General features: G+C 63.6%; 57 protein-coding genes and 3 tRNA genes (2 of these 60 cut by a window edge). 28 read left to right on the top strand and 32 right to left on the bottom strand.

The annotated features are described in order from the left end of the window. The 4 genes in view from glfT1 to CH273_RS14680 are tightly spaced (at most 36 nt apart) and all read right to left on the bottom strand, a layout consistent with a single transcriptional unit that may run on beyond the window. Nucleotides 1–237, bottom strand: partial view of a galactofuranosyltransferase GlfT1 gene (gene glfT1 / locus CH273_RS14695; protein ID WP_032395519.1) — the beginning only. 666 nt of this gene lie to the left of the window's left edge; the window shows 237 of its 903 coding nt (coding positions 1–237); its start codon is at nt 235–237; the stop codon falls past the left edge of the window. After that, nucleotides 230–1069: a galactan export ABC transporter ATP-binding subunit Wzt/RfbE gene (gene wzt / locus CH273_RS14690; protein WP_045198036.1), complete on the bottom strand. Its 840-nt coding sequence runs from the start codon at nt 1067–1069 to the stop codon at nt 230–232. The genes glfT1 and wzt overlap by 8 nt, the downstream gene beginning before the upstream one ends. Nucleotides 1070–1080: 11 nt before the next feature. Continuing rightward, the gene (wzm, locus tag CH273_RS14685; protein ID WP_032395645.1) at nt 1081–1962 is read right to left on the bottom strand and encodes a galactan export ABC transporter permease subunit Wzm/RfbD; all 882 of its coding nucleotides are present in this window, start codon (nt 1960–1962) and stop codon (nt 1081–1083) included. A 36-nt stretch (nt 1963–1998) separates the two neighbouring features. After that, the gene (locus tag CH273_RS14680) at nt 1999–2583 is read right to left on the bottom strand and encodes a bacterial proteasome activator family protein (RefSeq protein ID WP_032395518.1); all 585 of its coding nucleotides are present in this window, start codon (nt 2581–2583) and stop codon (nt 1999–2001) included. A gap of 176 nt (nt 2584–2759) precedes the next feature. Between CH273_RS14680 and CH273_RS14675 the strand changes: the two genes are divergently transcribed. Next, nucleotides 2760–3965: a cysteine desulfurase-like protein gene (locus CH273_RS14675; protein WP_032395644.1), complete on the top strand. Its 1206-nt coding sequence runs from the start codon at nt 2760–2762 to the stop codon at nt 3963–3965. A gap of 75 nt (nt 3966–4040) precedes the next feature. Here the strand turns inward: CH273_RS14675 and CH273_RS14670 are convergent, their stop codons facing one another. After that, complete coding sequence (locus CH273_RS14670) at nt 4041–5030, bottom strand: NAD(P)H-quinone oxidoreductase (protein WP_032395517.1); 990 nt, start codon at nt 5028–5030, stop codon at nt 4041–4043. Nucleotides 5031–5109: 79 nt separating this feature from the next. Next, a complete protein-coding gene (gene mgrA, locus CH273_RS14665) occupies nt 5110–6144 on the bottom strand; it encodes an L-glyceraldehyde 3-phosphate reductase (RefSeq protein ID WP_032395516.1) in 1035 nt (344 codons plus the stop codon). Between the two features lie 77 nt (nt 6145–6221). On the opposite strand from mgrA, the gene CH273_RS14660 reads away from it, so the two are divergent. Next, nucleotides 6222–6734, top strand: a complete 513-nt coding sequence (locus CH273_RS14660; protein WP_052049539.1) for a MarR family winged helix-turn-helix transcriptional regulator — start codon at nt 6222–6224, stop codon at nt 6732–6734. Nucleotides 6735–6793: 59 nt separating this feature from the next. After that, nucleotides 6794–6883, top strand: a tRNA-Ser gene (locus CH273_RS14655). Nucleotides 6884–7116: 233 nt separating this feature from the next. Here CH273_RS14655 and CH273_RS14650 read toward each other — a convergent pair. Then, nucleotides 7117–7590, bottom strand: coding sequence for a MarR family winged helix-turn-helix transcriptional regulator (locus CH273_RS14650; RefSeq protein ID WP_052049536.1), 474 nt, complete (start codon nt 7588–7590; stop codon nt 7117–7119). A 395-nt stretch (nt 7591–7985) separates the two neighbouring features. Here CH273_RS14650 and CH273_RS14640 point away from each other — a divergent pair, with 395 nt between their 5' ends. The 4 genes from CH273_RS14640 to CH273_RS14625 all read left to right on the top strand — a co-directional run bounded on the left by CH273_RS14640 (nt 7986) and on the right by CH273_RS14625 (nt 12677). Beyond that, nucleotides 7986–8792 carry a tRNA-dependent cyclodipeptide synthase gene (locus CH273_RS14640; protein ID WP_052049533.1) on the top strand — a complete coding sequence of 269 codons (807 nt, stop codon included), beginning with the start codon at nt 7986–7988 and terminating at the stop codon, nt 8790–8792. Continuing rightward, nucleotides 8789–10015 (top strand): cytochrome P450, cyclodipeptide synthase-associated, encoded by a 1227-nt coding sequence (locus tag CH273_RS14635; RefSeq protein WP_230596779.1) that lies wholly within the window; start codon nt 8789–8791, stop codon nt 10013–10015. The genes CH273_RS14640 and CH273_RS14635 overlap by 4 nt, the downstream gene beginning before the upstream one ends. Further along, a complete protein-coding gene (locus CH273_RS14630; protein ID WP_032395514.1) occupies nt 10012–11394 on the top strand; it encodes a DHA2 family efflux MFS transporter permease subunit in 1383 nt (460 codons plus the stop codon). Before CH273_RS14635 ends, CH273_RS14630 begins: the two co-directional genes overlap by 4 nt. A gap of 470 nt (nt 11395–11864) precedes the next feature. Then, entirely contained in the window at nt 11865–12677 is an 813-nt protein-coding gene (locus tag CH273_RS14625) for a formate/nitrite transporter family protein (RefSeq protein WP_032395513.1), read from the top strand. A gap of 8 nt (nt 12678–12685) precedes the next feature. Here CH273_RS14625 and CH273_RS14620 read toward each other — a convergent pair whose 3' ends face one another. Next, nucleotides 12686–13609, bottom strand: coding sequence for a pseudouridine synthase (locus CH273_RS14620; RefSeq protein WP_179275485.1), 924 nt, complete (start codon nt 13607–13609; stop codon nt 12686–12688). Nucleotides 13610–13687: 78 nt separating this feature from the next. Then, the gene (locus CH273_RS14615; RefSeq protein WP_032395511.1) at nt 13688–14038 is read right to left on the bottom strand and encodes an excalibur calcium-binding domain-containing protein; all 351 of its coding nucleotides are present in this window, start codon (nt 14036–14038) and stop codon (nt 13688–13690) included. A gap of 142 nt (nt 14039–14180) precedes the next feature. On the opposite strand from CH273_RS14615, the gene CH273_RS14610 reads away from it, so the two are divergent. Together CH273_RS14610 and CH273_RS14605 are read left to right on the top strand one after the other, a co-directional pair. Continuing rightward, nucleotides 14181–14384: a DUF3072 domain-containing protein gene (locus tag CH273_RS14610; RefSeq protein WP_032395510.1), complete on the top strand. Its 204-nt coding sequence runs from the start codon at nt 14181–14183 to the stop codon at nt 14382–14384. 291 nt (nt 14385–14675) lie between these two features. Next, nucleotides 14676–15722 (top strand): alpha/beta hydrolase, encoded by a 1047-nt coding sequence (locus tag CH273_RS14605; RefSeq protein ID WP_032395639.1) that lies wholly within the window; start codon nt 14676–14678, stop codon nt 15720–15722. Here the strand turns inward: CH273_RS14605 and hisC are convergent. Next, nucleotides 15711–16763, bottom strand: a complete 1053-nt coding sequence (hisC, locus tag CH273_RS14600; protein ID WP_032395638.1) for a histidinol-phosphate transaminase — start codon at nt 16761–16763, stop codon at nt 15711–15713. The two genes, CH273_RS14605 and hisC, sit on opposite strands and share 12 nt — an antisense overlap. Before the next feature lie 93 nt (nt 16764–16856). Between hisC and CH273_RS14595 the strand changes: the two genes are divergently transcribed. The 3 genes from CH273_RS14595 (at nt 16857) to CH273_RS14585 (ending at nt 17957) form a co-directional block, all read left to right on the top strand. Then, on the top strand, nt 16857–17621 hold the full coding sequence (locus CH273_RS14595) for a dienelactone hydrolase family protein (protein ID WP_032395509.1): 765 nt from the start codon (nt 16857–16859) through the stop codon (nt 17619–17621). A gap of 123 nt (nt 17622–17744) precedes the next feature. Then, nucleotides 17745–17834, top strand: a tRNA-Ser gene (locus CH273_RS14590). A gap of 50 nt (nt 17835–17884) precedes the next feature. Then, nucleotides 17885–17957: transfer RNA gene (locus CH273_RS14585), tRNA-Arg, on the top strand. Nucleotides 17958–18237: 280 nt separating this feature from the next. Here CH273_RS14585 and CH273_RS14580 read toward each other — a convergent pair. The 4 genes from CH273_RS14580 to CH273_RS27725 form a co-directional block, all read right to left on the bottom strand. Beyond that, the gene (locus CH273_RS14580; RefSeq protein ID WP_032395508.1) at nt 18238–19116 is read right to left on the bottom strand and encodes a helix-turn-helix transcriptional regulator; all 879 of its coding nucleotides are present in this window, start codon (nt 19114–19116) and stop codon (nt 18238–18240) included. An 84-nt stretch (nt 19117–19200) separates the two neighbouring features. Beyond that, a complete protein-coding gene (locus CH273_RS14575; RefSeq protein ID WP_032395507.1) occupies nt 19201–19995 on the bottom strand; it encodes an SDR family oxidoreductase in 795 nt (264 codons plus the stop codon). A 364-nt stretch (nt 19996–20359) separates the two neighbouring features. After that, nucleotides 20360–20596 carry a hypothetical protein gene (locus CH273_RS27405; RefSeq protein ID WP_143546240.1) on the bottom strand — a complete coding sequence of 79 codons (237 nt, stop codon included), beginning with the start codon at nt 20594–20596 and terminating at the stop codon, nt 20360–20362. Nucleotides 20597–20641: 45 nt separating this feature from the next. After that, the gene (locus CH273_RS27725; RefSeq protein WP_032395506.1) at nt 20642–21292 is read right to left on the bottom strand and encodes a LysE family translocator; all 651 of its coding nucleotides are present in this window, start codon (nt 21290–21292) and stop codon (nt 20642–20644) included. 288 nt (nt 21293–21580) lie between these two features. Between CH273_RS27725 and CH273_RS14565 the strand changes: the two genes are divergently transcribed. Then, nucleotides 21581–22480 (top strand): alpha/beta fold hydrolase, encoded by a 900-nt coding sequence (locus CH273_RS14565; protein ID WP_230596777.1) that lies wholly within the window; start codon nt 21581–21583, stop codon nt 22478–22480. A 46-nt stretch (nt 22481–22526) separates the two neighbouring features. On the opposite strand, the gene CH273_RS14560 is transcribed toward CH273_RS14565, so the two are convergent. After that, a complete protein-coding gene (locus tag CH273_RS14560; protein ID WP_032395504.1) occupies nt 22527–23090 on the bottom strand; it encodes a hypothetical protein in 564 nt (187 codons plus the stop codon). A gap of 204 nt (nt 23091–23294) precedes the next feature. Continuing rightward, complete coding sequence (locus CH273_RS14555) at nt 23295–23483, bottom strand: hypothetical protein (protein WP_032395503.1); 189 nt, start codon at nt 23481–23483, stop codon at nt 23295–23297. Between the two features lie 345 nt (nt 23484–23828). On the opposite strand from CH273_RS14555, the gene CH273_RS14550 reads away from it, so the two are divergent. Next, nucleotides 23829–24596: a GAF and ANTAR domain-containing protein gene (locus CH273_RS14550; protein WP_032395502.1), complete on the top strand. Its 768-nt coding sequence runs from the start codon at nt 23829–23831 to the stop codon at nt 24594–24596. A 20-nt stretch (nt 24597–24616) separates the two neighbouring features. On the opposite strand, the gene CH273_RS14545 is transcribed toward CH273_RS14550, so the two are convergent. From CH273_RS14545 to CH273_RS14540, 3 genes are all read right to left on the bottom strand, one after another. After that, on the bottom strand, nt 24617–26440 hold the full coding sequence (locus CH273_RS14545; RefSeq protein WP_230596794.1) for an EAL domain-containing protein: 1824 nt from the start codon (nt 26438–26440) through the stop codon (nt 24617–24619). Beyond that, complete coding sequence (locus CH273_RS28190; RefSeq protein ID WP_230596798.1) at nt 26437–26640, bottom strand: hypothetical protein; 204 nt, start codon at nt 26638–26640, stop codon at nt 26437–26439. The genes CH273_RS14545 and CH273_RS28190 overlap by 4 nt, the downstream gene beginning before the upstream one ends. A gap of 93 nt (nt 26641–26733) precedes the next feature. Next, complete coding sequence (locus CH273_RS14540; RefSeq protein WP_143546239.1) at nt 26734–27387, bottom strand: ANTAR domain-containing protein; 654 nt, start codon at nt 27385–27387, stop codon at nt 26734–26736. A 392-nt stretch (nt 27388–27779) separates the two neighbouring features. Here CH273_RS14540 and CH273_RS14535 point away from each other — a divergent pair, with 392 nt between their 5' ends. Beyond that, nucleotides 27780–28346 (top strand): hypothetical protein, encoded by a 567-nt coding sequence (locus tag CH273_RS14535; protein ID WP_032395500.1) that lies wholly within the window; start codon nt 27780–27782, stop codon nt 28344–28346. A 12-nt stretch (nt 28347–28358) separates the two neighbouring features. On the opposite strand, the gene CH273_RS14530 is transcribed toward CH273_RS14535, so the two are convergent. Then, the gene (locus tag CH273_RS14530; protein WP_032395499.1) at nt 28359–29117 is read right to left on the bottom strand and encodes a GAF and ANTAR domain-containing protein; all 759 of its coding nucleotides are present in this window, start codon (nt 29115–29117) and stop codon (nt 28359–28361) included. After that, nucleotides 29117–29875, bottom strand: coding sequence for a GAF and ANTAR domain-containing protein (locus CH273_RS14525; RefSeq protein WP_230596775.1), 759 nt, complete (start codon nt 29873–29875; stop codon nt 29117–29119). The genes CH273_RS14530 and CH273_RS14525 overlap by 1 nt, the downstream gene beginning before the upstream one ends. A 144-nt stretch (nt 29876–30019) precedes the next feature. Here CH273_RS14525 and CH273_RS14520 point away from each other — a divergent pair, with 144 nt between their 5' ends. After that, on the top strand, nt 30020–30817 hold the full coding sequence (locus tag CH273_RS14520; RefSeq protein ID WP_032395498.1) for an endonuclease/exonuclease/phosphatase family protein: 798 nt from the start codon (nt 30020–30022) through the stop codon (nt 30815–30817). Here the strand turns inward: CH273_RS14520 and CH273_RS14515 are convergent. Then, a complete protein-coding gene (locus tag CH273_RS14515) occupies nt 30787–31779 on the bottom strand; it encodes a LysR family transcriptional regulator (RefSeq protein ID WP_032395634.1) in 993 nt (330 codons plus the stop codon). The two genes, CH273_RS14520 and CH273_RS14515, sit on opposite strands and share 31 nt — an antisense overlap. Before the next feature lie 138 nt (nt 31780–31917). Between CH273_RS14515 and CH273_RS14510 the strand changes: the two genes are divergently transcribed. After that, nucleotides 31918–33318 carry an SLC13 family permease gene (locus tag CH273_RS14510; RefSeq protein ID WP_032395497.1) on the top strand — a complete coding sequence of 467 codons (1401 nt, stop codon included), beginning with the start codon at nt 31918–31920 and terminating at the stop codon, nt 33316–33318. A 114-nt stretch (nt 33319–33432) separates the two neighbouring features. Then, nucleotides 33433–34563 (top strand): PrpF domain-containing protein, encoded by a 1131-nt coding sequence (locus CH273_RS14505; RefSeq protein WP_032395633.1) that lies wholly within the window; start codon nt 33433–33435, stop codon nt 34561–34563. Between the two features lie 19 nt (nt 34564–34582). Here the strand turns inward: CH273_RS14505 and CH273_RS14500 are convergent, their stop codons facing one another. Continuing rightward, nucleotides 34583–35479: a LysR family transcriptional regulator gene (locus CH273_RS14500; protein ID WP_032395496.1), complete on the bottom strand. Its 897-nt coding sequence runs from the start codon at nt 35477–35479 to the stop codon at nt 34583–34585. Between the two features lie 182 nt (nt 35480–35661). Between CH273_RS14500 and CH273_RS14495 the strand changes: the two genes are divergently transcribed. The 4 genes from CH273_RS14495 to CH273_RS14480 are packed head-to-tail and all read left to right on the top strand — an operon-like array spanning nt 35662 to nt 40816. After that, nucleotides 35662–36792 (top strand): PrpF domain-containing protein, encoded by a 1131-nt coding sequence (locus tag CH273_RS14495; protein WP_032395495.1) that lies wholly within the window; start codon nt 35662–35664, stop codon nt 36790–36792. 45 nt (nt 36793–36837) lie between these two features. Then, complete coding sequence (locus CH273_RS14490) at nt 36838–37953, top strand: ABC transporter ATP-binding protein (RefSeq protein ID WP_032395494.1); 1116 nt, start codon at nt 36838–36840, stop codon at nt 37951–37953. Next, the gene (locus CH273_RS14485) at nt 37950–39710 is read left to right on the top strand and encodes an ABC transporter permease (RefSeq protein WP_082322483.1); all 1761 of its coding nucleotides are present in this window, start codon (nt 37950–37952) and stop codon (nt 39708–39710) included. The genes CH273_RS14490 and CH273_RS14485 overlap by 4 nt, the downstream gene beginning before the upstream one ends. Continuing rightward, a complete protein-coding gene (locus tag CH273_RS14480; protein WP_032395493.1) occupies nt 39710–40816 on the top strand; it encodes an ABC transporter substrate-binding protein in 1107 nt (368 codons plus the stop codon). The genes CH273_RS14485 and CH273_RS14480 overlap by 1 nt, the downstream gene beginning before the upstream one ends. A 53-nt stretch (nt 40817–40869) precedes the next feature. Here the strand turns inward: CH273_RS14480 and CH273_RS14475 are convergent, their stop codons facing one another. Next, nucleotides 40870–41475, bottom strand: coding sequence for a TetR/AcrR family transcriptional regulator (locus CH273_RS14475; protein ID WP_032395631.1), 606 nt, complete (start codon nt 41473–41475; stop codon nt 40870–40872). A gap of 61 nt (nt 41476–41536) precedes the next feature. Between CH273_RS14475 and CH273_RS14470 the strand changes: the two genes are divergently transcribed. Continuing rightward, entirely contained in the window at nt 41537–43072 is a 1536-nt protein-coding gene (locus CH273_RS14470; RefSeq protein WP_230596773.1) for an acetyl-CoA acetyltransferase, read from the top strand. Continuing rightward, the gene (locus tag CH273_RS14465; RefSeq protein ID WP_230596771.1) at nt 43056–43865 is read left to right on the top strand and encodes an enoyl-CoA hydratase/isomerase family protein; all 810 of its coding nucleotides are present in this window, start codon (nt 43056–43058) and stop codon (nt 43863–43865) included. Before CH273_RS14470 ends, CH273_RS14465 begins: the two co-directional genes overlap by 17 nt. A 67-nt stretch (nt 43866–43932) precedes the next feature. On the opposite strand, the gene CH273_RS14460 is transcribed toward CH273_RS14465, so the two are convergent. After that, entirely contained in the window at nt 43933–44151 is a 219-nt protein-coding gene (locus CH273_RS14460; protein WP_032395491.1) for a hypothetical protein, read from the bottom strand. Between the two features lie 257 nt (nt 44152–44408). Between CH273_RS14460 and bla the strand changes: the two genes are divergently transcribed. Next, nucleotides 44409–45338: a class A beta-lactamase gene (gene bla, locus CH273_RS14455; RefSeq protein ID WP_032395490.1), complete on the top strand. Its 930-nt coding sequence runs from the start codon at nt 44409–44411 to the stop codon at nt 45336–45338. 1 nt (nt 45339) lies between these two features. On the opposite strand, the gene CH273_RS14450 is transcribed toward bla, so the two are convergent. The 6 genes from CH273_RS14450 to CH273_RS14425 all read right to left on the bottom strand — a co-directional run bounded on the left by CH273_RS14450 (nt 45340) and on the right by CH273_RS14425 (nt 51903). Then, nucleotides 45340–45792 carry a MarR family winged helix-turn-helix transcriptional regulator gene (locus CH273_RS14450; protein WP_032395489.1) on the bottom strand — a complete coding sequence of 151 codons (453 nt, stop codon included), beginning with the start codon at nt 45790–45792 and terminating at the stop codon, nt 45340–45342. 79 nt (nt 45793–45871) lie between these two features. After that, the gene (locus CH273_RS14445) at nt 45872–46684 is read right to left on the bottom strand and encodes an HpcH/HpaI aldolase/citrate lyase family protein (RefSeq protein ID WP_032395488.1); all 813 of its coding nucleotides are present in this window, start codon (nt 46682–46684) and stop codon (nt 45872–45874) included. Beyond that, complete coding sequence (locus tag CH273_RS14440) at nt 46681–47166, bottom strand: MaoC family dehydratase (RefSeq protein ID WP_032395487.1); 486 nt, start codon at nt 47164–47166, stop codon at nt 46681–46683. The genes CH273_RS14445 and CH273_RS14440 overlap by 4 nt, the downstream gene beginning before the upstream one ends. Further along, complete coding sequence (locus CH273_RS14435; protein ID WP_032395486.1) at nt 47163–48329, bottom strand: acyl-CoA dehydrogenase family protein; 1167 nt, start codon at nt 48327–48329, stop codon at nt 47163–47165. The genes CH273_RS14440 and CH273_RS14435 overlap by 4 nt, the downstream gene beginning before the upstream one ends. Further along, nucleotides 48326–50314 carry an acetyl/propionyl/methylcrotonyl-CoA carboxylase subunit alpha gene (locus CH273_RS14430; protein ID WP_179275503.1) on the bottom strand — a complete coding sequence of 663 codons (1989 nt, stop codon included), beginning with the start codon at nt 50312–50314 and terminating at the stop codon, nt 48326–48328. Before CH273_RS14430 ends, CH273_RS14435 begins: the two co-directional genes overlap by 4 nt. An 11-nt stretch (nt 50315–50325) precedes the next feature. Then, nucleotides 50326–51903, bottom strand: a complete 1578-nt coding sequence (locus CH273_RS14425) for a carboxyl transferase domain-containing protein (protein ID WP_032395485.1) — start codon at nt 51901–51903, stop codon at nt 50326–50328. Between the two features lie 114 nt (nt 51904–52017). Between CH273_RS14425 and CH273_RS14420 the strand changes: the two genes are divergently transcribed. Further along, nucleotides 52018–52620 carry an SACE_7040 family transcriptional regulator gene (locus CH273_RS14420; protein ID WP_032395484.1) on the top strand — a complete coding sequence of 201 codons (603 nt, stop codon included), beginning with the start codon at nt 52018–52020 and terminating at the stop codon, nt 52618–52620. An 80-nt stretch (nt 52621–52700) separates the two neighbouring features. Here CH273_RS14420 and CH273_RS14415 read toward each other — a convergent pair whose 3' ends face one another. Continuing rightward, nucleotides 52701–53753: a PorA family protein gene (locus CH273_RS14415; protein ID WP_179275483.1), complete on the bottom strand. Its 1053-nt coding sequence runs from the start codon at nt 53751–53753 to the stop codon at nt 52701–52703. A gap of 186 nt (nt 53754–53939) precedes the next feature. On the opposite strand from CH273_RS14415, the gene CH273_RS14410 reads away from it, so the two are divergent. Together CH273_RS14410 and nicT are read left to right on the top strand one after the other, a co-directional pair. Then, on the top strand, nt 53940–55301 hold the full coding sequence (locus tag CH273_RS14410) for an MFS transporter (RefSeq protein WP_032395483.1): 1362 nt from the start codon (nt 53940–53942) through the stop codon (nt 55299–55301). A gap of 27 nt (nt 55302–55328) precedes the next feature. Next, a protein-coding gene (nicT, locus tag CH273_RS14405; RefSeq protein ID WP_082073880.1) for a Nickel transporter NicT crosses the window boundary here: on the top strand, nt 55329–55751 show its 5' portion. Its footprint extends 702 nt past the window's final position; 423 of the gene's 1125 nt are visible here — the first part of the coding sequence; its start codon is at nt 55329–55331; its stop codon lies beyond the right edge, outside the window.

The following is a 55751-nucleotide window of genomic DNA, read 5'->3' as shown; positions in this document are numbered from 1 at the left end:
CGCATACAGAATCCCGAGCGCGAACCCGCCTGCACCGCCGAGATTGTGCTGCGAGCCGAGATACGTCGTCGGCAGGTCGATCGACTCCACCAGTTCGCGTACAGCGGGCTCATCGGCATTGTCGACGACGACCAGATGGTCGAGCGGACGCGTCTGCGCGCCGATCACGTCCAGCGACAGTGCCAGCAACTCACGCCGCTTGTGCGTGACGATGACGCCGACGATCTTGTCAGCCACCGGCCGTATCCTCTGGTCGTTCCGCAGGCTTCACTCCTGCGTCCTCCCGCTCGATCTCTTTCAAGATCTGGGCGACGTGGTCTCCCGCGTCATCACCGTCGTACGCCCGCACCACGTCCTCGATCCCGCCCTGTTGGCGAATCTGGCCGTGATCGATCCACATCGCGGTGTCGCACAGCTGAGCCAGGAATTCGTTGGAGTGGCTGGCGAACACCAGGATTCCCGAGCGCTTCACCAACTCCTGCAGCCGATGACGCGCCTTCTTCATGAACTCGGCGTCGACGGCCCCGATGCCCTCGTCGAGCAGCAGGATCTCCGGGTCGATGCTGGTGACCACGCCCATCGCGACGCGCACGCGCATGCCCGTCGAATACGTGCGCAGCGGCATGTCGAGATAGTCACCGAGTTCGGTGAAGTCGGCGATCTCGTCCATCTTCGCGAGCATCTGCTTGCGGGTCTGACCCAGGAACAGGCCGCGGATGATGATGTTCTCGTAGCCGGAGATCTCCGGGTCCATACCGACGCCCAGATCGAACACCGGCGCGACGCGGCCACGGATGGTGGCGCTGCCCCGCGTCGGCTCGTAGATGCCCGAGAGCAGACGCAGCAGCGTCGACTTGCCCGCACCGTTGTGACCGACCAGTCCGACGCGATCGCCGTCCTTCAGGTTCATCGTGATGTTCTTGAGTGCTTCCACGACGACGACGTCGGAGGAATTGCGGTCGATCGCGCCACCGGCCTTGCCGAGGAACGCCTTCTTCAGAGACCGCGTCTTGGCGTCGAAGATCGGGAAGTCGACGCACGCGTCATGGGTGCTGATGCTGATGGACAACTCGAATACCCCTAAACCCAGTAGGGCACGCGGGCCCGGTACTTCTTGAGTGCGACGATGGCCAGCGCCCATCCGACGACGGTGAAGCCGAGCACGATGTACCAGTGGTACGCCTGCTGATCCTCGCCGATCAGGGGGGCCCGGATGATGTCGAGGTAGTGGAATAGCGGGTTGATCTCGACGAGCTTGGCGCGATTCGCGGCCTCACCGCCCATCGACTCGAGTCCCGAGGTGGTCCAGACGATCGGTGTCATGAAGAACATCAGCGTGACGAAGCTGCCGAGGATCGGGGCGATGTCGCGGTAGCGGGTGGCGACGATGCCGAACAGGATCGACACCCATATCGCGTTCAGCAGAATCAGCACCAGCGCCGGGATCGCGAAGACCACGGTCCAGTGCAGCCCGCCCTCGGGCCAGAAGATCGCGATGATGATCACGTAGATCAGCATGTTGTGGCCGAGCAGCAGCAGCTGACGCCACACCAGGCGATAGACGTGCACACTCAGCGCGCTGGGCAGCTGTTTGATCAGACCCTCGTTGGCGACGAAGACGTCTCCGCCTTCGAGAATTGCGGCACTGATGAGGTTCCAGATGATCAGACCGACGGTGACGTGCGGCAGGAACGACCGCAGGTCGATGTCCAGGAGTACCGAATACAGCAGACCCATGGCGATCGCCTGCACACCGGTGGCGATGGTGATCCAGAACGGACCGATCACCGATCGGCGATACCGCTGCTTGATGTCCTGCCAGCCGAGATGCAGCCACAGCTCGCGCTGAGCGAAACCGGTTCTCAGGTCGCCGAACGCGCGCCGATAAGTCTGTGAGTCCGAAACCGGAGCAGGCATCTGTTCTCCTGCCTCGCTCTCGGGATCCTTCGCTGGTGCCGACACGACGGTCGACACTACCTCTTCACAGGTGTCGACTCTTTACAAGTACTGGCCGGTGCCACTACCACCGTGACCCGCGCCACCAGGAGCGCCCATCACGCCGGGAGGCAACGCGCCCTGCCGCATCTGCTCGAGTTGAGCGCGTGCGGCCATCTGCTGAGCGAACAGGGCCGTCTGGATGCCGTGGAACAGGCCTTCGAGCCAGCCGACGAGTTGAGCCTGCGCGATGCGCAGTTCCGCGTCGGTGGGGACCACGTCGTCGCCGAAGGGCAGTACCAGGCGCTCGAGCTCGTCGCGGAGCTCCGGTGCCAGGCCCTGTTCGAGTTCGTGGATGGAGGACTTGTGGATTTCCTTCAGCCGCGTCCGGCTCGCGTCGTCGAGCGGTGCGGCGCGCACTTCCTCGAGAAGCTGCTTGATCATCGTGCCGATACGCATCACCTTCGCCGGCTGCTCCACCATCTCCGACAGGCCGGATCCATCGTCCGATCCATCGTTCGTGGAGGATCCGGCGGCGCGGGCCGCAGCGGCCGTCGCTTCCTCGCGGCTCAGGGCGAGCGGTTCTCCGTTGGGGCCGATCACAACAACGTGGTCGTCGGGCGCACTGTTCGGCTCGGATTGAGTCATATATCCATCTTTACGCCTCGCTCGCCGTTGCGCGATCGTCTGGGGCGATTATCCTGGTTCGGTCGTCGGGAACAAGTGGAGGCCGGGAGGATCGAGCGTGCGAGGTGGGCAACCGTTCCCTGGCGAAACAGGACGTGGAACACATGCTGCACCGGTCGGCGCTTAGAGTGTCCGGCATGGGTTACGACGTCGCGCGAGTGAGAGGGTCCATCCCCTCGCTCGGTGACGGGTGGATTCATCTCGACCCTCAGCTGGGCATGCTGATCCCGGACCGCGTGTCGACCGCCGTGTCCACCGCTTTCCGGCACAGTGCCTCCAACCATTCGGCCGGCAACACCGCGGCCAAGCGCAGCGCAGCTCTACTGGAATCCGCTCGCGTCGCGATCGCCGATCTCGTCGGTGCCTATCCGTCCGGTGTGGTCATCGGTCCCGACCGCGCGACGCTGCTGTCCTGGCTCGCGGATTCGATGAGCTCGCGGCTGGGGCTCGGAACCGGCTTGGTGCTCTCGCGACTGGACGAGGAAGCGAACGTCGCGCCGTGGCTGCGGGTCGCCAGCAGATCCGGCGCGCACGTGAGATGGGCCGAGGTCGAAATCGATACGTGCGAGTTGCCCACGTGGCAGTTCGATGACCTCATCACCTCGACCACTCGGCTCGTCGCGGTCACTGCGGCGTCGCCGATCGTCGGCAGCGCCCCCGATGTTCGGGTCGCAGCGGATCTGGTGCACGAGGTCGGCGGGCTGATCGTGGTCGACGCGGCCGGAGCGGCCCCCTACGCCCACGTCGACATCAAGGAACTCGGAGCCGACGTCGTCGCGATCGACACCGCCGCATGGGGCGGGCCGTCGGTCGGTGCGCTGATCTTCCGCGATCCGACGCTCCTGGAACAGTTGCCTTCGATGTCGCTGAACCCGTCGGCGAAGGGGCCTCAGCGGCTCGAGGTCAGCGCGCATCAGTACGCGTTGTTGGCGGGTGTGGTCTCGTCCATCGACTATCTGGCCAATCTCGACGACGCAGCGACCGGGACGCGTCGCGAGCGCCTCGAGCTGTCGATCGGATCCCTGCAGCATTACCACGACGGCCTGTTCGATTACCTGATGAAGGCGCTCGAATCCCTGGACCACGTCATGGTGCTCGGCAATGCGCCGACGCGTATTCCTACCTTGAGCTTCACCGTCGATGGTGTTCCCGCGGTGAAGGTGTCCGAGCAACTCGCGCAGGCCAGAATCGGCAGTGTCAGCGGAGTCCACGGTGGCAGTCGGTTGCTCGACGCATTGGGCGTCAACGACGAGGGTGGTGCCGTCACCATCGGCCTGGCTCCGTACACCACCCGCTACGAGATCGATCAGCTCCAGGCTGCACTGTCCGCTCTCGCGCTCTAGCGGGAGCGGCTCCGCCGCACGTGCATAGAAGTTCGTAGTGGGCTACGAACTTCTATGCACGACCTGAGGCGCACATCACTGCACGCGCAGGATCACCTTCCCGATGGTCTCGGCCTCGTCGAGCATTCGATGTCCTTGCGCTGCTTCGGTTATCGGGATCTCGGCGTGCACGACGGCGGTGACGCGTCCCTCGGAGATCATCGGCCACAGGTGTGCGGTCATGTCTGCGACGATGTTCGCTTTGCTCGACGGCCCGGTTTCGGGGCGGCCACGCAACCCGGCTGCGTGCACCGAGCCACGCTTAGCGAGGAGTTTTCCGAAGTTCAGCTCGCCCTTCACGCCGCCCTGCATGCCGATGGTGACGACGGTGCCGTCCATGGCCAAGGCGTCGATGTTGCGGTCGAGGTACTTCGCCCCCATGTTGTCCAGGATCAGGTCGGCACCGTGATCCTTTGTCTGTGAACGTATCTCGGTCACGAAGTCCTGATTCTTGTAGTCGATCAGGATGTCGGCTCCGAGGTCAGCACACATGTCCAGCTTGTACTTCGAGCCGGCGGTGACGGCGACGGTGACGCCCATCTGCTTGGCCAATTGGATTGCGTGCGTTCCGATTCCGCTACCACCACCGTGGACGAGCAGTACCTGGCCCGAGCGCATGTGTGCATCCATCACCAGGTTGGACCACACTGTGGATGCGACTTCCGGAAGTGCTGCTGCCACATGCAGATCGAGGCCCTGCGGGATGGGAAAGAGCTGGGTGGCGGGTACGGCGACCTGCTCGGCGTACCCACCGCCGGCCAACAGGGCGCACACCCTGTCGCCGACGTTCCAATCGCTGACGCCCTCGCCGAGCTCGGAGATGATGCCCGAGCATTCGAGTCCGAGAATGTCGCTGGCACCCGGGGGCGGCGGATAATTGCCTTGACGCTGCATGAGATCGGCACGGTTGACGGCGGTGGCCGAGACGTCGACGATCACCTGCCCGCGGCTCGGACGTGGGTCGGGAACCTCGGTCCATTCCATGATGTCGGGGTCGCCGAATTCTTTGAGTGTGATGGCACGCATGTCTCCATAGTGCGCCTCCGGCGCAGTGGTGCGGTTAGGTGCCCCAGAGGGCACTCGCCCGCACCACTGCCGCAGGCACCTACAGGTCCCAGAGATTGATTCCGAAGTCCTCGGCATGCGTGTCGATCTCGGCGAGTTCTGCGTCGCTGAAGTCCAGGTTCTGCAGTGCCGCCACGTTGTTCTCGAGCTGTTCGACGCTCGATGCGCCGATCAGTACCGAGGTCACGCGCGGGTCGCGCAGGGCCCAGCTCAGGGCGAGTTGTGCGAGGGACTGGCCGCGAGTCGAGGCGATGTCGTTCAACGCCCGGAGGTGCCCGATGTGGTCGTCGGTGAGCCAGTCCGGATTCAGCGATTTGCCCTGCGCTGCTCTCGAATTCGACGGGACGCCGTCGAGGTACTTGTCGGTGAGCATGCCCTGGGCCAGAGGTGAGAAGGCGATGACGCCTGCGCCGACGGCATCGAGGGTGTCGAGCAGTTCGGGTTCGATCCACCGATTGACCATCGAGTAGCTCGGCTGATGGATCAGCAGGGGAACGCCCGCGTCGGCGAGGAGGTCCGCTATTTTTTGCGTGCCCTCGGGCTTGTACGAGCTGATGCCCGCGTACAGCGCTTTGCCCTGCTGGACAGCGCTGATCAGTGCGCCTGCAGTCTCTTCGATCGGGGTGTCGTGGTCGGGCCGGTGGCTGTAGAAGATGTCGACGTGCTCGAGTCGCATCCGCGTCAACGACTGCTCGAGCGAGGACAGCAGGTATTTGCGAGAGCCACCGAAGCCGTAGGGGCCGGGCCACATGTCCCAGCCGGCTTTGCTGGAAATGATCAGCTCGTCGCGATATCCGGCGAAGTCCTCGGAGAAGATGCGGCCGAAGTTCTTCTCCGCGCTGCCGTACGGCGGGCCGTAATTGTTGGCCAGATCGAAGTGCGTGATACCGAGATCGAATGCGCGACGCAGGATCGCGCGCTGGTTCATCAGCGGTACGTCGTCACCGAAGTTGTGCCACAGTCCTAGCGACACCGCCGGAAGTCGGGGGCCACGTGAGCCCACTCGGCGGAAGAGCATGGACTCGTAGCGGTCGGCGGCGGCAACGTACGGCGGGTCGATGTTGGGATCGGTCATTCTTCGACCTTAGGGCGCTGTACCGAACAGGGCCTCGAACCGCGTCAACCTACTCGTGGGTAGATTTCCTGCCTAAGATGACACGCGTGACGGCCGAATTAGCCATTGGTCCCGGGGGGGACCCGCAGTGGCTCGACACTGCGGAAATGAAAGCATGGCGCGCCTATATGGACGGCGGGCAACGATTGATGGGGGTATTGAACAAGGATCTGCAGGATCGCCACGACCTGTCGATGGCGGAGTACCGAATCCTGGTGATGTTGTCGGAATCGATCGACGGCTCCATCAGAATGAGTGAGCTGGCTGATGGCGTCCTGTCCTCGAGAAGTCGCCTGACGCATCAGATCAGGCGAATGGAACTCCAGGACATGGTGACTCGCAGTACCTGCGTCAACGACGGCAGAGGCGTGCTCGCGGTGATCACCGAGGAAGGCCGTCGGCGATTGGCGGAGTCGGCACCGACCCACGTCCGCAGCGTCCGTCGGCACCTCATCGACATTCTGTCGCCCCACGAACTCGAGGTGCTCGGAGACATCTTCGAGAAGGTCGACGCCGCGATGGACGCGTCCGGTTCCACACCGCGACGATGAGCGGCGGACGACGAGGGGCGATTGGGCCTCGGCCCGCCGGGCCGTTTAAGATCGCACACGGAAGCGTGGCAGAGCGGCCCAATGCACTCGCCTTGAAAGCGAGAGACGTGTAAAAGCGTCCGGGGGTTCAAATCCCTCCGCTTCCGCCAAGTGAAAATGATTGGCAATAACAGAGGTGCGCCGAGTCTGAGCGCTTTGAGTTCAACTCGGCGTACCTTTGTTTTTCCAGAGGTCGAGAGGGTTCAAATCTCGCCTCGTCATTTCGGGCAAGGCGCGTGGTTGTCGAGCTTGCAGCTGGGAATGTGACCGACCGGGCTCCCGGCGAGTCGTAGCACTGCGGTTGGGTCAGCACGACTGAGACGCAACCATCGGTGGGTTCTTGTCACCCGCGCTTCGGCTTGGCTGCTGATGTGCGCGTAGGTGCAGCTGCGACGAAACGTTCAAGGCCTTCGACGAATGATTCGGCGAGCCCGGGGGGCCAATCGTCGAAGGTCGATTTGATCACGTTCGCAAGTTCAAGACGGATGCCGGCAACCACGGTGCGACCCTCGTCTGTCAAAGTCAGTAGTGACGCCCGCGCGTCCCGCGCATCTGGCGCACGCTGCACGAGCCCCGCGTTTTCCAACTGTGCGGCGTACCTACTGGCGACCGTGCGATCCACCCCGACGCGCTCGCTCAGTGCGGCGGCACTGAGGGGGCCGTACCAAAAAATGCCACTCAGTGTGGGATAGCGAACAGCGTCGACAATGTCTGAAAAGGGAGCCAGGGCGCGCTCGTAGAGGTGTGCGCGCGTGTCACGTTGGATCAACTTGACGAGCGCGAGCTCGGTGCGGGTTCCCAAATCGGACTCGTCCATCCTTCAACCGTAGACCATTGCGTGCGCTACACACGCTTCTGTGTCACACTGGGCGAGAAGCGTGCACGGCGCACGCATCGGAGTCGGTGGAGGTTGAATTCAATGACACAAAGGCCTGTCTATCCCGAGGACGTGCTGCCCGATGGTTCGGAGTTCGCGGTGTTCGGCGGACGCAAGATACGAATGGGGACAGTAGCTGCGTTTATAGCGAACGTTCAAGCGCTACGCGAGACGACTCCGGGAACGGAGCGACACACTGACCTTTGGTCGACAATCGTCGATCTGGCACCGCAACTGTCTGCAGTCGGGCTTTTCGAGGTCTTCTGGCCGCGCGACCCGCTGATCGCTGAACTGGTCGAAACGCTCTCGCGGGCAACCGATTCGGAGTCAGTGTCATGAGCGGTCTACAGAACACCGTTGCAGGTGGACCTACGGTGTTCGCCGAAGGGTTCACTGACGTCGACTTCGGGGTGCGTCCCCAGACTGCTACGTGCGCGGCCGTTCTCGATCGCCGCCAACACGCCTTCTTGGGGATCAGTCCATTCAATAGCCGATTCTCCGATGACTACGTGCTTCGTCTGGCGCGATGGGTGGCGCGCCAGTTCGACGAATTCGATTTCCTCCTCCCTGACGAAGAATCGACGTCACTTCTGCTGCGCGCAACCGGAACAGCGCAGGGCCGCGCCTTGCGGAAGTCACGACAACAGTTGGCGCGCAATGCAAGAGCCATCTCTGCAGCACTCGACCATCTCAACGTCAAGAATACGGCTAGCCCGAGTGGCATCGTCAGGTTCACGGACGTCGCCGACAACTGGACCTATCGATGTGCGCGCGCCCTGTGCCAACTCACATACGAAACAGATCAACAGTTTCACCAGGCCTGCCTCGACATGGCTGACCAAGCAATTCGTGGCCGAGTACGCGCCTCAACAGCAGAAGAGAATGCTGCGCCGGTCGACGTCGAGCTCGCTGTGCCGTATCTGTTCGCCGAGCTGCCGTTCTTCCTCAACACACCGTCATTGATTGGCGTCGAGTCCTCAATGCTCGTCTATCACCGCGAGTGGCCGATCGGCGATGCGATCTTTGCGGGCGACTACCCCTTCTCAGTGGCGCCTGACCAGGGATATCTGATCGTGAACCCAACCGAATCAACGAACGACACCACGGAGTTCAACCCCACTGCTGATGGGATCGACAAATGACGACTATGCCACTCTCCGCCCCGCTCGACATCTTGTCGTCGGACTTTCAGTCCGACCCCTACCCCTATTACGACTACCTCCGCACAGAGTCGCCGGTGCACTATGTACCGGACCTGGACGTCTACTTGCTCTCGCGCTATCAGGACGTCCGTGCTGCACTTCGTGACCGACGATTCACCACCGCGCCTCTGGCAACCCGCGCCGAACCGGTGATGCGCGGAGTCGTACTCGCCCAGATGGAAGGAAGCGAGCATGCGGCCAAGCACCGGCTGGTCGTTCGCGGGCTGACCAATCCCGATGCCTTGGCGCGGCATGCCGAAATCGTTGATCGCACAGCTCGCGACCTTCTGACGCCGCACCTGGCGTCCGGTCGGATCGATCTGGTCAATGACTTCGGTAAGGACTTCGCTGTGCTGGTTACGCTGCAGGTGTTGGGATTGCCGACCGACGACTACAAGCAGATCGCCCAGTGGCACGCTGGGGTCGCCGACTTCATCACGAGCATCACTTTCGATGACGAACGGTACAACTACGACCTCGACTGCAGCGCCCGACTTGCGGACGTCATTACCCCGGTGATCGAGAGTCGGAAGAACTCACCGCGAAGTGACCTCATTTCAGCGCTGTGCGTTCCCGACGTCGATGGCGTTGTCATGACGACGACCGAAATTCTCGCACTGTGCTTGAACGTGCTGGCCGCAGCAACGGAACCCGCCGATAAGACTCTCGGCATGCTGTTCCGGCACCTCCTGTCCAACCCCGACCAGTTCGCTCTCGTCCGAGATGACCACAGCTATATCCAGGCCGCGATTGCAGAGACTCTGCGGCTGACGCCTCCGGTGCAGATCATTCCGCGACAACTCGACACGGCAGTGACAGTCGAGGACACCACTATCCCGGCAGAATCAGTGGTGTTCATGATGATCGGCGCAGCCAATCGGGATCCGGCCGCGTTCGAGAACCCCGACCGTTTCGATCTGCGAAGGACCGATCTGTCTGCCGATCGCTCATTCACTGCAGCAGCGCAGCACATGGCCTTCGGAACCGGGATACACGCATGTGTCGGAGCAGCTTTCGCGCGGGATGAGATTGCCACCGCTGCAAGCATTGTGCTCGATCTGTTGCCGGATCTCGCACTGGCCGAGCCTGACGACTATCAAGAGACGGGGCTATACACTCGCGGACCGAAATCACTGCTTCTCGACTTCACCCCGGCACGATGACGAAGACTGATACCGCGCCGCCACCTGTTCTTGATGCCTCCAGCCGTCGGCTGGCAAACATTCTGACTATAGGGGCTGTGCTACCACTGCTCGATGCCACCATCATCACCGTTGCGCTCGACCGAATTGCCGACGATTTGCACATGTACCTTTCGTTGGCGCAATGGGCCGTGACCGGCTACGCGCTCGCTGCCGCGCTGGCAATCCCGCTGTCCGGCTGGATGAGTGCGCGATTCGGTGCAAAAAATCTCTGGATTACCGCACTTGTCATCTTCATGATCGGCTCACTATTCGCCGGCGCTGCGTGGAACCCTGCGGCTCTCATTGTGTTCCGAGTTGTGCAGGGTATGGGCGGCGGCCTGTTGATGCCCGCGTTGCAGACAGTCCTTGTCAGCGCTGTCGGCCCCTCACTCGTCAAGCCTGCGATGGCCCAAGTTGGAATTCCAGCAGTGCTGGCACCAATCTTCGGGCCCGTTGTCGGAGGTCTCTTGGTCGAGTGGCTCAACTGGCGATGGACCTTGCTGATCAACCTGCCGATCTGCTTGATCGCAATCTGGCTAGCCTTCCGCTACATCACCGATCCCGTCGTACGACAACCGGTCCGGCTCGATTGGCTTGGGTTGTTGCTTGCATTGCCTGGCGTAGCACTCGTGGTGTTCGGACTCGATCGGTTCGGGGTTGATTCTGCGAGCGGCTATTATCTGGCCGCCGGACTTGTGCTGCTCGCTGCGTACACGGCACATGCACTCACGACCAGAAAGATGCCGTTGCTGGACGTCCGACTGTTCGCCGTCAAAAACTTCACCGGAGCAATCGGCGTCCTGCTGACTGCAAGCATGATCTTCTACGCAGGAATCTTGTTGGTCCCATTGTATTTTCAACAAGCAAGGGGGCTGACTCCGCTGCAAGCCGGCCTCATCGTCGGCATTCAAGGTGTGGGCGCACTGGTCGCTCGACGAATCGGCACACCGCTGACACACCGCATCAGCACACGAACACTCGTGGCAATTTCAATCACACTCGCTGGCATCGGAACTGTTCCCTTCGCATGGCAGGTGTTCTCCGAACATGGAGCGCTGCTCTACCTCGCGCTTTTCCTGCGTGGAGCGGGAATCGGACTTGTCACCATCTTGGCAATGGGCGCTGCCTACGATGGAATGGCAAAGGCCCAGATTCCGCACGCGAGCAGCGCATCTCGGCTCACGACTCAGGTCGGCGCATCTTTAGGAGCCGTGGCGGTTGTGTCGATTTTGCACAGTGCCTCGACTGGCCACAGTCTCGTGAGTGCCTATCACGAGACATTTCTATGGCTCCTCATCGGTACTGCGCTGTGTCTAATTCCAACAGTGTTGCTCGGGCGCACGGTACCTAGCAGATGACTACCCTTCGAGGGCGGCTTTGCGTTTGTCCTGATCACCGATCATGGCTATGTCGCCTACCGCATCCCGGTGGAAGACGACTACATCCTCATGACACCAGGTAAAACTGACTACCTCTACGACAGCGCAGGTGTGCGGATCCCTGCGTGGCGCATCACCCTCTCGTTGGCGGAGAGACCGTTGCTCGCGGCCTTTGACGCTGGTGTAAGGCTGTCTCGGCCGAACTGGACGTAATGGAGCTAAGCGAGCGGTAGGGCTCAGCCGGTTAACCTTGCAGCTCAGACCACTTGCTCAACATCCGACGCGTTTCCTTGGACAGGTTTGAATGCCATGCACTTACCTCCGCCACATGTTCGTTTCGGAATCCGGTCCACCCGCATGGGTGGACCGGATTCGTTTGTCCCGGTCGAAGCTGAGCTCCGTCGCGACCTGCTTGGTATCGATCCCGGCTCAGTGGGTACTGCCTGTTGATGAGTGAACAAGCGCGGCGCAACGACGGCGACAACGAGGGGCCTCTGGAAGAGGAGCTCGAGGACAGTTTCGACGCTGTCGTCGAGGAAGGTGCAGAGCGCTTGCATCGCACCGTGCGTACGGTCCTGATCACGGGATTGTTCGGCGGGCTCGAAGTTTCCCTGGGTGTGATGGCGTATCTGGCTGTGCTGGACGAGACCGGCAGCCATCTGCTGGCAGGTCTGGCGTTCGGCATCGGCCTGGTGGCCATCTACCTGGCACACGGTGAGCTGTTCACCGAGGACTTCTTGATGCCGATCGCCGCGGTGGTGGCCCGCAACGGAACTCCGCTGCAGCTCGCGAGGCTGTGGATCGGCACGCTGCTGGCGAATCTGCTGGGTGGTTGGCTCGTGATGTGGTTGATAGCGCACGCATTTCCGCAGTGGCAGAAGGTGTTGTCCGAATCCGCGCAGCATTTCGTTCACGCTCCGCTCGATCTTCGGTCGGTCTGTTTGGCGGTTCTCGGTGGCAGCACGATAACGCTGCTGACGCGCATGCAGCAGGGTACGACGTCGGATGTCGCGCGGATCATCGCCGCCATGGGGGCAGGCTTCCTGCTTGCCGGGTTGCAGATGTTCCATTCGATTCTCGATTCCCTGCTGATCTTCGGAGCCGTCCACGCAGGCGCAGACGTGAGTTATCGAGAGTGGATCGACTGGTTCGGATACACGGTGCTGTTCAACATCATCGGTGGCGTCGTGTTGGTCACCGCGCTGCGCTTGGTGCGCACCAAGGAGCTTGTGAAATCAGAACGTGACCGCAATCCCGAGTAGTCGACCGATTACGCCCTGCCATCCGATACCCAACGCTGCAAGCTCAATCGCGTCTCGAAGCGTCGGATTGCCTTCGAGATCGGGTCCGTGAATTCGATTGCACTGGCGAGCAATTGGAGTGGATCGGTGAAATCGTCGACGGCTCGGCCGGTGGCCGTCGGGTAGAGATCGTCACCGATGATGGGCACACCGAGTGAATTCATGTGCAATCGCAGTTGATGGGTGCGACCGGTCGACGGTGTCAATCGATAGCGACCGAGTCCGTCTCGATGCTCCAGTAGTTCGATGGTGGTGTGCGCGTTGGGTTCTCCGGGCACCTCGTGGGCCGTGAATTGTCCTCTCTCGGAGACGATTCGGCTGCGAACGGCGGTGGGCAGGGTCAGTGTGGGGTCGTACGAAGCGATCGCCTCGTACTCCTTGTGGACCTTTCGATCCTGGAAGAGCGTTTGATATGCGCCGCGCAGGGTCGGATCGACGACGAACAGGACCAGACCCGCGGTGACGCGATCGAGTCGGTGAGCGGGCACCAGTTGCGGCAGGTCGAGTTCGAGACGCAATCGCACGAGCGCGGTCTGCAGAATGTGGCCGCCGCGGGGGATGGTCGGAAGAAAGTGTGGCTTGTCGATCACCAGCAGCGCGTCGTCGCGGTACACGATCGAGATTTCGAAGGGCACAACGGTTTCCGACGGCAGATCGCGGTGGAACCAGACCGCCTCACCGGGAACGTACGGTGCATCCGGTGCGATGGGGCCTGTCATGTCGACGATGTCACCGGCCGCGAACATGGCGTCGATCCGTTGTGGAGGAATCCGTGACTCGGTGGCGGTGAGAAAGTCGCGGACGGTGCGCCAGGTTCCGTCCTCCGGCATCCGGAGTCGGGCGGGATCGAGACCGTGCCGCTTCGCCAGGGGTGGTTGCTGGCGTCGTCTCACCGAGTGAGCGTATCCGCCCGCCGAGATCGCACTCGAGCAGACGAAACGGTGTCTTCTGCCTGCACGAGTGCGAATTCGCTATTCGCAGCCGATGCCGTCGTCGTCGCGATCGAGATGAGGCCCGTAGCCGTACTCGTCCCGATAGACCGGAGCGGCACCGGCGTCGCGGGCCGCATCGCAGTTCTCGTACTGGAAGGCGCCGCCCTGTTGGGGTGCCGGGGCAGGAGCACCTTGAGGCTGTGGTGCAGGAGCGGGTGCCGCCAGCGGGGCCGGAGGCGGTGGGAGCACCGGGCAGAACTGAGCCGAACCGCTGTTACAGAGGAAATCGGTGATCGGATCGGCCGAGGCGACGGCCGGTGCGGTCACCAGGGCGGCTGCAGCGATAGCGCTGCTGAAACCGAGCTTGACCAGCAGATTCTTCGTCTTCATGGAACTCCAATCGAGGGGGTGTGATCTGGAGCATCCTCGACCATTTATTGAACTGTCAATCAAGTCATTCGGGTGATCTACGTCGCGCATCGGAAAGGGCGGCGGTGTTTGGAACCCGTGAAATCGGCGTATCTACGAACGTATGAGCGAAAACGAGCAGGTCAACCAGAACCCCGAGAAGGATCCCGACGATTGGGTCACCGGTGACGAGCCGATGACCGGCCCGCAGAAGAGCTACCTGAGCACCCTCGCGCAGGAAGCAGGCGAAGAAGTTCCCGAGGGTCTCAACAAGGCGCAGGCTTCGGAGATGATCGACAAGTTGCAGGGCGAAACCGGCCGCGGCTGAATCGACCCCCAGAGGTCCACTCGATGTGACATCGACCCCCCGAAAGTCCACCGAATGTCACATCGAGTGCCCTCGTGGGAAGTGTGTCCACGAGTGCATCCGACCAGGTAGACCGTTCTGTCTCGAGTACATGTAACAAAGGATCACGCGGACTTTTGGACCTGCATGTGCGCGGCTATTGTGAGCGAACCCACAGCTTTAGCGTGCGCGCATATCGGTGGGTACGTTGAGTGACGGATGTTGTTCGTGTTGCGCCCCGTGAGGGTGCGCCGGGGGAGGATGGGCAATCTGATGCACCGCCGAGTGTTGGCAGTAGCGGGAACTGCTCTGGCAGTGTCGCTGCTGGGGTCGGGTCTCGCCGGGGCGCAGCCGCTCCCCGGTACCGGCAGTTCCGATGGCGGCGGTGTGGCTCCCGGAATCACAGCTCAGTCCCTGCCTCTGGCATCGGCACGGATCGATCGTGTGGACATGTTGACCGACCGCCGCGCAGCGGTGTGGGTGGAGTCGCCTGCCATGGGCCGCGCCATCCAGGTTCAGGTTCTTCTTCCGGCCGCGCAAGCGGTGTCACGTCCGACGCTCTACATGCTCGACGGTGTGAGTGCCGGCAAGGAATCCGATTACAAGGAAAGCACCTGGACGCAGAAGACCGACATCGTCGACTTCTTCGCGGACAAGCAGGTCAACGTCGTGCTCCCGGTCGGTGGATCGAGCAGTTACTACACCGACTGGAATGTTCCGGATCCGGTGCTCGGTGTGAACAAGTGGGAGACGTTCCTGACGTCGGAGCTGCCGCCGCTGATCGATGCGCGCTTCAACGGCAACGGCACCAACGCGATCTCGGGTGTCTCGATGGGTGCCCAGGCCGCGATGGACCTGATCACCCGTCACCCCAGCCTGTACACCGGCGTCGCCGGACTGAGCGGTTGTTACGACAATTCGCAGACCAACTTCAAGGATGCGGTGCGCGCCACCGTCGCCACCAACGGCGGCAATGCCACCAACATGTGGGGAGAGAACACCGATCCGCAGTGGGTCGAGCACGATCCGTCACGTAACGCCGAAGCACTCCGCGGCAAGGACGTCTATCTGTCCGTCGGCACCGGCCTGCCCGGTCCGTACGAGCTCGGCCCCGGTGGTAGCGGAGTCGAGGGTGCGCTGATGGGCGGACCACTCGAAGCCGCCGCGCTGTACTGCACGACCGTGTTCGATACTCGACTCCGGTCGCTGGACATACCCGCGACGGTTGTCTACCGCCCCTACGGCATCCATCAGTGGCCGTACTGGCAGGACGACCTGCGCGAATCCTGGCCTACGCTCGAGCGCGCGCTAGGGCTGTAGAGCGAACTTCAGAAACGCGTCGTTCTCGTGCGGGTCGCCGATGGTGACCCGCACTCCGTCGTTTCCGTAGGCGCGCAGCAGTACGCCCTGTTCGGCTGCAGCAGCGGCGAATTCACCCGAGCGTTCGGCCAGCGGCAGCCAGACGAAATTGGACTGTGATGCGCCGACGTCGTAGCCGCCCGCAACCAGAGCATCGCGTACCCGGTCCCGTTCCACGATGAGGGCATCGGTCCGGGCCAGCAGCTCTGCCGACGCCTCCAACGAAGCCACCGCCGCCTGCTGTGCCACGGTGCTGACGGCGAATGCGATCCGCACCTTCGACAGCGCCGTGATCACCTCGGGATCGGCCACCGCGTAGCCCACCCGCAAGCCGGCGAGTCCGTAGGCCTTCGAGAACGTCCGCAGCACGATCACGTTGCGTCGTCCGCGTGCCAACTCCACTCCGTCGGTGTGATTGCCTGCGTCGGGTCGGGTGTACTCGAAGTAGGCCTCGTCGAGGACCACGAGACTGTTCGACGGTACCGCGTCGAGAAACGCTTCGAGCCTCTCGCGCTGGACCACGGTTCCGGTCGGGTTGTTCGGGTTGCAGACGAAGATCAGCCGGGTGCGGTCGGTGATGGCGGCGAGCATCGCGTCGAGATCGTGCACATGGTCGGCGGTCAACGGAACCAAGACGGGTGTCGCGCCTGCGACGCTGGTGACGATGGGGTAGGCCTCGAACGAGCGCCAGGCGAACAGAACTTCGTCGCCGGGGCCGCAGGTGATCTGAACGACCTCCTGGCACAGCGAGACGGAACCACTTCCGACAGCGACGTTCTCCGTGGCAACGCCGAGTTTCTTCGCCAGTGACTCGACGAGGGCGGTCGCTCGATTATCGGGGTAGCGGTTGACGCCGCCGACGGCCTCCGCGATCGCGTCGCGCACGCTCGGCAGCGGTCCCTGCGTCGTTTCGTTGCTAGCCAGTTTGATCGCACCAGGAAAGGTGCGGCCGGGAACGTAGGCGGGGATGGCGTCGAGGTCGGGGCGGATGCGCGCGGTCACGGCTGCCATTATGCGCCCAGGTTCGGGGTTGACTTCTGCGCGTCCGTGATATTGCTGTGCGCGGCGGGGCAGATCGTCCTATCTTCGGTAAGTATGTCGGGAATCTTCAGCGACGCCGCAGTCCTTCGTTCCGCCACCGCGCCGACCATCGGCGCGGACGACGAGGTGGATACGTCCGCGCACGAATCTCCCCCGCAGGAAAAAGTACCGCTGACCGCCGTCGAACCCGATGGACCACCTCGCGGCGGAATAGTCGTACTGCACGAGGCGCGTGAGGTGCCCGAGTCTCTGCTCGACCTACTCCGTGCACTGGCGTTGGAAGGTTGGCTCGCCGTCGCGCCGAACCTGTTCCATCGAGGCCACGGCGACGAGAAGGAAGTTTTCGGAGACGACCTCTTCGCGGACTTCGACGCCACCTCCGACTGGCTCGTCCAGCGCGGTGTCTACCCCGATTGTGTCGGGGTGATCGGGTTCGACGATGCAGGTACGGCAGCGTTGATCGTGGCCACCAGTCGTCCGGTCGGGGCGGCGGTCAGTGTTGCGGCAGCGGGCATCGTCGAGCCGCTCAACTCCGACGCGGTCGCGTTGGTCGAGGCCGCGCCCAAGCTGCAGGCCCCCTGGCTCGGTCTCTACGGCGAGGACGACCCCCACACCCCACCGGATCACATCGAAGCCCTTCGCGACGCCGCCACGCGTGCCTCAGTGGCCACGAACGTCGTCAGCTATTCGGGCTTGAAGCACCGAGCCGATCATCCCCGCGAACAACCCGGCAGTTCCGATCACAGCGACCCCGCAGCGGCCGCGCTCGTCGACGCCCAGACCCGAATCTTCGATTGGTTCGACAGCTTCATGCGCTGACGAGCAACAAGCAACTTCTACGCGAACGCCGCGCGAACCGGAGGCGTCGACCAGCCGTTTTGCCTTCTGGCCTTTGCCGTGTGTAATCTCTTTCCTCGGCGGTCCGAGAGGGCCGGCAGCCTAGGAGGCGTGCCAGAGCGGCCGAATGGGAGTCACTGCTAATGACTTGTCCTTTCACCGGGACCGGAGGTTCAAATCCTCTCGCCTCCGCCACGAACGGTAGATCGTTACCGTTCAGCTAGACCAGTTGGATAACTGAACATGCGCCCGTAGCTCAACGGATAGAGCACTTGACTACGGATCAAGAGGTTAGGGGTTCGAATCCCTTCGGGCGCACAGAAGAAGGAGCCCCGAACTGCAGCGATGCGGTTCGGGGCTTTTTCGATGCCCCTGCGAGTGCGCCCGGCTCAACACTTACTCAATGCATCGGTCGGATGTCGGCGCGAAAGCAGTGAGTTCATGGTGTCGAGCCGGACAGCCTCAGTCCCAGCATCGAACGGCGTGGCGGTGAAACGGTGGCGTCGTGACGATCGACGAGTGATGGCCGACGGACTCTGCCGCTGTTGTCGGGAGCTCGTCGACCAGGACCAGTGCGATTCGGCGTAGGTCAATGGTTTCAGAGTTCGGTGGCCAGGGACACGCTTGCCGCCCACGAAGCCAACAGGCTCAAATTGTCGGCAGTGGGCCCCTGTGCGGGCGCGGTGTACACGTTCAACTGCAGGCCGTAGTCGGTGGACAGATCCATTGACTCGAAGTCCAAGTCGAGCCGGCCCACCACCGGATGATTGACACGTTTGCTCCCGTATCCGTGTAGGCGCACGTCCCCAGAACCCCATTGGCTTCGAAACAGTTCACTACTTGCCGACAGTTCGTCGATCAGGGCTACGAGCTGCTCGTTGTGCGGATCGCGGCCGGCTTCCATCCGCAACATCGCGGCTGCATTCCGCGTGACGTGGTCGTAGTCGACGAAGAACGTCCGGGCTACATCGGGATTCGAGTACAAGAACCGTGCAGTGTTGGAGGGGCGGCGTGGGTCTGCCAACACCGGCGAATACAGGGCTCGGCCGAGCTGGTTCATGGCAAGCACGTCGTGGCGTCCGTTGCGAATCCATGCCGGAGCATCGGTGATGGCGTCGAGCACCTGTCGCAACGCCGGCCGCACAGTCGCCGTAGGTACGTGCCGCCGTCGACTGGTGGGTGTTCCTGATCGGCGCGCGAGGTGGAAAAGATGAGCTCGCTCTGCGTTGTCGAGTTGCAGAGCCGAGGCCAACGCGTCGAGCACGCCCTCTGAGGTTCCGAGAAGGGCACCGCGCTCCATACGAACGTAGTAATCGACCGACACTCCAGCAAGAAGTGCTACTTCTTCGCGTCGCAGACCTTTGACACGACGATGGTTGCCGGAAGCAGGAAGTCCCGCCATTTCGGGCGTGATGCGAGAGCGGCGAGACACCAGAAATTCTCGAATTTCCGTTCGCGCAGCACCCGTCAAGGTCATGTCTCCACCGTAGCCCGGCTCTTGGCTCGAGGGTGCGACAGACTCCGCGCAACAGGTCCGAGGCGAGCGCAAAGCCGAGGTGGTCTACGCGGTCGTCGCGATGCCGCCGTCGACGGGAATCACTGTGCCGGTGAGGTATGCGCCGGCCCGGCTGGCGAGAAACACGGCGATACCTGCCATATCATCGTCGCGGCCGATTCGGCGCAGTGGTGCTGCCGCCGCAATGGCCTCGCCGAGTTCCTCCAAGGTCGCCGCCATCATTGTCGAGGGGAACGGTCCCGGTGCCACTGCGTTCACTGTCACATGCTGGGGTCCTAGTTCTTTGGCAAGAACTCGGGTGAGGTGATGCAAGGCAGCCTTGCTGGTGGAGTACGAATAGTTGGGCCTGGCAGGGATGTGAATGCCGGCAATGCTGCCGATGTTGATGATCCGAGCGGGATCGTCGGCGGTACCCGCCGCACGAAGTGCGGGCAGCAGCGCTTGGACCAGCCAGAACGGTGACTTCAAATTGAGGTCGATGACCGAGTCCCAGGCTTCGTCCGGGAACGTGGCCAACGGCTCATCCCAGAGAGCACCTGCATTGTTGACAACGATGTCGAGGCGCTCCGAGTCTGCAGTCACCAGCTCGGACAGTCGCCGACATTCGTCGTGACGGGAAAGGTCGGCAGGAACAGCCCGCACGTTGCCGAATGTGGACAACTGCTCCTGCGCCCTGACGCACCCTTCTGCGTTGCGTGAGCTGACGACCACGTGGGCACCCGCCTGAAGGAGGCCACGCGCGATCATCATTCCGATGCCTCCGGTGCCCCCTGTGACTAGCGCGCGCTTTCCGCTGAGGTCGAAAAGCTCTGTGTGCGTAGCGAAGTTACTCTCTGTCATATGCGTCTTCCTTTCCGGGAGTGTGAAACGGTATAGGCGACGCGGCAGGTTGCCGGTACCGCTGCGCACCCGAACAACAAACTAAGCGGGCTGGCACGCGGCAACCAGACCCTGGCGATACGGGTATTGCCAGGCCCCCTTTGAATGGCGCGACCGCCACGGCGTGAGCACCGCCGAGAGTGTGGCCCGCAGCGGACGCGATGACATTCCCGGTACGGCAACATTGCTCGCTTTCGCGCGGTCGGTGCAGTACAACCTGGACAATAGAAACAAACCGGGCTGACGATCCGTGGACTTCTTCCGCTGTTGACGATGTCGCCGGCGCGCTGGCTGCCGCATTCACCGTCCGCCGCAGTAGTGGTCGCTAACCCTGGCGAGAGCGGACACGGTCGAGCGTCGCAAAGAACAGCTCGAACAACCCGTATGCAACGAGGCTGGCCAGAGCACCCCACCAGAAGTCGAGGTCGAAGACGTCGAAGGCGATCAACTGACATATCGCCAGGCATATGAAGAACACCCGCCACCGACGCTGCTTACGTCGAGCGGCCGGAGAGGGTCCCCGTTCCACATAGTCGACCGGGCGCATGGGGTCCAGTTCCACCACCTCACGTTCTCACAAGCCGATGTGTTCGTGTGCCGGACGGGCTCAACCCAGAACGACGTCGACGACGAGTGCGCCGGCGAAGATGAGCAGTAGAAGCCCCACTCCGAGTTCGAGATTGGCCAGTCCCCGCGGTCCGAGATTGCGAAATGCTTTGACGCCGAACAGGACCAGGATCGGCAGATAGACAATTCCGACGAGGACGTCGGCAGCACCCAGAATCCCGAGTTGCACGGCTACGGGCCACGAGGACGATCGGTCGACGAACTGCGGCAACACGGCGACGAAGAACAGGATCACTTTCGGGTTCGTCAGGTTGGTGAGGAAGGTGCTTCGGAAGGCGCGTCGACGGGCATGGAGATCGGATACCGGCCCGGTGCCGACGGTGAGCGGGCTTGCTCCTCGACGCCTCGTGCGGCCGCTCTCCGCCAGCGCGCGAATGCCGAGGTAGGCGAGATACGCGGCACCGAGGATTGCGAGAACGGTGAGGCTGCCGGGAAGCGCGACGATCAAGGCCGACAGCCCTACTGCACTGACGAGCATGTGCACGGTCAAACTGCACAGTGCACCGGCAGCTGCTGCCATCGCAACGAGCCGGCCACCGACGCTCGAACGCAGGATCATCACCGTGTCGGGTCCGGGCGAGATGTAGCTGGCCAACACCAACGACAAGAAGACGGCCCACTGCACACTCACGGGTGCTCGATCTCCTCTCGTTCGTCGGGTGAGAGAACACCCGGGAGTGCGTCGGGCCGCACAGCCCCTCGCGCAGCCTGGTGCATCACAGCACCGTTTGCAATACCGCGCTATGGGTACTGCTGACGTGGTCAAAAAACACGGCCATTCCAGCGGCGCGGACGTCATTTCGACGTCCCCGCGCACGTTCGCTTCGTCGAGCGTGAATCGCGTTCTCGAGAATTGCCCTCGCCCGAGCACATCGGACACGAGCAATCGACTCGACAACATCGTGAAGGGCAGGCCCGAGTGATCGGCGACGACATGTCGGATATCAAGGCAGTACCTCGTACCCGAGAACTTGCCAGCCATCGAGTTCGATACATCGATCACGGGCAGGGACCGGTCGTGGTGTTGGTCCACGGATTGATGGGATCTCTTCACGATTGGGATCCCCAGATCGCGGGTCTGTCGGACCGGTTTCGCGTCATCGCCGTCGACCTGCCGGGACACGGTGAGTCCGACAAACTTCCAGGTGACTACTCGCTCAGCGCACACGCCGCGACTGTCCGCGATCTGCTGACGGCACTCGACATCGAGTCGGTCACTGTCGTCGGACATTCGTACGGCGGAGGGGTCGCCATGCAGATGCTGTACCTCTTCCCCGGGATGGTGGACGGCATCTGCTTGATCGCCAGCGGAGGGCTGGGACAGGATGTCAATCCCGTTCTGCGGGCGGCGTCGTTACCGGGTAGCGGCATGGCGATTCCGTTCGCCGCTTCCACCGCGAGCAGAGCTGTCGTAGGCGGTGTCCTGGGAGTCCTGACGCGGTTACGGTTGTTCAGACTTGGGGCCGGTGACCGCCGAGCGTGGCGAAACTTCGCGTCGATGTCCGACCCTGCGACCCGCCGAGCTTTCCTGTCCACCGCACGATCGGTCATCGACTACCGCGGTCAAACCGTGAATGCCACAAGGCTTCTCGCCTCGTTCACCGATGCGCGTGCACTGCTGGTGTGGGGTGAGCGCGACGCCATCATTCCTCTCGCCCACGCACATGCAGTCCGCGACCACATGCCCGCAGGAACGGCGATCGAGGTGGTGCCGGGAGCCGGGCATTTCCCGCATCTGGACGAGCCGGATCACTTCGATTCGGTGTTCCGCACCTTCATGGACAAGCCGCGAACCGCTGAGTACCCCGCGGTGATGTGAACCGTGGGGTACTCGGGCCGAATGCCCTGCTGCGCAGCCTCTTCGGTCAGCTCTGTGCTCGTGCGGCCAGCTTGCCGGCGATTCCGGAGAGAATCTCGGTCGGCCGCTGCTGCTCGCCCTGCTGTGCGCCCAGAACGACGAGCGTCCCGGTGAGGATCGGCAGCGCCCACTGCAGGTACTGCAGCTGCTTCTGAGCAGCGGCGGCCTCCGGAGGTGTTCCTGCCATCGGCTCGGTTGCCGACTCGATCGAATGTCCCTGCGCCTCTGTTGTTTTGGCACCCAGCACGCCGCTGTACGCGGTTGCTGCCAGCGCAGCACCTGTCACGGCGATCTTGATGACGGTGTTGGCGGTGACGCCCTGCTGATGCCGAGCGCGACCACGGTTGGCCAGAAGGATCCCCGCGCCGCCGATGAGATGCGCGCCGATGGCTCCGGCATTGACCGGAGCCCATTTCGCCCAGCCCGAGGCGGCAACTCGTGCTCGGTCTCTCGGATCCTGCACTGCCGAGGATGCCCCGTTGACGCCGACGGCACCCATGAGCGAGCCCCCGAACCATGCAGCCGCGCCGAGGTCGTGCAGTGAACGGATGACGGTATTTCTGTTGGACATCGATGTCCCTTTCGGTTGAATGCACACAGTCGGAACACGACTTGTGCGGAATACGAAAGGAATTGGCGCTTTTTTCACCGGCTTCCCTGGTGTTCGGGTTACCCGTGCCGGGCGTTCCCACACCTGGGCCCCTCGGTCGGTCGGTGTGTGGTTCTACTGTCCGACGAGCGGACGGGGCGCACTGCTGCGTAGCTGAACGTGCAGCTAAAGATGCGCCCGTGTTGCTTCGTCGAGCACCGAAAGCGGAGTGCATTCGAGTGCTGCGTGCAATCGTCGACGGTAGCCCGCGGCATTGAGGCCGAAAGCAATCCAGATCTCCTCGTCTCCTGCGCCGCCGTAGGGAATCCAGCGAACGGCGAAGTCGATCAGTTCGTGGGCGTGAAACTCGTTCATGGTGGGCCTTGCCCCTGCGAGCGGCGAATGGCCTGCACCGTCATACAGATGTCGATACAGAGCGTGCCGTCGAGGAAGTGCGTGTGTGCGAAGCTTCGCAATGATGTGAGGGTTCGGGCGACGAAAGCTGTTGCGACGCCGTGACCCTACGTAGGGCGAAAGCGTCGTTCCCGGATCGGCTGGTGGTCTCAGCATTACCAGTCGACACCCGTCCGATGGTGTTGTCAACCGGGAGGGCCACATCCGATGGATGTGCCGTCTCACCGGTTGTCTTCGATCGGTCGCTAGACTCGAATCAGCCGTTCATGCGATTCAGGCGTACATCAGACCGATTCGAGGTTCCCCATGGCCCAGGACTCCGCCGACGACGGACGTACCGCCGCCGAGGCCGACGAACTCGACGACCTCCGGGACAGTTTGACCTCGTTGTCTCAGCTGGCCATGAACAGCCTGTCGTTGTCGCAGATGCTCACTCACATTGCCGAATTCGCTGTGAAGGCGATACCGGGTGCCGATGGTGCAGGCTTGACTCTCGAACACGGCGACCGGCGAGACACGATCGTGGCGACGGATGATTTCGTCGTAGAGGTCGACACGATCCAGTACGCGGTCGGTGAGGGTCCGTGCATCACGGCGGCTGCAGAGGGGCGCACCGTACGATCGGGCTCGCTCGGCGGTGACGTCCATTGGCCGCGTTTCGGCCCCAGGATCGGGCGTCTCGGAGTGCACAGCGCTCTGTCCTTGCCCCTGTTGTCGGGCGGAGGAACTCTGGGCGCGATCAATGTCTATGCCCGCGCCAAGGATGCATTCGACGATCGAGCGGTAGCTCTCGGTGAGCTGTTCGCGGTGCCCGCCGCTGTGTCGGTGGAGAACGCGCGAACTCTGTCCAATGCACTGCTGCTGTCGCACCAGCTCGAGAGAGCACTGACCAACCGAAAGGTGATCGACCATGCGATCGGCATCATTGTCAGTCGAAGTGGTTGCAGCAGTAGCGAGGCGTTCACCCGCCTTCGGGTGATGAGTCAGAAGGACGGCACCAAACTGACCGTGGTGGCGCAGTCGATCTTCGACGAGGCACAGCGCCGAGCACAGGCACGCCGCACCGGACAGTAACGGCAACCGACACAGATGTTTCACGACATTGCGTCCACCGGACCCGTTGGGGTGACGCGCTGCATGAGCGAACGGGCAGCTGCGACGACGATACTTCGGTCGTGTGTGTGCAGGAACTCGAATCGCCGTTCGCTGTCGTCTCCGGAGTCACCGAGATCCCTGGCAACGACGGCCGCGAAATAGTGTTGTCCCACCACCGCGATCGTCCATTGTCCGGTGAAGGGATCGCCGATTCGCAGACGTGTGCCGCGCACCCCCGGGGCCGGCTCGGGTGCCATCCCGACACCGAACGCGGCCACGAACGTGTTGCGGGCTGCCAGGTCGGCGTACCTTGCCGCGACGACGGAATCGAAGAACTCGGCGCTCTGGAAGGTCGCCAGGATGACCAGCGGTTCGTCGGCAAGCTGCGCATGTCGTTCGATCTGGCGAGTCAGAGCCGCCACTAACGGTTTTCGCCCGATCGAGGGCAGGGCATAGTCGAACACGTCCGACGGCAGGGCTGGGACTCGACCGGCAACCGAGCGCAGCGATTCGATTCGCGGACGCCGTGTTCCGGTCATGCGTCGGGTGGTGCCGGGTTCGGTGCACGGCAGCGGAGCCGGGCGGCCGAACATCCATCCCTGTCCGAGAACAGCGCCGTAGGCGAGGCCACGTTCGAGGTGGGCCTGCGTTTCGATACCCTCGGCCAGAATCATCGCGCCGGTCGATTCCACGTGCGCGCTGATCGCGGCAATGACACGGGCTCGCTCCGGATTCGGATCATGCTGTACGAGTGCGCGATCGAGCTTGATGATCTCGGGCGCGATGAACTCGAGCAGAGCCAATGAATCGGGGTGGCAGCCAACATCGTCGATCGCGATGCGGCACCCGTCGCGCCGGGCTCGGTCCACCATGCGCAGCAGGCTCGCCGGGTCCGAGAGCAGTGAGCGCTCGGTCAGTTCGAGCACGATGTCGAGATGCTCGGCAGCGGCACGAATGCGGGCATGAGCGTGATCGAACACGACCCCTGCGGTGTCGGGTTCGACATTGAGAAACAGAGTGTGTGCTCGCGGCAGTTGTGCCTCGAGTGCGCCGTCCACAGCGGCGGCGCGGCAGGCCCAGTCGAACTGCACCAGTTCGCCGCAATCGGCCGCGGCCGCGAACACCTCGGTTGGGTCGACGGCGGGATGGAGCGGCCACCGAGCGAGGGCCTCGTACCCGACCACCATGCCGGAGTCGAGGTCCACGATCGGTTGATACATCGGACGAACCGAATGCGGATCGTTCAGAATCGATGCTATGTCGGTCGTGCTGCGGGCGGACGGTCGGTCGGAGTCGTCCGCCACGTGCAGTGTTCCTCGACCGCGGTGGCTTGTCCGTTCGCCCCGATTGTCGTGGGTGGTGACACCATTCGATTTTGCGCCTCGGGCGGAGTCGAATAGAGCACTCTGGCGTCGGCTGTAGAGATCGGCGTCGGCTGCCTGGATGGCGGCACACAGAGACGTTGCGTAGTCGACGAGAGCGATTCCGCAGCTGATGGACCCGGTCCCCCTGGCGCGCAACGCGGACTCGACCGCCTCGAGATCGTGGCGCACCGCCTCCTCGTCGACGTCGAGAAGGGAAAAGACGAACTCGTCACCGCCGAAGCGGACGAGCACTGCGTCGCGATGAAGATGGCCACGGACGATGGCGGCGACGTTGCGCAGCATGTCGTCACCTGCCGCATGCCCACGGCTGTCGTTGACAGCCTTCAGCCCGTCGATGTCGAGAAATCCGATCACCATTTGCCGCCCGTCCCGTCGCGCCCGTTCGAAGTCACGTTGGAGTGCGACTGTGCCCGCGTCCCGACGGTAGGTGCCGGTCAGACCGTCGATGGCCGATCGTCTTCGGTCCTGTGCGGCGGCGAGACGGTCGGCTCGCGCTGCCGCGCGGTCCTCAGCCGCACGCCTGCGGTCTTCGGCCGCCGTGATCTGCTCGTCGTTTCGGTCGCGTTCTTCGGCGAATCGGTCTGCGCTACCGGCGTTTTCATCACGCGTGGCCGCTCGGCGGTCGCGTCGATCAGCATCGGTGGTCCAGCTTTCCGGGGCTTGTTCGGATTCTGGAGGGATATCGGCGGGCGACACGACAGGCGAAGACTCGGACATTGTGGGCCGCGCGATCAGGTGTTCGACCGGGATTGTTCCCGGCGAGTCAGTCGGCCGGCCAGAACATCGACCGGCGTGTTCGTCTCCTGCGATATCGCCGACAGCATGTCGAACGCGTGCTCGGGCTCGGTGGCGTACCGCTCCATGATCATCCCCTTCGCCTGCCCGATGGGGTCGAGGTTAAGGCGCAGGATCGATCGAATTGCCGTGTAGCGCAACGCTGTAGCGGTGAACGAGGGGAATCGGCTGTCGCTTCGTACGTCACGTACGAGCACGGTTTCGTTGTCACGGATCGATCGAAGGGACGGCCCGTCGTCGACGTCACGCTGAATGTCGTCCACCGCCGCCGCCAGTGGGTCGGTCGGGGCGTCGAAGCGCGTCCGGCCACGTCCGAGGAGCGTTGTTGTCGACGCGGCTTCGGCACCGGGAACGATTCGAAGTGCTGCCGAGGAGATTGCACTGAGCGTGTGCTCGACGCTGCTGTGGTGCGCATTGAGCTCACGCGCGACGTTCGCCAGTGCACGGACATCGGGCTCTCCGGTGAAGCGGTGGACGCGCTGGGCGTCGGTGGGTGACGCGAGTGACTCGCGACCCGCGGACGGCTCGGTGTTTCGGCAGAAGTTTGCATGTCGGCAGGAATGGGCTTGTGTTGCAACGAGATCAGTCATCGTTGGTGCTCCGCCCTTCGGGCTGCCGATGGGCGGCGCAGGTACCTCGCGCGCGCGGACGATCGGTTCCGAGGTCGTGAAGCGCGGTCTCTGCCGCGCGTATCGTTCTGTCCGGGCGACGAAGATCTCTGTCGGCTTCGCGGCCACGTAGGCGTCGGAGTCGATCCCGGGTCGGCTGTTTTCTCAGCAGTGCCCATCTGATAACAGCTGCACTGGTTTGTCAACCGGGCGCAAGGGCCGTGCCCACCGAGTCTCGGGTGGGCGTAGGGTCCAATCAGTTGGCGAACTTGGGGTGGGTCCCGACCCATCGTTGGCAACCAACGGGCACAGCGCTGACGAGGCATGTGCAGACGGGAACCACGAATCGGCGCTCGGGCCGCCCAGGCGTACCCATGGACACCCAATCGACGTTGATCGACGCTCTCGAATCCTTGACGGGCCGCATCGCCGACCCCGCAGTCGACTTGAGTCGGCTTCTGGCCGATCTGGTCGGCGTGGCGGTGGTTTCGATCGAATCCCTGATATCGGCCACCTTGACCATCACCATCGAGGAGTACCCGTTCACCCTGATGTCCGCCGTGGCGGACAACACTGCACGGGTGCAGACATCGGTGTCGATACCTCTCGGGATGGACATGGAACGAGCGGCGAGTTCCGAGCTCGTCATGCTCGCCGGAACCCGAGGATCGTTCGAGGGCTTGGCCGCCGACGCCGGCGTTCTTCTGCACCTCGATCCGGCCGCCGTCGAACTGGATGCCCATCTGTCGGGCGCGCTCGATATCGGAGCCACGGAACCGCTGTGGTTCATCGACCGGGCCCGGGGAGTGTTGCTTGCCAGGGGTGCGGTCGACGCCGACATCGAGTTACGACGCCGATCCACACGTGACCGCTGCAGTCTGACGGAGTCGGCGCAGCATGTAATGGCGGAGGCGTGCAGACCCACCGGCCCCGGAGGGTAGCTGTCGGGGTTCTCAGTCCGACGTGTCGCTTCGGGTTCCGGCGACGTTCGACAATACCGTCCGAGGATCCAACGTTCGTTGGACCAGGCCGTCGGCCACCTGCGACAGCGGTACGGCGTGATCGCGGGCGTAGCGCCGCAGCACACCGAATGCTTGATCCATGTCCAGTGCACCCACGTGCGACAGAAGTCCCTTCGCCTGCTCGAGCCTGGCCCTACTTCGCAAGGTGTTCGACAGTCGTGCTCCGATCGCGGCCGGGTCGGGCGGCACCGATCCGTGCACGAGCGCGATGCTGGCCACGTGGGCGAGAGCCTGAGCCAACTCGAGGTCGTCGTGATCGAGTGCGCCCGACCGTGATCCGAACAGGCCCAGGGTGCCAAGCACATTCGTCCGCAATCGCATGGGAACGGCGTGAACCGCGGCGAAACCGGCCGAGGTGGCAACCTCGACGAACTGAGGCCATGTCGTCCGCCGTTCCTCCAGATCGGCGACGCTGACGGGTTGTCCGCTGTGGAAGCAGTCCAGGCACGGGCCCTGCTCGCGTTGAAGTTGGAACACCTCCAACAGTCGAGTCGCTTCCGAGGATGCTGCCACCACGTGCAACACACCCCGTTCGTCGGCCAGGAGCAATCCTGCCGAGGCGATATCGAGGAGCTCGGCGCACTCGGTGGTCAGTCCACTGAGCAGCTCGATCACATCGAAGTCACCCACCAGGCCGTTGGCCAATCGCACGAAGGCTTCGGTGACGCCGTGCTCGCGGTCGATGTTCATCAGATACTTCCCGAGTCGGACCCAGAGGTGGGTGTGTCGTCGGAGTCGAGTACGAGCCGACGTTCGATGATGTCCCAGGCGACTTCGCTTGCCGTCTGGCCGCTGGTGTAGGCATGCGCACGCAGCCGGGCGAGAGCTTCGACGGAGTCGAGATCGAGTTGACCCATCAGAATGCCGGTGGCCTGGTACACCTCGACGCGTTCGAGAGATGCGAGTTGATCCCAGCCGTCGCCGCCCTCGCCTGCCGCTTCCCAATCGAGATCCGAGTTCATCAGATCCAGCAGAGGTAGCGCGGCGAGTTCGGCCGCCCACATGCCCGCACTCAAGTCGGTGTTCGACAGTGGTCCTGGAGTCGAGGAGAAGAGGTCGAGAACCCCGATGTGCACTGCGGCAATTGCCGTGGGCAGTGCGAAGACGGCTTGAATTCCGGCGTCGAGAACGGCGGGAGTGAATGCAGGCCAACGCCGTTCGGTGGGATCGGCCAGATCGGGCACCAGAATGGGTGCCCCGGTGGCCACTGCGTCCAAACACGGTCCCTCACCGAACGTGAACTGAAACTCGTCGAGCCGTCTACTGAATGCGCCACTGGACCCGAAGGTCCCGCGGCTCACACCGTCGTGAATCACCGAGATCGCTGCACCGTCGACCGGCAGGAGTTCGACACACGCCACGCACAGTCGATCAGCGGCCGACAGTCCACCACCGACTCCTGCCATCGCCGACGCCAATTGCTCGCGAAGACGCGATTGCGCCGTCACAACCCGGCCGAAGAAACACTGCAGAACGCTCTCATGAAGTCCGAGCCTAGTCCTCTGACGGACCCCGTGCCCTCGGCTCGGGGATCGTGACGGCTGCATCGAAAGCGAAGTGCCCATCTCGACGTCGTCTGCCATCATGACGTCGTGAAGATCATCTCGATCAATGCATGGGGCGGCGCCATGTACGACGAACTCGTGGGATGGCTGAAATCCGTTGATGCCGAGGTTATTTGCCTTCAGGAAGTCACGCGTACTCCGCATCGGTCGGGATGGGCGACGTTCGCCGACGGTGAGCGCACACTGCCGCAGCGGCTCAACCTGTTCGACGACGTGTCGGCCGCGCTCCCCGGGTACACGCCGTATTTCGTCGCCAACGACACCGGACCTGTCACCGACGGTGAGGGCGTCGAATTGCGTCAGGACTTCGGGATCGCGACCTGGGTGCGTGACGACGTACCCGTCGTAGGGCTCGACGCGCGGTTCGTCCATTCCCGGTTCGTCGATCACGCCGAGTGGAGCGTGACCGATCGCCCACGAGCTGCTCTGACGGTCACCGTTCGGGATCGCGTCGCAGGTAAGTCCGTATCCGTCATCCAATGTCACGGTCTGCGCGATCCAGCAGGTAAGGGCGACAGTCCCATTCGGCTGGAGCAGGCCAGGAAGTTGGCGGAGATGGTCGAGCATGTTCGTCCGTCGGTTGACGTCGTTGTGCTCTGCGGCGATCTGAACCTGCTGCCGACCAGCGAGACGTTCGCACTGCTGGCCGAACATGGGATGGCCGACCTCGTGGGAGACGCCGACACTCGAACATCCATCTACACCAAAGCAATTCGCAGTGCCAGCTACGTGTTGGTGTCGTCACCGACCGCCGTACGAAGCTTCGAGATCGTCGCCGCGCCGGAAGTGTCCGATCACCGGGCTCTGGTGCTGGAACTTTTTTGATCCTTGTCTGCTGTGCCGACAGCTGTTCGATCCGACCCCGCGGGCGTCTGCGCACTGCGTTCGGCAGCACCGCGTAAAGCGTTCGAGATCGCGTACATAGCCGGGGTGTACTGGCGTCGCGCGAGTGAGGCGATGTAGATGACCCGGGTCGGAACACGATCGGTGTCGAGGAAAGCGATGGTGGTGACGTCGGGTCGGTGGTGGACCACCGACAGTCGGGGGACCATGGCGATGCCGACGCCTGCGGCCACCATGGCCTCGATTTCCTGGTAGTCGTGGGCTTCGTACACGACGTCGGGCTCGAATCCTGCTACGCGGCAACTGCGATAGAGAACCTCCGCTGCCGGGTGGTCGTTGCTCCGAATGATCCACCGCGCGCCTCGGAGGTCGTGCAAGGACACATCCCGTCCCCGGCGATCGTCGTCTATCGGAAGCAGCAGCACGGTCTGGTCTTCCATCAGTGGCTCGAGTGACAGCGATCGTTCTGCCTCTTCCGTCCAGGCGTAGCTCCACAGCAGTGCCAGGTCGATCTCGCTCGAATGGAGCATGTCCAGCAATTGCGGTCGAACGGCCGACCGAACACGAACGTCCACCCCCGGCCATCGCGAGTGATAGTCCTTCAACGCGTCGGAGAGCAGCGACGCACTGACCGTGGGAAACGAGCCGAGCCGGACCGAACCGCGTTCGAGGCCCCGGATCGCTTCCAGGTCGCCGCTCGCGGCACGCATCTCGCGGCGAAACAGGCGGGCCCGGCTGGTCAGGATCTCGCCGGCCTCGGTGAGCTGTACGCCGCGCGGGAGGCGAGTGAGGACCGGCTGTTTGATGCCGTGTTCGAGTTTGCTGATGCGTTGGGACGCTGCCGAGGGAGTCATGTTCGCTCGCTCGGCACCTGCGGTCAGGGAGCCGGCCTCGGCGATGTCGAGCAGAAGGAACAACGTCACGACGTCGAACGTGTGGTTCATGCGCACATCTTTCAGCTCAGCTAAACGACCGGGTAGCAAAACGATATTGTCCTAAAAGTGTCGCGTCAATAATGTGACAGGGACAACGTTCGAGTGCGGATGTAACCGAGCACTTACCCAGCCACCCGAAAGACGCCCATGACTTCCATCGAGATCCTCCCGCTCATCGCGTTGGTTGCGATGTTCGTGATCGCAACCTTCTTTCCGATCAATATCGGCATCCTCGGATTCATCGGTGCCTTCGTGGTCGGATACTTCGCGCTGGGATTCGACGACAAGGAAATCTTGAACGAGTTCCCCAGCTCGATCGTGTTGACCATCGTCGGCGTCACCTACTTCTTCGGCATGGCCAAACGCAACGGCACCATCGATCTGCTGGTGAACAGTTGCATCAGGGCGGTGCACGGTCGGGTGACGGTGGTGCCCTGGGTGTTCTTCTTCGTCGCCTCGGTCTTGACCGCGCTCGGCACATTCAGCCCTGCTGCAGTCGCGCTCATCGTGCCCGCTGCCATGGCGTTCGCAGCACGAACAGGCATGAGCCCGCTGGTCATGGGCATCATGGTGATCAACGGTGCGCACGCTGGCGCGTTCTCCCCTATCTCCGTTTCCGGCGTTCTGGTTCGTGACATCGTCGAGAACAACGGCCTCGCGCTCAACCCGTGGACGCTGTTCTTCGCCAGCTACGGCATCAACCTGCTGCTCTCGGTGCTGACGGTCGTCGGCTACGCAGCACTGGCCCGCATGAAGGGCTTCGAGTACACCGCGACAGGCTCCACCGACCCCGCGCCCGGCAGTGGCCCGGTGGGCGGATCACCGGTCAAGACGTCCGTCCCCAAAGGCGGTAGCACCGGAAGCACCGGCGGTGGCAGCACGGCAGGCGGCAGCACTGCGGTACTCACTCGTCCGACGACAACCACGCTGGTCGACGCGCCGGCCCCGGTCACGTTCGTGCAGAAGCTCACGCTGTTCCTCATCGGCGCACTCCTGGTGCTCGTTCTCGTCCTGCACCTGCCGATCAGCTTCATCGCCATCGGAGCCGGAGCAGTCCTGGCGTTCACGGATCTGAAGAAGCAGAACGAAGCCATCGCAGACATCAGCTGGTCGACGGTTCTGCTGGTCGCGGGCATGGTCACCTACATCTCGATCCTGCAGGAAGTCGGCACCATCGATCATCTCGCCGAAATGGCGATCACCATCGGCGCTCCGATCATCGTCGCCATCGTGCTCTGCTACGTCATCGGCATCACCTCGGCATTCGCGTCCTCCACCGCCCTGCTGGCCGCGGTCATTCCACTGGCCATGCCCTTGCTCGGAACCGGTGCACTGCCGGTCGTCGGTGTCGTCGCTGCTCTGGCCATCTCGGCCACCGTCGTCGACGTCTCGCCCTTCTCGACCAACGGTGCGCTCGTGCTGGCCAACGCGCAGAACATCGAACGCCCACGCTTCTATCGCCAGCTGCTGCTCAATGCCGGAGTCGTCGTGGCCATCGCGCCGGCTCTGTGCTGGCTGATCCTGGTTGTCGTCCCCGCCCTGTTCTGAACCGGTACCAGTGCGTTAAGCGTTGCTGCACGGCATGAACATATTTCGTAATTGTGCTTGATCATCCTCTGGCCCAGGGTGGAAGCATCGGATCCTGATCGGAAGGCACAGCAGATGTTCACTCTTCGTGGAACCTGGATGCGTGGGGGGACCAGCAAGTGCTGGTTGTTCAACGCGGTCGATATCGACCCGTACGTCGCCGAGGCCGGCGGGCTCGACAACATCCTCACTGCCGCGTTCGGGTCCGGCGATCCACGGCAACTCGACGGAGTGGGTGGGGGCAGTTCGACGACCTCCAAGGCCGCGATCGTGCGTCGCTCCAGCGCTCCGGGTATCGACGTCGATTACCTCTTCGCTCAGGTCGCCATCGAGAACCGCACGGTCGAGTGGGGCAGCAACTGCGGAAACTGTGCGACGGCGATCGGGCTGTACGCCGTGCAGACCGGTCTCGTCGCCGTCGACGATCGCGTCACCGTCGTGCGCATGCGCAACGAGAACACCGGTGCAATTCTCACCGCGGAGATCTCGACCCCGGGCGGACGCATTCCTGCCGAAGGCGGCGCCGCTGTCCCCGGAACCACGGCCCTCGGTGTGCCGGTGGGGCTCACCTTCACCGACCCTGCCCCTGACCGACCGACGATGCTTCCCACCGGCGCAGAGATCGATCGAGTTACGCTCGGCGACTGTGAGTTCCGAGGAACATTCGTTCGTGCCGGTGCACCCGCCGCGTTCTTCGATGCCGCCGATTTCGGGCTGGACGGTTCGGAAAGCAACGATGTCGTCGCCGCGCACGTCCCCACACTAATTGCGCTGCGTAGGCTGGCAGCGCTGAGAATGGGACTCAGCAAGCCCGAAGAGCCTGTCTCGCATGCCGTTCCGAAGGTCGGAATCATCGGACCTCCCGTGGACTACACCACGACCACCGGTGAGCGCGTCGCCGCTGCGGACTACGACATCTCGGTGCGCATGCTCTCCATGATGGCACCGCACCCGGCGATAGGACTGACGTCGGCGGTGGCTGTTGCAGCGGCCGCCACGGTCACGGGTGGTGTGGTCATTGCCAACGCCCGCATCGGCTGGCCCGGATCGCTCCGCATCGGCACAGCGGCAGGTGTGCTGGACGTCGACTACGTCACGGATCGGGACGGATTTCTGCTATCGGTCACTCTTCATCGAGCGGTGCGTCGTATCGCCACCGCCGATCTGTTCGTCGTGCCCATGCCCACTCTCGTCGGTGCGCACTAGGCCTGAGCGACATCGCTTCTCAGAATCGGGCGGCGACGTCCTCGAACATCTTCAGTAGCACGGTCGCACTCGGCGAGAGCTTCTGTTCCGCCAAGTGGGCCAGCAAGATTCGACGCGACGGTGCGCCCGTCAACGGGACCAATCGCACATCGTCTCGAATATTGGACAGCGCCATCCGGGGTGCGAACGAGACGCCGAGGTCCACCGCCACCATGGCCTGAGCCTCCTGATAGTCGTTCGCTGCGAACGACACCGACGGCGAGAACCCGGCAGCATGGCATGCCCGTTCGAGCGCTGCACCCACCGGATGAGTGTCCTCTCTGGTGATCCACTGCTCGTGTTCCAGCTCGTTCATGTGGATCGAACTACGCTCGGCAAGATGATGATTGACGGATACGACGAGCATGGGCGGGTCGATCATGAGTTGGTGCACCGTCAGGTCCGAGTCGGTGATTCTGGCCCACTCGTAGTCCCAGAGTAGGGACAGCTCCACCTCACGGGTGTCGAGCATCCCCCGGAGCCCGGCGAATCGCGAGCTGCGCACCGTCAGTGCCACCGCAGGATGACGAGATTTGAACAGCTTCACCACGGGCGGTAGCAGACTGGCCCCTGCGGTGGGGAAGGTTCCTATTCGCAGCGTCCCGGCGCGCAGGCCGGAGAGGTCTTCGAGTTCGTTTCGTGCAGCGAGCAATTGCGTCTCGATTCGTTCTGCATGACGCACCAGAACCTCACCCGCCTCGGTCAGTCGAACTCCCCTGGCGTGGCGCTCGAGCAGTGGTTGCCCGGCTTCGATCTCGAGCTTGCTCAGCTGCTGCGAGACCGCAGATGTGGTGAAGCTCAACCGAGTTGCGGCCGCCGTGATGGATCCGGTTCGCACGACCTCCACCAGAAGCAGCAGGCGTCGGGTGTCGAACATGATCGAACCACCTTTAAGTGAAAGTTAAGGGATCTCGACTTTTTCGTAATTGTACTCGACGGCTGTGTGATGCAGGCTATGTACAGCAAACGCACGAGAGCTGCGTCACATGACCGCATGGCTCCCTCGAATGTTCAACTCCAAGAACGTTTTCGAGAGTAACGATCGGAAGGTATCCGAGGATGTATTCACTGCGTGGCACGTGGATGAGGGGCGGGACCAGCAAATGCTGGCTCTTCAGCTCCGTCGACGTCGAGCCACTGATCGAACAAGCAGGATCTCTGGACGAGATTCTGGTCTCCGCCTTCGGATCCGGCGACCCCCGCCAGCTCGACGGCGTCGGCGGCGGCAGCTCGACCACTTCGAAGGCGGCCATCGTCAGCAGGTCCTCCGAGGACGGAATCGACGTGGACTACCTCTTCGCTCAGGTTGCCATCGGTGACCGAAAGGTGGAGTGGGGAAGCAACTGTGGCAACTGTGCCACCGCGATCGGCCTGTACGCACTCCAGCAAGGACTGGTGCCGATCGATCCGATCACCACCGTCGTACGGCTTCGTAACCGCAACACCGGTGCGGTGCTGCTCACCGAGATCGACACACCGGGCGGCGTGGTTCCGACCGAGGGGTCGGCCCAGGTTGCCGGAACATCGGCCCTCGGCGTTCCCGTCGGACTGACGTTCATCGACCTGGGTGCCGATCGCACTCGGCTGCTCCCCACCGGGGCGGTGGCGGACACCGTGGAGCTACATGGATCGCAGTACCGCGGCACCATGGTGGTCGCCGGCGCTCCCGCTGCGTTGTTCGATGCATCCGACCTGGGTATGACCGGAGCCGAGACAGCCGCCGAACTGACCGAACGTGTTCCGCTACTGGTCGAATTGCGCCGTAGTGCAGCACTGCTCATGGGGCTGTCGCGCCCGCAGGATCCGATCACGCACGCAGTGCCCAAGGTCGGCATCATCGCGCCTCCGGTGGATTACCACCTCGAAGACGGAACGCTCGTCTCGGCCGGCGAGTACGACGTGTGCGTGCGCATGCTCTCGATGATGGCACCGCATCCGTCCATCGGCCTGACGTCGGCGGTCGCGGTGGCCGCTGCCGCAACCGTGCGCGGCGGTGTGGTGGATCGGGTTGTCCGCGGTGCGGTCACCTCGACCCTGCGTCTGGGGACGCCGGCAGGTGTGTTGGCCGTCGATGTCGACATCGCTGCGGACGGCAACCTCACCAGCGTGACCCTGCACCGCGCTGCACGACGTATCGCGACGGCAGAATTGTTCGTTTCCGCTGCGGCAACTGCTCTTTCGATCGGATAGCTCGACCTGTGAACACGGCTTCGACGACTGAAGAAAAGGAAGATCATGAAGGTTAGCATCGAGAATCTGAGCCTCGCTTACTCGGGAAACACTGTTGTCCGCGACCTCGACCTGGAGATCGCCGACGGAGAATCCCTGGTGCTGCTGGGGCAGTCCGGCTGCGGTAAGACCAGCACGATGCGCTGTGTGGCAGGGCTCGAAACCCCAAGCGCCGGGCGCATCACGATCGGTGACCGCGTCGTCCACGACTCCGACAAGAACAAGACGATCCCGCCGCACAAACGCAACGTGGGTATGGTCTTTCAGTCCTACGCAGTGTGGCCGCACCGGACCGTGTTCGACAACGTGTCGTTCTCCTTGAAGATGCAGAAGGTCAACAAGACCGAGATGAACCAGCGCGTTCTCGAGGCCCTCGACCTCGTCGGGTTGGGTGAAATGGCCCACCGCGGAGCGAGCTTGCTCAGTGGTGGTCAGATGCAGCGGGTGGCGCTGGCTCGGTCCTTGGTGATGCGCCCCAGCGTGCTCCTGCTCGACGAGCCGCTGTCGAACCTCGATGCCCGACTGCGCGAACGACTTCGGATGGAATTGCGAGAGCTTCAACTCCGTCTCGGACTGACCACCGTCTACGTCACGCACGATCAGGTCGAGGCGTTCGCCCTTGCCGACCGAATCGCGTTGATGCAGAACGGCCGAATCGTGCAGATCGGTACCCCCGAGGACATCTACACCTCGCCGATGTCCGCCTCGGTGGCCGAGTTCCTCGGTGTCGGCAACATCTTCCGCGCCACGCCTGCTTCGGGCCCGCGCTCGACGATGGAGCTGACGGACTTCGGGCAGGTTGCAGTGTCGGTCGATGCAGCGTCGGCGTCCGACGGGCCCGTCGTGGTGTGCCTGCGGCCCGAGGATCTGTTGGTCACCCCGCTGGACGATGCCGAGCCCGAGGGCCAGTCCTGGATGGGCACAGTCGATGTCGCCAGCTACCAGGGTGCGTCCATTCGATACCGCGTCACACTGGACGACGGCCCCGAGATCGAAGCCGTCGCCACCGGACACGCCAGCCGAATCCTGGGAATGGGAGAACGCGCACGGGTCACAGCAGTAGCCGGCGGAGCTCAGGTTCTCGTCGACGATCGCGTCGCCTCCGAGGCGGTGCCGGTATGAGCGCCCCCACCGACAATCGGCCCGTCACCACGACGAAGCCGCCGGTCGACACCCCGACACCCCAACGCAGGCCGGGTCCGAAGAAGTGGATTCCGACGCTTCTGCAGTTGGCTCTGCTCACCGTGATCGTGCTGTTCCCGATGTTCTTCATCGTGATGGGCGCATTCACCGACAACGCCGAGCGCACATCGCTGTTCGACTTCGGTAACTTCACCCTCGACAACTTCGCACTGCTCGGATCCTCGACGGCACGCAGTGCCCTGTGGAATTCGGCCCTGGTGGGTATCGGGTCATCCATCGTCGCGCTGGCGATCGGGTGCACGCTCGCCTTCCTCGCAGCACGTACCAACGTTCCGGGTCGAAAGATGATCTACGGCATCGGTATTGCGCCTTTGTTTCTCCCGGCGCTCGTCGGGGCACTTGCCTGGGCACTGCTGGCCGGCCCGGCCACCGGTTACATCAACCTGATTCTGACTGCCATCGGTCTGCCCGGCTTCATCGACATCTACAGCTTCGGCGGAATGATCTTCATCCTCGGCATCTACTACGCGCCGTATCCGTTCCTGATGGTCCACTCGGCGCTCTCGTTGATGAACCCGGACCTCGAAGACGCCGCCAGTCTGCACGGTGCGAAGTTGACGAAGATGCTGAGCAAGATCACGTTCCCGCTCGTCATGCCTGCCGTGATCGGCTCGGGAATACTGGTTTTCGCGCTCACCGTGGAGAACTTCCCGGTGGCACAGGTGATCGGTGTGCCCGGCGGAGTCGACACACTGCCGACCCTGATCTACCGATTGATGAACGCATCGCCTGCCCGCGGTAACGACGCCGCCGCTGTCGCAGTGGTTCTCACAGTCCTGTTGGTCGCCGTCGTCGCCTTCCAGCAGCGGGCGATGAGTAGCAAGGAATACACCACCGTCAGCGGCAAAGGTGTTCGGGCACGACAGGTTCCGCTGCGGGCTTGGCGTATTCCGGCCGCCGTGTTCGCGTGGGTGTACTTCACGCTCGCCGTTCTCCTGCCGCTCATCGCGCTGGTGTTGGCGGCCCTGCAGACCAGCCCGTACGTCGCGAACATCGGTCAGCTCTTCGATTCGGGAGCGCTGTCGTTCTGGGGACTGGGAGAAACGTTGCGCAGTGCAGACTTTCACAGCGTGATGACCAACAGCGTCATCGTCGGTGTCGCGACCGCCGCGATCGGTACCGCGTTCTGCTTCGCCTTGGCGTACACGAGGTACCGCACGAACGCTCCGGGCCGAAAGCTGTTGGAGTACCTGGCGATGTTGCCGCTGGCTGTTCCTGCCATCGTGCTCGGCCTGGGTCTGCTGTGGACGTGGCTGGCGCTTCCACTGCCGATCTACGGAACGCTTGCGGTGCTGGTGATCGCATTCGTGGCAGTGACGATCCCGCAGGGGTACCGCGGTGTCTCCGCGTCGATCATCCAGTTGGACAAGGACTTGGAGGACAGTGCCGTCATGTTGGGTGCACGGCGACACCGAGCGATCTCGTTCGTCACCGCTCCGTTGCTCAAGGTCGGTCTGTCCTCGACCTTCCTGCTGCTGCTGATGCTGTCCATGCGTGAGCTCACCGCCGCGCTGTTCCTGTTCACCTCCGACACCCGGCTGCTGTCGATCGCGATCTTCGACGCCTACGACAATGGCTCGTTCCAGTCGGCTGCCGAGTTGAGCCTGCTGTACTGCGTCGTGATCGGTGTGCTCGCAGTCCTCTCGCGTCGCTTCGGATCCAAGGAAACTGTCTGATGAAAAAATTGGTTTCAGCAATCGCGTTGGGTATCGCAGTGGCAACGGCCACGGCCTGCTCACCGCCACCCGAACGCCCCGCTCTGGCTCGGGCGGCGGAGGAGATCGTCACCGACAACGGCCTCGTGATCGACGGCGAACAGATCGCCGATCCGGATCTGTGGACGCGGGCCCAGGCCGAGGGTGGCATCACCCTGTACAGCGGCTACACCGCGGTCACCGAGGCCACGGTGCTGAAGAACTTCGAGAAGGACACCGGACTCGACGTCAAGCTCGTGCGCCTCACCCCGAACCGGCTCTACGAGCGCCTGGTGGCCGAGTACGGCGCCGGTCGCCTCGATGCGGACGTCGTCAGGATTTCCGACGCAGGCTTCGTCAGCGGACTCAGCGAGCGCGGTGTGTTCCAGCCGTACACACCGCCCACTGCCGGCGAGCTGCAGGACGACGTGGTGTTCGACGGTGGCAACTACTACCGCACCTTCGATCCGATCTACACGATGGGCTACAACAGTGCGCTCATCGAGGGCGACGACAGGCCGGCGTCCTGGGCAGATCTTCTCGACGACCGGTGGAAGGGCAATCTGGGTATCGCTCAGGCCGGAGCCGGCGGTAGTGCACTGGCGCTGACTCGGTTCCAGCGCGAGGTACTCGGCGACGACTACCTCCGCGAGTACTCATCGGAGGCAAGGGTGTTCGACTCGATCGGAGCTCAGCTCGATGCGCTCGCCCGCGGTGAGATCGAGGCAGGGACCGTCGTGGTGAGCAGCGTCAACATCGCCAACAACGAGAATGCGCCGGTCAACTTCGTGGTACCGGCGGAGGGACTGACCGCCTACGACTACTACACCGGGGTTGCATCCACAGCGAAGAACATTGCGGCCGCGCAGGTCTTCATGAACTGGAACCTCTCCAAGAGGGGACAGCAGGTCTTCAGTGATCTCGGTGAGTACTCGGTGCGCAACGATATCGACCCGCCGGTGATTCGCGGAATCGAACTGCCGAAGTTCACCGACCCCAAGGTCAACCGAATCACGCAGTCCGAGTCGATCGAGAACTCCGCTGACGACCAGGAGGCCTGGAACGCGATCTTCGGTTACAACGAGTAGTAGACCAGCTCATGTGCTGCTGCCGAGTCCACCGGACTCGGCGGCCGTACGTGTCATGTCGTGCCGATGCCATCCAGGACCGCGTCGACCAGGTTTTCGGCGTAGGCGCGGTCGGTCTCGGCTCTGTCGGCATCGGAGCGATGCGAGAAGATGACATGGCTGAATACCGCCCCGGTCACCAGTTCGAGGATTCGGGTGGTATCGGCGGACTCCGGTAGTTCACCTCGAGCCTGAGCTCGATGAACGATGAGGCGCGCTGCGACCAGTCGGCTCCGATTGAGAGTGTCGATCATGTGTCCGAGAAGGTCGGGGTGCACCCGCGCATCGAGGGCGACCCTCAGACTGACCAGACCAGCTGTCCCTCTGTAACCGTGCAGAAGCTGCACTGCCAGTTCGACGAGATCCGCCCGCAGCGTGCCGAGATCGATCGGCGTCGCGAGTGGACTCCTGGCTTCCAGCGCATCGACGACCAAGGCCCCCTTGGATTCCCAGCGACGATAGAGCGCGGCTCTACCGACCGAAGCACGGCGGGCAACGGCGTCGAGTGTGAAACCGGACCAACCCTTTTCCCAGTACACCTCGAGCACCGCGTCGTAGACGCGGTCTTCCAGATGCGGATCGCGAGGACGTCCTCGTCGGCTCTTGGCTTCGTCGGTCACCCCCGGATTGTCGCACCTGGCGTCATTGCGGACAATCTCTGTCTGTAATATGTTTGCGTCCATGAGTGCTGTACGCCAGGAGGCGTCGACGGTGGATCCGACGCGTATTCCGGTGATCGTGGCTGTCGGTGAAACAAGCGGCCGCGGCGAACCCGTGGGCGTCGAACCCATGGAACTGATCACGCTCGCTGCGACTGCGGCAGTCCAGGACTTGCCGACCTCGGAGCCGTGGCTTCGCCGCGCGGACAGCATCGCGTTCTGCCATATCGCCAGCTGGGCCTACGCCAGTCCCGCCGCGGCGCTGGCACGCATCTTCGATGCCACACCAGCAGACGTGTTCGACGCTCCCATCGGTGGACAATGGCCCGCCCGACTCCTCGATCGCGCGGCGGCACGCATCGCTTCCGGAGAGTCGACGGTGGCGGTGATCGCAGGCGGTGAAGCCCAGGCCTCGATGAGCGCACTGGTCAAGGCCGGTCGAGACCCCGTCGACGACGGCGGGTGGAGCACCGATCCGGGCGGTCCGCCCACCTTCGACCTCGATCAACTCGGCAGCGCTGCAATGCAGGAAGCCGGTCTGATCTCACCGGTCCGGATCTATCCGTTGTTCGAGAGCCGATTTCGCTTCGAGTCCGGCGTGGATCCGGTAACGCGGCAGGCCGAGTGCAGCGAGCTGTATGCGACATTCTCCGTTGTCTCCGAGAAGAATCCGTACTCGTGGAACGGAAGAGCGAGGACGGCTGCGGACATCGGAGCGCCGTCGCCGAAGAACCGCATCCTGTGCGAGCCGTATCCGCTGTCGATGAACGCCATGCCGTTCGTCGACCAGGCGGCGTGCATCGTTGTGACGAGCTTGGCCGAAGCCCGCGAACGTGGCGTGCCCGAGAGCGACATCGTCTACGTCTGGGGCGGTGCCGGTGCCGAGGACACGGTCGACATCCTCGACCGCAGTAGTTTCGGCCGGTCCGCAGCGATGGAAGATGCGATGGATCGGGCGTTGCACGGCGCGGAGATCGGGGTCGAGCTACTGGACGTGTTGGACGTCTACAGCTGCTTCCCGATCGTGCCGACCCTCGCAACACGCCACCTCGGGACGCCGAAGTCGTTGATTCCCAGCGTGACCGGCGGGCACTCCTCTTTCGGCGGGCCGCTCAGCAGTCATTCGCTGCATTCGATCACCGCGTCGGTTCGGGAGATTCGTGGCGGGAAGAGCCTTGCGCTGGTGCACGCGAACGGTGGGTATCTGACCTACCACCACTCCGTGCTGTTGGCCGGCGACCAACATCCGCTCGGCTACACCGGAAATCCCGAACCCGCAGTGCTGAAATCGAATCCGCCACCGCGAGCACCTGTCGAGGACGGGGATCTCGTGGTGGAGACTGTCTCCGTCGAGCATTCACGGCAGCAGGAACCGAACCAGGCCTTCCTCGTCGGGAGGGACGAGCGCGGACGACGCGTTGCCGCACAGACGGCACCCGGAGACACGGCCAGTGCGCATGCGTTGTCCCTCTATCGAAGCGAACCTGCACGCGAAATCATCGGAGCAACAGTCAGTGTCGAGTCGAACGAGGGGAACATTCGTGTCCGAGGCCGATAGCATCGAACCTGTTGTACTGACGAGGCGTGAGGGTCATGTTCTCGTCCTCACGATCAACCGACCGAAAGCTGCCAACAGCATCGACGCACGCGTGCACACGCTGCTCGGGCAGGCCTGGGAGTCGGCCGAGGCCGACCGCGACGTCCGTGCCATCGTCTTGACCGGTGCGGGATCGGCGACCTTCTGCGGGGGTGCTGATCTGAAAGCCCTCGGCACCGGAGGCCCTGGCGCGGTGACCCCGCCCGAGACCGGGCATTGGGGGTTCGCCGGGATTGTCCAACACCCGATTTCGGTTCCGATCATCGCGGCCGTGAACGGGTCGGCGATGGGAGGTGGAACCGAGATCGCTCTGGTCTCGGATATGGTCGTCGCCTCGGACACGGCCGTATTCGGCCTACCCGAGATTCGCCGCGGACTCGTCGCCGGTGCTGGGGGAGCCTTCAGGCTCATGACTGCGGTACCGGAACACATTGCGTTGGAGATGATCCTGACGGGTCAGCCCATCTCTGCGCAAGAGGCCGCACGATGGGGGTTGGTCAACAGGGTGGTCGCGCCCGACGACCTTCTCGATACGGCACTCGGTCTCGCTCACCTGTGCACGGAGGGTGCGCCGCTCGCGGTGCGCGCATCCAAGCGGCTCGCGCGACGTATCTCCGACGGCACCATCGCGCACGAGGAAGAATCGTGGGCGCAGAACCGTCGGGAATTGGATCGACTCGCCACCACGAAGGACGTCATCGAAGGAATCACCGCATTCCTGCAGAAACGCGATCCGACCTGGACCGCGCAGTGAGCGCACGGCCGTGAGCGTGGGAAATCCCCGCCTCCATTAGGCGGTTGCAGTACGGGAGACTCCGCATCTATTGGGCTGTGACCTGGTTGTGCTGATCGATCGTGGGATCTTCGGTCCAGGGATTGGATTCCCACGCACAGTTCAGTCCGAAGACGACGCCAGCACCGACCAGCACCATCGATGCGGCTCGCCAGAGCGGGATGTCTCCGCCGACGCCCCAGATAATTGCCAGCACGACGATGACTCCGACGACGGGGCTCAACAGCGCGCGTGTGGTGGCGTTCATGGAGTGCCTCCTATTGTTGTCGTCTGGTCGGCTCGTTCGAGATCGATCGATGGCCTTCCGTTACGTAACAGAAGTAACGATAGTGGAGGTGACGGTTCCACGCTATCGATTTTCCATGACCTGGATCACACGCAATCGTGTCCATGGGCCGACCGGTCGCTGGAAGAGTGCCCGCGAACAGCTGCGAAGCCGAAAGCGGAATGGATGTCCGAGGGTCGGTGAGCCAGGTACCGGGGATTCTGTGATCGCATGACCCCATGCGTACCTCGACATCCACTCGACTGATCATCGCGATCTCAGTGGCGGCGCTGACTGCCGGCGTGGCCTGTTCCTCGACAGCCACCACCGAACCGCCGCGATCCGACACGGGCAGTGCCCAGTCCACGAGCGAACAGCCCAGTGCCGAGCAGGCGTATCTCGAGCTCGAGGCCAGGGATACCGCGCGGCTCGGCGTCAGTGTGCTCGATCTCGAGACCGGTTCCACGCAGAGTTACCGCGGGGGCGAACGCTTCGCGTTCTGCTCCACCTTCAAGGTGTATGCCGTCGGTGCCGTACTCGCCGCCGTCGATGCAGGCAGGTTGCAGCTCACCGATACCCGAACGATCACCGCCGAGGACAAGGTGCCCGAATCCGCGGTTGATTGGGAGCCTGGCTCGGTCGTCACCATCGCAGACTTGGCAGTGGCCGCACTGACCAAGAGTGACAACACATCCGGCAATCTGCTGATTCGCGAGGCAGGCGGCACCGCGGCGCTCACCGACTTCGCACGATCACTCGGTGACACCGAGTTTCGCCTCGACCGCATCGAGCCGGAATTGAACACGGCGATCCCGGGTGATCCACGGGACACCACAACACCCGACTCGCTGGCCGCCGGCTACCGAACCCTGCTCGACGGCGACGTTCTGACCGAGGCCTCGCGCAAGCAGCTGCTCGAGTGGATGGGCGACACCGAGACGTCCGCCGCCCGGTTCCGGGCGGGCATTGCGCCACAATGGACTTCGGCCGACAAGACCGGCACCGGAAGCTACGGCGTATCCAACGACGCCGGACTGCTGCTCGGGCCGGACGGGCAGAGGATCCTGCTGGTCGTGCTCAGTGCGACGACGTCGGGGGTGGAAGACTCGCCTGCCATGAATCCCTTGGTGGCCGACGCGACCAGAGCAGCCGTGCAACAGGTGGAGTGAATCAGCTTGCTGCGCGTCGAACGGCATCGACCAACGGAACGAGATCCGGCTCGTCGGATGCGTCGTCGAGAGCCTCGCGCAACGCCGCGTCGTTGGTCGGCCGCGCGGCCTCGAGCAGGGCCAGGCCTTCTTCGCTGACGTCGGTGTAGATGCCGCGTCGATCGGTGGGGCACAGGTATCGCGTGAGCAGCCCCCGATCCTCGAGGCGAGTGACCAGGCGAGTCGTGGCGCTCTGGCTCAGTACGACGGCATCGGCCACCTGCTTCATCTGCAGGTGGCCGCCGACCCCGTCGTGCTGCCTGCCCAGGACGTCGAGCAGCCAGTACTCGCGCGCGCTGAGACTGTGGTTGGTCTGCAACGCACGCTCGATGCGGCTTTCGATACGTCCGTGCAGGACGGAAAGCGCAAGCCAATTCTGCGCAAGGGCAGTCAGGGCGGGGTCGTGTGCGCTCATGTGTCGTGCCTCTCGGTACCTGTACTCGTGACCACCCACCATACCGCGCCGGCAATTAACGGCGCGTGCAAGTACTGGGCTAGGAGAGGGAACTGCGCGCGACGATGCGTCGAGCATGCGCCAGCACCGGGGCATCGACCATCCGGCCGCGGAAGGTGAAGACACCGCGATTGCGGGAGACGGCGTCGAGCACGGCGGTGGCCCAGTCGAGTTCCTCGGCAGTGGGTGCATAGGCCTCGCGAATGACCGGGATGTGGGTCGGGTGAATGGCCACCTTGCCGTCGAAGCCGACGGCCACGGCGTCGTCGGCCTCCGCGCGCACCCCGTCGAGGTCGGGGATGTCGAGGAACACCGAATCGAGCGCGAACACCCCGCGTGCCTTCGCGGCCAGTAGCGTTTGCGACCGAACATGCTGTGCGACATCGCGGTACGAGCCGTCGCCCTGCCTGCTCGAGTTACCGCCCATGGCGGCCACCAGATCCTCGGCACCCCACATGACACCGATCGCATTGTCGGCGGAGAGGGCGTCGAACACCGTCATCGCACCGAGCGGGGACTCGATGAGCGCGACGACACTCAGCGGAGCCAGGGCCGCGATCTGTTCGGCCGATTCACATTTGGGGAGCATGACGGTCGTGTATCCGGTGCGCGTCAGCGCCTCGAGGTCCGCAGCCTGTTCGTCGGTGCCGTGTGCGTTGACTCGAACGATGGTGCGCGACGGGTCCAGTGGGGTAGTGGCCACGGACTCACGAGCACCCGCTTTGTCCGCTGCGCCGACGGCGTCCTCGAGATCGAGAATGACCACATCTGCTCGCGCTGCGGCCTTCTCGTAGCGCTCGGGACGGTCGGCCGGGCAGAACAGCCACGCCGGCCCCGGCGGAACCCAGCTCACGACGCCTCCTCCGGTGGTTGCATGCGGACGAGCGTCTGGCGCACCGCCACTGCGACGATGTCCCCGTGCTGATTACGGCCGGTGTGCGTGAACGTCACGATGCCCTCGCCGGGTCGGGACTTCGATTCGCGTTTGTCCGAGATCACGGTCTCGGCGTACAGGGTGTCGCCGTGGAACAGTGGCTTGGGAAACGACACCTCCGAGAAGCCGAGGTTCGCCACGATGGTGCCCTGGGTCAACTGCGTCACCGACAGTCCGACAAGGGTGGAGACGGTGAACATCGAATTCACCAGACGCTGGCCGAACGCTGTCGTCTCGCTGTAGGCGGCGTCGAGGTGCAGGGCCTGAGTGTTCATCGTCTGCGTGGTGAACAGGGTGTTGTCGGCCTCGGTGATGGTGCGTCCCGGCCGGTGCTCGTAGACGGTGCCGAGCTCCATCTCGTCGAACCACAGGCCGCGCTGGCGAATCCGCTTGTCGCTCACAGTCCCAGGCTCCGTGCGATCAGCATCAGCTGAACCTCGGTTGTACCCTCACCGATTTCGAGGATCTTGCTGTCGCGGTAGTGACGGGCGACGACGTATTCGTTCATGAAACCGTAGCCGCCGTGGATCTGCGTGGCGTCGCGCGCGTTGTCCATTGCCGCTTCGGAGGCGACGAGCTTGGCGATGGACGCCGCCTTCTTGAACGGCTTGCCCGCCAACATCAGTGCTGCCGCGTCGTAGTACGCGGTGCGCGCGGTGTGGGCGCGTGCCTCCATGCGCGCGATCTTGAACGAGATCGCCTGATTGCGCGCGATCGGAGCGCCGAACGCCTCACGTTCCTTGGCGTACTTCACGCTCTCGTCGACGCAGCCCTGCGCGGCACCGACCGATACCGCGGCGATCGCGATCCGGCCCTCGTCGAGGATGTGCAGGAAGTTCGCGTACCCGCGACCCTCCTGCCCGAGCAGGTTCTCCTGGGGTACGCGCACATCGGTGAAGCTGAGCGGATGTGTGTCGGAGGCGTTCCAGCCGACCTTGTTGTATGCCGCTTCGGCGACGAACCCGGGGGTGTTCGTGGGAACGAGGATCGACGAGATCTGCTTGCGTCCGGTCGCCTCGTCGACGCCGGTCACCGCGGTGACGGTGACGAGCTCGGTGATATCGGTGCCGGAGTTGGTGATGAACTGTTTGCTGCCGTTGATGATCCAGTCGCCGCCGTCACGCTTGGCGGTGGTCTTGGTGCCGCCCGCGTCGCTGCCGGCACCGGGCTCGGTCAGACCGAACGCGGCCAAGGCCTTGCCTGCGGTGAGCTTGGGCAGCCACTGCTCCTTCTGCGCGTCGTTGCCGAAGCGGTACACCGGCATGGCACCGAGCGAGACGCCGGCTTCGAGCGTCATCGCGACGCTCTGGTCGACCTTGCCGAGCTCCTCGAGGGCCAGGCACAGCGCGAAGTAGTCGCCGCCCATTCCGCCGTACTCCTCGGGAAACGGCAGACCGAACAGGCCCATCTCGGCCATCCCGGCGACGACCTCGTACGGGAAAGAGTGCTCGGCATCGTGTTTCGCCGAGACCGGTGCCACGACCGTCCGGGTGAAGTCGGCGACGGACTTCACCAGTTGCTGGTACTCGTCGGGCAGATTCGCGGATGACAGGTGATCGGTCATGGCTGGTCCTCTTCGGTGGGTGTGGGAACGATTCGGGCGAGGATCTGATCGACGCGGACCTGATCGCCCACTGCAACAGTGAGTTCGACCGTGCCGTCGATTGGGGTGGTCAGAGTGTGTTCCATCTTCATCGCCTCGACGACGACCACGGCGGTGCCCGCGGTGACCGCACTGCCGGTGGTCGTTCCGATCGCGATGATCGAACCCGGCATCGGCGAGAGGATTTCGGCGTCACCGGAGTGCGCATCGTCCTCGCGGACGCTCGCCTCGGCAATCCGATCGATGCGCCAGGTGCCGCGAGAACTGGAAATCCAGGTGGCCGAGCCGCTTCGGGCGAAGGTCATCGACTCGCGTAGACCGTCGATCACGAGATTCACGGAGTCCTCGGTGGCCGTTGCCCGGAGGGTGCGCGGCAATCCGTCGTCGACGACGACCGTCGCCGCATCGAGGGTTCCGGTGATGGACACGTGCGCCGTCCGACCTCCGGACGCGACGCGACGTTGGAACGAAGCCTTCGCGCCGACTCTCCAACCCGATGGTGTTGCCCAGATATCCTGTCCCGCAGCCTGCCACGCGTCGAGCCACTGCACGGCGGTGGCGGCGATCAGCGCCTCGTCGGTCGCCTCGGCCGCTGCGAAGTCCTCGACGCGACGGTCGAGCAGTCCGGTATCGAGATTGCCGGCACGAACATCGTTGTCGGCGAGCAGGAACCGGGCGAACTCGATATTGGTGACGACGCCGAGTACCGCGGTGTCGGCCAGTGCACGATCGAGGCTGCGCAGTGCGGTTGCTCGATCGGGTCCGTGAGCGATGACCTTCGAGAGCATGGGGTCGTAGTTGCTACCCACCTCCGTGCCGACGGCAAGACCGGAGTCGACTCGAATCCCCGGCGCCGACGGCTCGCGCAGTCCGACAACGGTGCCGCCGGTGGGGAGGAATCCGCGGCCGGGATCCTCGGCGTAGACGCGGGCCTCGATCGCATGTCCGGTGAGCGTGATGTCGTCCTGCGCGAGTGTCAGGGGCTCGCCCGATGCCACCCGCACCTGCCATTCGACCAGGTCGAGGCCGGTGACCATCTCGGTGACCGGGTGCTCGACCTGCAGGCGAGTGTTCATCTCCATGAAGAAGAACTCGTCGGGGCGGTCGGCCGAGACGATGAATTCGACTGTGCCTGCACCGGAGTAGTCGACACTGCGGGCGGTGTTGCAGGCCGCCTCACCGATGCGTGCACGGGCTGCTTCGTCGAGCAAGGGCGACGGTGCCTCCTCGATGACCTTCTGGTGCCTGCGCTGCAGGCTGCATTCGCGTTCGCCGAGGTGGATGACGTTGCCGTGTTCGTCGGCGAGAATCTGCACCTCGATGTGCCGGGGCCGCAACACGAATCGCTCGAGGAAGAGGGTGTCGTCGCCGAACGACGACGCCGCTTCCCGGCGGGCGCTGGTCAATGCGGCGGGTAGGTCCTCGGCGCGCTCGACCAGACGCATACCTTTTCCGCCGCCACCGGCGGAGGGTTTGACCAGCACCGGGAATCCGACGTCGGGAGCGCCGGCGATGAGGTCGGCGTCGGTGAGGCCGGGACGGGAGATACCGGGGACGACGGGGACCCCGAAGGCGCTGACCGCGGCCTTGGCGGCGATCTTGTCGCCCATCACTTCGATGGCTTTCGCCGGCGGCCCCAGAAAGGCGATTCCGGCTTCGGCACAGGCGGATGCGAACTCGGAGTTCTCGGAGAGAAATCCGTATCCCGGATGAATGCCCTGCGCTCCTGTGGCTTTCGCGGCCGCGATCACCTTGGCGATGTCGAGGTAGCTCTCGCGAGCGTTGGCGGGACCGAGGCGTACCGCGGTATCGGCCTCGTGGACGTGGCGGGCGTCGACGTCGGCGTCGCTGTAGACGGCAACGGTGCGAATCCCCATGCGGCGCAGCGTTCGCGCCACCCGCACGGCGATCTCGCCGCGATTGGCGATCAGAACGGTGTCTATCATGGTCATGTCCGTCACATCCTGAAAACGCCGTAGGAGACCGGCTCGAGCGGTGCATTGGCGCACGCTGCGAGGGCCAGTCCGAGTACCTGCCTGGTATCGGCCGGGTCGATGATGCCGTCGTCCCACAGGCGGGCCGTCGAATAGTAGGGGTTGCCCTGGCTCTCGTACTGCTCGCGTATCGGAGCCTTGAACGATTCCTGGTCCTCGTCGCTCCACGGTTTTCCCGCCGCATCGAGTTGTTCGCTGCGCACCGTCGCGAGCACCGACGCCGCCTGCTCGCCGCCCATCACCGAGATTCGCGCGTTGGGCCACATGAACAGGAAGCGCGGTGAATACGCTCTGCCGCACATCGAGTAGTTACCTGCACCGTAGGAACCGCCGATGACGACGGTGATCTTGGGGACGCGGGCACACGCCACCGCGGTGACCATCTTCGCGCCGTGTTTTGCGATGCCGCCTGCCTCGTAGTCGCGGCCGACCATGAAGCCCGAGATGTTCTGCAGGAAGACGAGCGGGATACTGCGCTTGTCGCACAGTTCGATGAAATGTGCGCCCTTCATGGCAGATTCGGCGAACAGCACACCGTTGTTGGCGATGATGCCGACGGGATGACCGTGAAGGTGGGCGAACCCGGTGACGAGTGTCTTGCCGTATTCGGCCTTGAACTCGTCGAATTCGCCGCCGTCGACCACCCTGGTGATCACCTCACGCACGTCGTACGGCGTGCGAGGATCGGTGGGTACGACGTCGTAGAGCTCGGTCTGGTCGGCTACCGGGTCACGCGTCGTGACGACGTCCCACGGCCGTGGAGTGCGGGGCCCCAGCGTCGACACGATTCGGCGGACCCGGTGTAGTGCGTCTCGATCGTCCTCGGCGAGATGGTCGGTGACGCCGGAGATCTTCGAATGCAGATCACCACCGCCGAGTTCTTCTGCGGTGACGACCTCGCCGGTCGCGGCCTTCACCAGTGGCGGGCCGCCGAGGAAGATGGTGCCCTGGTTCTTGACGATGATGGCCTCGTCGCTCATCGCCGGCACGTAGGCGCCGCCTGCTGTACACGAGCCCATGACGGCGGCGATCTGCGCAATTCCTTTGGCGCTCATGGTCGCCTGGTTGAAGAAGATGCGGCCGAAGTGATCACGATCGGGGAACACCTCGTCCTGGCGTGGCAGGAACGCGCCGCCCGAGTCGACGAGGTAGATGCACGGCAGGGTGTTCTGCAGTGCGATCTCCTGCGCGCGCAGATGCTTCTTGACCGTCATCGGGTAGTACGTGCCGCCCTTGACGGTGGCGTCGTTGGCGACGATCACGCATTCGCGACCGGAAACGCGTCCGATGCCGGCGATCACTCCTGCGCCGGGGCACTCGTCGTCGTAGAGACCGTTGGCAGCCAGTGGTGCGATCTCCAAGAACGGGCTGCCTGGATCGAGCAGCTCGTCGACGCGGTCGCGGGGGAGCAGTTTGCCGCGCGCGATGTGTCGTTCCCGGGATTTTTCGCTACCGCCGAGCGCCGCCGCGGCGAGCCGCTCGGCCAGCTCACTGGTGAGCAGCTCGTGATCTGCCCGGTTGGCAGCAATATCGATTGCCATGAGGTGCACGCCTTAGGGGTTGGACGCCGGTGTCACAGGAGTTCAGTTAATGGTTGATAACTGACATCATAGTAAACTACGATTAACTGAGAGTCCAGGGTCGAGGGGGAGTCAGTGCAGGAGTTGGAGGCGAAGCCCACCACGGTGCGTGAGCAGCGCAAGGCCGAGCGTCGGCAGCAGTTGCTCGATGCCGCGGCGTCACTGTTCGCCGAACGCGGATTCACCTCGGTGCGCCTCGAGGATCTGGGCGCGGCAGTCGGTGTCAGCGGACCCGCCGTCTACCGTCACTTCCCGAACAAGGAGGCCGTGCTCGTCGAGCTGATGGTCGGGATCTCGGGGTATCTGCTCGACGGTGGCCGTGCGGTGGTCGATCGTGGTGGGGCTGCCGTGGACGCGTTGTCCGCGTTGGTCGAGTTCCACCTCGACTTCGCCTTCGACACACCGGCCTTCATCAGAATCCAGGATCGCGACCTGCAGAGTCTGCCCGAGGGCGCTCGACGCAAGGTACGCCGAATGCAGCGCGAGTACGTCGAACTGTGGGTCGAGGTCCTGTGCACCGTCGACCCGACGTCGAACGAAGCCGACGCTCGCACTGCGGCACACGGCGTGTTCGGTCTGATCAATTCGACGCCTTACAGCGCGGGACGCAGTCCGTCACGTACTGCCAGGCCCGTCTTGCGAGCAATGGCGCTGAGGGCGTTGGGGCTTCCTGCCTGACGCACCGACCTGAGTGTCCACAATGTGCCCACACGATCGCGATCCCGCTTTCGGATCCGAATAGTGGACGCCGAGCGCACCTACACCGACGCGCGCTCGGATTCGTCCGCCTGCTGTGGGGTTGGCTCGGGCGAACGCGCGCGACGGGATCCGATCACTCCGGCGGCGACGGCACCGACGAGACAGGCTCCACCGACCGCGTATCCCAGGAGTGGTCCGCGAGAAGTCAACCAGGCCAGGCTGTTCGCAGCGTCGCGTGCGGAGTTCACCTGCTCCAGGCGACCCGTCTCGTTCAGAGCGAGTGACGCCTTGAAGATGGTGACCTCGGGGACCTGCGGATCTCTCGCGAAGTACTGGTACGGGGTTTCTCTGCCCCACACCAGGCTTCCGCTTCTGGGTTCGACGTAGATGTCGCGAACGTTGGAATACCATCGCTTCATCGTGATCGGTTCGTCCCCGTCGCCCAGTCCCCACTTCGATGCCGGGAGGGTCACCGAGTTGATCGGTGACTGCGTCGTGGTCGACAGGTCGGCTTCGGTCACGATCGATCGGAAGCGATAGATCGGCAGACCTTCCATGGTGATCTCCTCGACGAAGTTCGCCTCGAAGCTCGTCCACGCCGTCGAGTCGTAGACCGTGTACGTGATCGGCTGGGTATCGAAGGGGAAGCGATGCTGTAATCCATTGCGCGGCAGTGGAATAGCAGGTGAATCGACGGTGGTCTGCAATGATCCCGCCGGCTCGACGGGTAGGCCGGTGCGTCGGTCGCTGGTCACTCGATCCACCGAGGCGGTCAGCAGGCCTTCATCGCCGTCGCGGTCGGCGCGTCGCACCGTGGCTCCGACCTGGAAGGTGACGCGGTCTGCGTCGGAGGGATCCTCCACGGTGATGTACCGCTGGAGAACGAGGGGAACATCGGTTGCGATCGACAAGGGCCCCGGGCCGGCGATCGTCTTCGAGTCGAGGACCTCGCCGCCCGCTCCGTCTGCCGTGGTGGCCACTGTGGTGGCGGCGATGTCGAGGGGAGTGACCGCCAGACGGTCGTACACGAGGGTGGGCAGAAGAAGCGCAACGACGATCGCGAAGGATCCCAGACCTGCGAGCAGGCACATCGCGATTCTCACCCGTGACATGAACTTCGTCCCCACTGTTTTCGACTTCGGCCACCTCATCCTGCCGTGACGAAAGCGTCGAATGTCCGCTTCCGCGTTGTGACCTGTCAGCACGTTCGAGGGAAATGACAGAGACATCAACCGATGTTGAGATTGTGCCCGGCGGTGCACACTGGTTTCGAACGACGCTGAATCGAGGGACGACGCATGGCGACCGGTATCGATCCAGGCCCAGTGGTCGATCGCGGCAGCCGTTGGCGAACCATCGGGACACTGCGGTCCGGGCCCGGGTCTGCTCTTCTTCCCTTCGGCTGGGGACCGGCAATCGTGTTGGTCCTCGTGGCCTTCGTGGACCGGATCGAATTCAGCCTCGTTGCCGCCGTTCTCCCTCAGCTTCAGGCCGAATGGGGTTTCGGCGACGCGGTGGCGGGATCGCTGCCCAGTGCATCCGCGATCGCCGCGGGCGTTCTGGCGATACCGGCTGCGTACTTCGCCGATCGTCACGATCGCGGCAGGATCGTGACCTGGGTCGTCGTTCTGTGGTCTCTGGCGACGCTGGGTTCCGCGCTTGCGCCCACGTTCCTGATCTTCTACCTCGTGCGGGTCGGTCTTGCCGCGGCGGAGGCGGTGGACAACCCGGCGAGCGCGAGCCTGCTTGCCGACTTCTACCCGCCCGCAACACGATCCACCGCGTTCGGTTGGTGGCGAACCTCGGCGTATCTGGGCGGTGCGGGCATCGTTCTGGGTGGTGTGCTGGCGGACTGGCTGGGCTGGCGCGGGGCGTTCATGGTCATGACGATCCCGGGACTGCTTGTCGCAGTGCTCGTCTCACGTCTGAAGGAACCGGAACGCGGATACGCCGACAGGTTGGCGGCCCGCGCGGACCCGAGCCTGGAGGCTCCCACGCCGTCCGGCCCGCTTGCCGCCCAGCTCCGCCGACTGCTGCCCATCAGAACGCTGTGGTTCACCGGTGCGGCTCTGACGGTCATGAGCCTGTCGATCGGTGGCCTGACCTTCTGGCTTCCGAGTCTGCTGCAACGCCGGTACGGCCTGTCCGAATCGGCCGCCGCGACGGCGGGCGGTGGAATGACGCTTGTGGGAATCGTTCTCGGCACGCTCGTCGCGGCGATGGCAACCCGAAGGGCCGTGATCGGGAACAGCCTCGCCCAGTGGCGAGTAGTGCTGGGTGGTGGCGGAATTCTCCTCGGCAGTGTGTTCATGTCGATTGCGCTCGGCATGAACGCCACGGTGGTGTTCGTCGTACTTCTCACCGTCTTCGCCTTCTTCTCGGCTTTTGCCCTCCCCACGCTCACCGCATGTGTCGCCGACGTGGTCCCGGCCCGGGATCGGGGTCTGGGATTCGGCATGCTTCAGATCGCCGCGACCGCGGGCGGTGCCGTCGGGCCGCTTCTGGTCGGCGTGGTGTCCGACGCGGCCGATTCACTCACCGTCGGCCTGGTTCCGCTGCTACCGCTGTTGGCCGTCGGCGGGATCTTGGCCCTCCTTGCCTACTGGTCCGTCGAACCCGATGCGCGACGCGTCCTGGCCGCGGCCGCGCAGGAAGAGTAATTCGTTGTCGTCGGCCACAATGTCTCCATGACGATTGAGCTTTCGCGCGCCGAGGTCGGCCGACGGCAGAGTCGATTCACTCTCGACGAGATTCCCCGCCTGTTGGCGATGGCCGGCTTCGTAGCCGCTCTGCACGTGATCGGATGGGGGTTGTTCACGCACTACGACTCCATTCCGAGCATCCATGGACTCACCGGGGCCGACGGCACCCTCGTGTACGCCGGAGCAGGCGTGTTGGCGTACACACTCGGGCTCAGGCACGCCTTCGACGCCGATCACATCGCGGCCATCGACGACACCACCCGCTTTCTGCTGCAGAAGGGCAAGCGGCCGTTGGCCGTCGGGCTCTTCTTCTCACTCGGTCATTCGACGGTCGTGTTCGTCTTCGTCGCCGCTATCGCCTTCGTCGCGTCCCAGGCCACGGCGTTCCAGGACGCATTCGCCGGAGTC

Source organism: Rhodococcus sp. 05-339-2, assembly GCF_002258965.1.
Lineage (GTDB): Bacteria > Actinomycetota > Actinomycetes > Mycobacteriales > Mycobacteriaceae > Rhodococcoides.
The sequence above is the reverse complement of the archived record's forward strand: the minus strand, read 5'-3'. Positions and strand labels throughout refer to the sequence as shown.

Bases quoted from the DNA above. Each gene is read 5' to 3' on its own strand.
- CH273_RS14460 (WP_032395491.1), bottom strand. From the start codon at position 44,151: ATGAACGCCACCACACGCGCGCTGTTGAGCCCCGTCGTCGGAGTCATC.
- CH273_RS14670 (WP_032395517.1), bottom strand. From the start codon at position 5,030: ATGCGTGCCATCACACTCAAAGAATTCGGCGACCCCGACATCATGGAA.
- CH273_RS14425 (WP_032395485.1), bottom strand. From the start codon at position 51,903: ATGGCAATCGATATTGCTGCCAACCGGGCAGATCACGAGCTGCTCACC.
- CH273_RS14435 (WP_032395486.1), bottom strand. From the start codon at position 48,329: ATGACCGATCACCTGTCATCCGCGAATCTGCCCGACGAGTACCAGCAA.
- CH273_RS14505 (WP_032395633.1), top strand. From the start codon at position 33,433: ATGTTCACTCTTCGTGGAACCTGGATGCGTGGGGGGACCAGCAAGTGC.
- CH273_RS14630 (WP_032395514.1), top strand. From the start codon at position 10,012: ATGACGAAGACTGATACCGCGCCGCCACCTGTTCTTGATGCCTCCAGC.
- CH273_RS14415 (WP_179275483.1), bottom strand. From the start codon at position 53,753: ATGTCACGGGTGAGAATCGCGATGTGCCTGCTCGCAGGTCTGGGATCC.
- CH273_RS14605 (WP_032395639.1), top strand. From the start codon at position 14,676: ATGCACCGCCGAGTGTTGGCAGTAGCGGGAACTGCTCTGGCAGTGTCG.
- CH273_RS14650 (WP_052049536.1), bottom strand. From the start codon at position 7,590: ATGGACGAGTCCGATTTGGGAACCCGCACCGAGCTCGCGCTCGTCAAG.
- CH273_RS28190 (WP_230596798.1), bottom strand. From the start codon at position 26,640: ATGCTGATCGACGCGACCGCCGAGCGGCCACGCGTGATGAAAACGCCG.
- CH273_RS14575 (WP_032395507.1), bottom strand. From the start codon at position 19,995: ATGACAGAGAGTAACTTCGCTACGCACACAGAGCTTTTCGACCTCAGC.
- CH273_RS14635 (WP_230596779.1), top strand. From the start codon at position 8,789: ATGACGACTATGCCACTCTCCGCCCCGCTCGACATCTTGTCGTCGGAC.
- CH273_RS14555 (WP_032395503.1), bottom strand. From the start codon at position 23,483: ATGAACGAGTTTCACGCCCACGAACTGATCGACTTCGCCGTTCGCTGG.
- CH273_RS14610 (WP_032395510.1), top strand. From the start codon at position 14,181: ATGAGCGAAAACGAGCAGGTCAACCAGAACCCCGAGAAGGATCCCGAC.
- CH273_RS14470 (WP_230596773.1), top strand. From the start codon at position 41,537: ATGAGTGCTGTACGCCAGGAGGCGTCGACGGTGGATCCGACGCGTATT.
- CH273_RS14450 (WP_032395489.1), bottom strand. From the start codon at position 45,792: ATGAGCGCACACGACCCCGCCCTGACTGCCCTTGCGCAGAATTGGCTT.
- CH273_RS14485 (WP_082322483.1), top strand. From the start codon at position 37,950: ATGAGCGCCCCCACCGACAATCGGCCCGTCACCACGACGAAGCCGCCG.
- CH273_RS14660 (WP_052049539.1), top strand. From the start codon at position 6,222: ATGACACGCGTGACGGCCGAATTAGCCATTGGTCCCGGGGGGGACCCG.
- CH273_RS14490 (WP_032395494.1), top strand. From the start codon at position 36,838: ATGAAGGTTAGCATCGAGAATCTGAGCCTCGCTTACTCGGGAAACACT.
- CH273_RS14540 (WP_143546239.1), bottom strand. From the start codon at position 27,387: ATGACTGATCTCGTTGCAACACAAGCCCATTCCTGCCGACATGCAAAC.
- CH273_RS14675 (WP_032395644.1), top strand. From the start codon at position 2,760: ATGGGTTACGACGTCGCGCGAGTGAGAGGGTCCATCCCCTCGCTCGGT.
- CH273_RS14535 (WP_032395500.1), top strand. From the start codon at position 27,780: ATGGACACCCAATCGACGTTGATCGACGCTCTCGAATCCTTGACGGGC.
- CH273_RS14595 (WP_032395509.1), top strand. From the start codon at position 16,857: ATGTCGGGAATCTTCAGCGACGCCGCAGTCCTTCGTTCCGCCACCGCG.
- CH273_RS14510 (WP_032395497.1), top strand. From the start codon at position 31,918: ATGACTTCCATCGAGATCCTCCCGCTCATCGCGTTGGTTGCGATGTTC.
- CH273_RS14640 (WP_052049533.1), top strand. From the start codon at position 7,986: ATGAGCGGTCTACAGAACACCGTTGCAGGTGGACCTACGGTGTTCGCC.
- CH273_RS14500 (WP_032395496.1), bottom strand. From the start codon at position 35,479: ATGTTCGACACCCGACGCCTGCTGCTTCTGGTGGAGGTCGTGCGAACC.
- CH273_RS14480 (WP_032395493.1), top strand. From the start codon at position 39,710: ATGAAAAAATTGGTTTCAGCAATCGCGTTGGGTATCGCAGTGGCAACG.
- CH273_RS14625 (WP_032395513.1), top strand. From the start codon at position 11,865: ATGAGTGAACAAGCGCGGCGCAACGACGGCGACAACGAGGGGCCTCTG.
- CH273_RS14515 (WP_032395634.1), bottom strand. From the start codon at position 31,779: ATGAACCACACGTTCGACGTCGTGACGTTGTTCCTTCTGCTCGACATC.
- CH273_RS14495 (WP_032395495.1), top strand. From the start codon at position 35,662: ATGTATTCACTGCGTGGCACGTGGATGAGGGGCGGGACCAGCAAATGC.
- CH273_RS14680 (WP_032395518.1), bottom strand. From the start codon at position 2,583: ATGACTCAATCCGAGCCGAACAGTGCGCCCGACGACCACGTTGTTGTG.
- CH273_RS14530 (WP_032395499.1), bottom strand. From the start codon at position 29,117: ATGAACATCGACCGCGAGCACGGCGTCACCGAAGCCTTCGTGCGATTG.
- CH273_RS14430 (WP_179275503.1), bottom strand. From the start codon at position 50,314: ATGATAGACACCGTTCTGATCGCCAATCGCGGCGAGATCGCCGTGCGG.
- CH273_RS14560 (WP_032395504.1), bottom strand. From the start codon at position 23,090: ATGTCCAACAGAAATACCGTCATCCGTTCACTGCACGACCTCGGCGCG.
- CH273_RS14410 (WP_032395483.1), top strand. From the start codon at position 53,940: ATGGCGACCGGTATCGATCCAGGCCCAGTGGTCGATCGCGGCAGCCGT.
- CH273_RS14550 (WP_032395502.1), top strand. From the start codon at position 23,829: ATGGCCCAGGACTCCGCCGACGACGGACGTACCGCCGCCGAGGCCGAC.
- bla (WP_032395490.1), top strand. From the start codon at position 44,409: ATGCGTACCTCGACATCCACTCGACTGATCATCGCGATCTCAGTGGCG.
- CH273_RS14615 (WP_032395511.1), bottom strand. From the start codon at position 14,038: ATGAAGACGAAGAATCTGCTGGTCAAGCTCGGTTTCAGCAGCGCTATC.
- CH273_RS14580 (WP_032395508.1), bottom strand. From the start codon at position 19,116: ATGACCTTGACGGGTGCTGCGCGAACGGAAATTCGAGAATTTCTGGTG.
- mgrA (WP_032395516.1), bottom strand. From the start codon at position 6,144: ATGACCGATCCCAACATCGACCCGCCGTACGTTGCCGCCGCCGACCGC.